The organism is Streptomyces sp. NPDC026589, from assembly GCF_040638385.1.
In the GTDB taxonomy this organism is placed as follows: Bacteria; Actinomycetota; Actinomycetes; order Streptomycetales; family Streptomycetaceae; genus Streptomyces.
Genome location: NZ_JBEZYG010000001.1, coordinates 141659 through 198239, shown reverse-complemented (window position 1 = coordinate 198239; position 56581 = coordinate 141659). Strand labels below are relative to the sequence as shown.

Here is a 56581-nt window from a genome sequence, read left to right as displayed (position 1 = left end):
GGTCCGGGACGGCTACTTCCGGTGGATGCCCCACCGGAAGCTGGTGGGCAAGCTCGAACCGGCGCTGACCTTCCCGGGCGCCGGCCTTCCCGCCGGCGCGGGCGGGGAGGCGGGCCGATGAGCCGGAACACGGTACGCGGACCGCGCGGCGGGAGCACCCCGCCGCACGGCGCGGTCGTCGTCACGGGCGCCTCCTCGGGGCTGGGCCGCGAGTGCGCCCTGGAGCTGGAGCACCGGGGCTTCCAGGTGCTCGCCGGGGTCCGCCGGGAGGAGGACGGCGAGAAGCTGCTCACCGAGTCGCAGCACGGCAGGCTCCGCTACGCCGTCATCGACATCACCGACGACGCGTCCGTACGGGCCTCGGCCGAACTCGTCGAACACCGCTACGGCGGGCTGCGGGGCCTGGTGAACAACGCCGGGATCTGCGTACCGGGCCCGCTGGAGTGCATCGACGGCGACCAGTTCCGCCGGCAGCTCGACGTCAACGTGGTCGGGCACCTCGCGATGATCCGGGCCCATCTCCCGCTGCTGCGCCGGTCGAACGGCCGGATCGTCAACGTCACGTCCGGCCTGGGCAAGGCCGCGGTCCCCTTCCTCGGGGCCTACTCCGCCGCCCAGTTCGCCAAGGAAGCGCTCAGCGACGCCCTGCGGCGCGAGCTGGGGCCCACCGGCGTACGCGTCTCGGTGGTGGCGCCGGGAGCCATTCTCACGCCGATCTGGACCAAGGTGTCGCAGGCGGGCGAACGGGCGCTGGCGGATGCCGCCCCCTCGGTCGCCGATCTCTACCGGTCCGCCCTCCAGGGGTTCCTGGAGGGCAACGCGCAGGGGGCGATGGCGAGCAGGACCACCCCGGAGGACTTCGCCCGCACGGTCCTGCGCGCCCTGACCGACGTACGCCCCCGGGCGCGCTACTGGGTGGGGACGGACGCCCGCCGGATGGCCCGGATGGCGCGGCTGCTTCCCGACCCGCTGCTCGACCGCCGGTTCCGGGCGATCACCGCCCTGGTGGGCACGCCCGGCGGCAGGGACACAGGCCGGTAACCGCGGCAGACCCGGGGCGACTGCGTATTCGCGTAGTACCGGGCGGATATGCCTGTACGCGCCCCGCGCCCCTGGCTAGCGTACGCAGCGTCGCACGGCACGGAAGAAAAGCCCGGCCGGATTTCCGCACGGCCGGCGAACCCGCCGGAACGGCCCCGTGAAAACGCCTGGCCCATTCACGCTCTGGGGAGAAGGAATGGTTACGGAGCGAGATTTCAAGGATTTCATGGCCGATGTCTGCACCCCGGTGGCGGTGGTCACGGCGATGGCGGACGGGCTGCCCCACGGCACGACCGTCGGCTCGCTCACCTCGCTGTCGCTGCGGCCGCCCATGGTGACCGTCGCGCTGGAGCAGCGCTCCCGGCTGCTGCCGAAGATCCTGCGGTCCGAGCGGTTCGGCGTGAACCTGCTCGGGGCCGGACAGGCGGACGTGGCCGGGGCGTTCGCCTCCTCGGCCGCCGACCGGTTCGACCGGGCCGACTGGTGCCCGGACGACGGCCTCCCGCGTCTGCGCAAGGCCCCGGGGTGGCTCGTGTGCGAGCTCCAGCGGTACGTCCCCGGCGGGGACCACCTGCTGCTGCTCGGACTGGTGACCCGGGTCTCCGGAACCCGGGGCGCCGCCCCGCTCGTCTACGGCCGCCGGACGTTCGGCACGCATTCCGCGGCAGCACCGACGCATACCCGTTCCCTCACCGACCACATCGCGGCATTCGCCCACTGAGACGGAGATTTCCATGGCCGACACCCGGACCGAGAACGAACTCCATTCCTCGGAATCGTCCGAGCTGCTCCGCACCGCAAGGGAACTCGTCCCGCTTCTCGCCCGCAATGCCGAGCAGGGGGAGCGCGACCGCCGGCTGACCGATGAATCCGTCAAATCCCTCACCGCCGGCGGCATGTTCCGGCTGGCCGTGCCGAAGCGGTACGGCGGCCACGAGGTGTCCCTGCGCACCCTGGTCGACGTGTCCGCGACCCTCGCCGAGGGGGACGGCAGCGCCTCGTGGGTGGTCGGGGTCGGCAGCTCGCTGGCCTGGGTCACCAGCCTCTTCCCGGAGCAGGCCCAGGACGAGGTGTTCGGGGCCGACCCCGACACCCGGATCTCCGGCGTGCTGACGCCCAGCGCGACCGCCGAGCGGGTCGACGGCGGCTACCGGGTCTCCGGCCGCTGGCACTACGCCTCGGGCTCCTGGCACGCCGGCTGGTCCGTGATCGGCTTCCCGGTCCCTGACTCCACCGGGCAGATCGTCGACCAGGGCATCGCCCTGATCCCCGCCGCCGACTACACGGTGGAGGACACCTGGTTCGTCGCCGGGATGCGCGCGACCGGCAGCAACTGCCTGGTGGCCCAGGACATCTTCGTACCGGACCACCGGGTGGTGTCGGTGCCGAAGGCGATGGCCGGCGACTACCCGGTGCAGCGGTCCGGCGGACCCCACCCCCGCTCCGCCTTCGTGCAGTTCCTCACCGCCGCCCCCCTGGTGGCCCCCCAGCTCGGGCTGGGCCGTGCGGCGCTGGAGCTGGTCAGGAGCAAGTCCGCCGAGAAGGCCATCACGTTCACCTACTTCGAGAAGCAGCGCGACTCGACGGCCTTCCAACTGCGGGTCGCCGATGCGGCGCAGAAGATCGACACCGCTCACCTCCACGTCCACCGCGCCACCGCGGACATCGACGGCGCGGCGCGGCGCGGCGAGGCCCTGGATCCGCTCCAGCGCATCCAGGCGCGGGCGGACCTCAGCGGGGCGATCGGGCACATCACCGAGGCGATCGACATCCTGCTGACCGCGTACGGCGCGGCCGGCTTCGCCGAGACCAACCCGCTCCAGCGGATCTGGCGGGACTCGGCCGTGAGCGCCCGGCACGCCATCCTCCAGCCCTCGATGATCAAGGAAATGTACGGCAAGGCCCTGCTGGGCGTGGAGGAGCAGATCTCTCCACTGGTCTGACGCGGACAGCCCGCCAGGCGGAACACCTCGTGAAGGAGTCGGACATGGCCGCACACACGTACGGAACGAAAGAGGCGAACTGGCAGCAGTTCGCGGACACCCGCATCTACATCGGCGACCTGGCCGACGACGGCGTCCCGAAGTCGATGGGGGCGGGCTTCGCCTGCCTGCACCCCGGCGATGTCATGGAATGGGTGCCCAGCTACGACGAGTTCATCGTCGTGCTGACCGGCCGGTTCGCCGTGGACTTCGAAGGAGGCTCGGTGAGCGCCGGCCCGCACGAGATGGTGTGGGTGGAGCAGGGCGAGCCCGTCGCCTTCCGGGCCGACGGCGAGAAGGTCCTGATCGCCTTCGGCACCAACCCGCCCTGGCAGACCACCCCGGAGACCCGGGCGAGCGCGGGCATGTTCCGGCCGCTCTCCGCGTCGCCGGTCGACTGACCGGGGACGCCCGTGTCCACGACCTCCGGGGCGGTCCGGCGGGAACTGAGCCCGCTGGAGCGCTGGTACTGGATAGCCGACCAGATCTCACCGCTGAACGTCGTCGGACGGGTCCGCCTGCACGGGCCCGTCTCCCGCGCCTCGCTGCGCACCGCCCTGGACGGACTCCAGGCCCGCCACCCGCTGCTGCGGGTGGCGGTCGAGGCCGACCCGACGGGCCGGCACCCGCGCTTCGTCGCGGTGGACGACCGTCCTATCCCGCTCGACCACCGGACCCTCGGTTCGCCGGAGGCCGTGGAGGACGGCTGGCAGCGCGTCGTGGACGAGGAACTCGTCAACGGCCGCATCGACCCGCAGGCCGGCCCGCTCGCCACGGCCGTCGTCCTCAGCGGCCCCGGGCCGGACGGCGAGGTGCACGACCTGATCCTGAGCCTGCTGCACGTCATCGCGGACGGGACCACGCTCATCTCGCTGCTGCGGCAGTGGGCGGAGCTGGCCGTCGGCGGCACCGTGGAACCGCGTACGGTGCTGCCCCCGGCCGAGGAACTGTTCCCGCCCGAGCACCGCGGCGCCGCGGGGCAGGTACGGGCGAAGGCGAAGGCCGACCGCGACGAGGGCGACCTCGAACGGCTGCGCCCCCGCCGGGTGGACGCGGACCGGCCGGTGCCCTTCGAGGAGCGCCGCACCCGGTTCCTCCACCGGTCGCTGGAAGGCCCGGCGCTGGACCGGCTCGCCCGCGCCTGCCGGGCCCGCGGGGTCACCGTTCACGGGGTGCTCGCCGCCGCGATGGTGCGGGCGCTCGCCGTGGACGCCGGGGCCGACGAGGGAGCCTGGTACTCGATCGGCTCCCCGGTCGACTTCCGGGGCGACCTGGAGCCGGCGGTGGGCCCCGACGACGTGGGCAGTTACGTGGCGACGATCCCCACCCTCGTCGAGCACCGGGCGGACCGCCCGCTGTGGGAGACGGCCCGGGAGATCAGCGCCGACCTCAAGGCGCGCAAGGCTCGGGGCGAGCAGTTCTCCATGATCAACGGGATCGGCGGGACCGGGCCGCAGAACCTGGCCGAGAGCCTGCCGTTCGTGCGGCATCTGGACGAGAAGGGGCCGATCAACTTCTGCCTCTCCAACATCGGCAGGTTCCCGTTCCCGGACACCATCGGGCCGCTGCGGGCGTCCGGCGCCCAGTTCATCGCCTCGCTCTCGGTGGTGGGCGCGTTCGTCGCCACCGTCAACTCCACCCACCACCAGCTCGCCTGGAACTTCACCTACGCCCAGGGGATCGTCCGGGACGACCGCGCGGAGCGGCTCGCCGACAGCTGCGTGGAGCTCGTCCTCGCCCTCGTACGAGCGGGCGACTGAAGCCCGTCACGAACCGCAAGGGAGCACCTTCCGATGGAATCACCGCCCCACCCGCCCACCGAGTCCCCGGTCTTCCGGCCCGCCTCCGAGCTGCGCGACCTGATCCGCGACAAGGAACTGTCCGCCCTCGAGGTCACCGAAGCGGTCCTCGGCCGCCTGGCGGAGGTGAACCCCCGGCTGAACGCGGTGACCGCCGTACGGGCGGAGGGCGCGCTCGCCGACGCCCGTGCCGCGGACGCCCTGCCGCCGGAGGAACGGGGCCCGCTGCACGGGGTCCCGTTCACCGTCAAGGACGCCCACGAGTCGGCCCACCTGCCGACCTCCTACGGGTCGCGGCCCTTCACCGGCTACCGGCCCGCCTTCGACAGCGAGGTGGTCGCCCGGCTGCGGCGGGCGGGCGGCATCCTCGTCGGCACCACCAACATGCCGGAGTTCGGGCTGCGGATCACGACGGACAACCGGGCCTTCCCGGCCACCCGCAACCCGTGGAACACCGAGCACAGCCCGGCGGGCTCCAGCGGCGGCGCGGCCGCCGCCGTGGCCGCCGGCATCGGCCCGCTCGCCCTGGCCGCCGACGGGGCCGGCTCCGTGCGGGCCCCCGCGTCCGCCTGCGGCGTCGTGGGGCTCAAACCCACCCGCGGCCGGATCCCGTGGGCGCCCGCCTCCCAGGAGCAGTGGGCGGGTTACGTCAGCAACGGCCCGATGGCCCGTACGGTCGGCGACACGGCCCTGATGCTCGACGTGATGGCGGGCCCGTCCGTCGGGGAACCGTACGGGCTGCCCGCGCGCTCCACCCCCTTCCTCGCACCCGGGGCGCGGCCGCCGCGGCGGCCGCGCGTGGCCTACACGTGCACACCGCCGCACGGCACGGTCGTCCCCGCGGTGCGGGAGGTGTTCGAGCGGGCGGTGTCGGCCTTCGGCGAGCTGGACGTCGAGCTGGTCGAGGACGCCCCCGACCTCGGCGGACTCCTGGACCCGCTGCTGACGGTCATCGCCACGAACGTGGCCACCATGGTCCGCGGCATACCGCCCGGGGAGCTGGCCGAGCTGGAGTCGACGAGCCTCGATATCGCCCTGCGCGGCGAACGGCTCGGCGCGGTCGACTACTGCGCCGCCCTGGCGGCCGCCCAGCGGCGGGCGGCCGAGGTGCTGGGCTTCTGGACCCGGTACGACGTCCTGCTCACCCCCACGCTCACCGTGCTCCCGCCGGTCCTCGGGGCGGTTCCCGAGGGCACGGGGTTCGAGGAGCGGTGGCGCGAGTACGCCGACTGGCTGGCCTTCGCCTACCCCTTCAACATCACCGGCCAGCCGGCGCTCTCGGTGCCCGCAGGGGTGGCCGCGGGGGGCCTGCCGGTCGGCGTCCAGCTCGTCGGCGCCCCCGGGGCCGAGGACCGGCTGCTAGAGCTGGCCGCCGCATTCGAAGGCGCCCGGCCGTGGGCGCACGCGCGGCCCCGGCTCGGGTGACTCCTCGGACGGGTCGTTCCAGCCGGTCTCCCGCAGCAGGGCGATGCGGGAGTTGACCCCGGTCTTCTGGAACAGCTTCTTCAGGTGGTAGTTGACGGTGTGGGGCGAGATCCCCAGCCGCCGGGCCATCTGCTTGTTGGTCAGCCCTTCGGCGACCAGCTGCACGATCCGGCTCTCCTGGTCGTTGAGGTCCGGCGGCCCGGCCGGCACCGCCGGCCTGGCCGCCGGACGCGGGCCCTGCCGGCAGTCGGCCGCCTGGCGGCGCAGCGCCTGCCTCAGCGGGACCGGCACCGAGTCGACGACGAGCCGCCACAGCAGCTCGTTGCGGAAGCGGACCTGGGTGCTGCCGACCGCCAGCATGCCGGTGCTGATCAGCCGGTCCAGGGCGAGCAGCAGGGCGGAAGGCGGCACCTGGAGGATCGACAGCAGGTCGTCGACCGTGCTCTCCCTGCCGAGGACGGCCGCCACCCGCAGCAGCTGGCGGCACTCGTCCGGGAAGTCCAGGAGCATCGACTGCAGGAGCACCCGCAGCCGGCGCGGGATGCGGTCCTCGACCAGCTGCGCCTCGTGGGCCCCCACCCGGAGCGACTGCTCCTCGCGCATCCCCTCCACCAGCTCCACCAGCAGTTTCGGATGCCCGCCCGCGCCCAGCAGGACGCGGGCGAGCGGCGCGGAGGGCGCAACCCCCAGCAGGTCGGCGGCGACCTGGAGGGCGGCCGGGGGACGCAACGCGTCGAGGCGGATCCGCGCGTGGTGCCCGGTGGGACAGACGGCCAGCGGGCCGGTACCCCCCGGCCCGGCGCCCCGGCGGCGCGCCACCAGCCGGACCAGCGCCCGGTCGCCGTACGGGGCGTGCCGCCGGGCGAGCAGGGTCTCGCCCGGCTCTTCCGCCAGGAAGTGCGGGTCGTCCAGAACGATCAGCCGGGGCCCGTCGGCCGGCCCGGGATGCCCGGACCGGGGGCCCGTCACATAGCCGAGCTGCCGCGCCAGGGCCGCGCACTCGTCGAGGAACCGGGTCCGGCCGGAGCCGGGCGGCCCCTCGACCGTCACGAGGGCGCAGCCGCCGTCGGCGCCGAACTCCAGGGCCTGCCGCGCGCGGGCCATCTCCTCCTCACGCCCGCGCAGCGGCAGGCGCGGCGGGGCGGGGGTGAGGGGTGTGACCCGCGTGGCGGGCGGCGACGCCAGCTGACCCGCGGTGGTTCCGGTCATCGGGCAGCGTCCTTTCCGGCGTGCTTCACGGGCCGCGGCGCGGGCGCCGGGACCGGCTCGGCGTCGAGCGGGAAGCGGCTCAGCAGGGGGCCCGTCATCAGGGTGGTGAGCAGGGCCATCACGACCATCGCCGTGAACAGCCGGCTGTCGAGCGCACCCAGGCTCAACCCCACGTTGAGGACGACGAGTTCGGTCAGTCCGCGGGCGTTGAGCAGGATGCCCAGCACGGTGGCCTCGCGGCCGCCGGAGCCGGAGATCCGGGCGGCGCCCATGGCGCCGAGGAACTTGCCCGCGCACGCCACCGCGACGGTCGCGAGGACCATGACGAGTCCTTGGGCGCCGAGCCCGGCGAGGTCCACGGAGAGCCCGGTGACGGTGAAGAACACCGGGAGCAGCAGCAGGCTCGTCTGGTCGATGCGCTCCGGCACCTCGGGGGCGGTCGCGTCGATGTGGCGGCGGGGCGCGACGGCCCCGAACAGGAAGGCGCCGAACACCGCGTGCAGGCCGATCTCGTCGGTGATCCACGCGCTGGCCAGCAGCCCGGAGCAGAGCACGACGTGGACGGTCGGCGTGTTGCCGGCCCAGGACCGCTGCGGGGCCAGCAGCCAGGCCAGGGCCGGCCGCACCAGGAGGATCAGCACGAGGCCGAAGGCCAGGGCGCCGCCGATGGTCCGGCCGAGCGACCACAGGCCGCTGACGCTGACGACGGTGACGACGGCGGCCAGCACGGTCCAGGCGATCACGTCCTGGATGGCGGCGCTGACCAGGGCCACCGCGCCCACCCGGTGTTTCTGCAGGCCCCGTTCGATGATGATCCTGGCGAGCACGGGGAAGGCCGTGATGGACATCGCGGCGCCGAGGAACAGCGCGGGGCCGAGCATCCCGTCCGTCTTCAGCTGCGACTTGTCGAGCCACGGGTAGAGCAGCACGGCGAGCGCGGCGCCCATGACGAACGGCAGCGCCACCGAGCTGAACGACACCAGGGCGATGTGCCGTCCGACGCCCTTCACGTGCGACAGGCTCAGTTGGTAGCCGACCCCGAACATGAAGAGCACCAGGCCCAGTTGGGCGAGGACGTCCAGATACGGGCGGGCCGCCGGGGGGAACAGCAGTCCGGGCAGATCGCCGGGCAGCAGCCCGAGCAGACTCGGCCCCAGGGCTATTCCGGCGACGATCTCGCCCATCACCGCGGGCTGGCGGACCCGTTTGGCCGCGGTGGAGAACAGGAACGCGGCGATCAGCACCAGGGCCACGCCCACCAGGACGATCCCGGTGACGCCGGCGCCCTCTCCCGCGCTGAGGGCCGGACCGTGCAGGGCCGGACCGTGCGTCGACATGCTTGGCCTCTTCCTTCTCGAAAAAAGGGGGAGCGGATGACGGTCAGAGACCCCGCGCCAGCGTCCTGCGGTCGACCTTGCCGCTGGAGGTGAGCGGCAGCGCGGGCAGGGGACGGACCGACGAGGGGATCATGTGGTCGGGCAGCCGTGCGGACAGACTGCGCCGGACCGCGGAGGCCACCACCTCGGCGCCGCGTGCCGGGACGCAGAACGCCACCAGCTGCTTGACGCCGCCGGGCCCCTCCCGCACGACCACCGCCGCGTCGGCGACCTCGGGCAGGGTTCGCAGGTGCGCCTCGACCTCTCCGGTCTCCACCCGGTGGCCCCGGATCTTCACCTGGTCGTCCAGCCGGCCGAGGAACTGCAGGATGCCGTCCGGCCGGAGTTCGACGAGGTCGCCCGTGCGGTAGATCCGCCCGCCGCCGGCCAGGCCGGGTACGGTCCGGAACCGTGCGGCGGTCGCCTCGGGCATACCCAGGTAGCCCTGGGCGAGCACCGGGCCGCCGATGCACAGTTCTCCCGGTGTGCCGGGCTGCCGCGGGCGCAGCCGCTCGTCGAGGACGTACGCCTCGACGTGGGCGATGGGACGGCCGATGCTGGGCTGGTCGGGCCACTCGTCCGGGTCGCCGCGGAGTTCGAGCGAGGTCACCACATGGGTCTCGGAGGGACCGTACTGGTTGACCAGCACCGCCCCGTCCAGGCGCCGGAACAAGGCCCGCACGGCGGGTGTCACCTGGAGCTGTTCGCCGGCGGTGACGACCTCGCGGAGGGAGGCCGGCCACACACCGACCGAGTCGGCGTGCGCGGCGATCGACTGGAGCGCGACGAACGGCAGGAACATGCGCCGCACCGAGGCGCTGTTCAGCAGGTCGATCAGGGCCTGCCAGCTCCGGCGGGTCGCGTCGTCGGCCACCACCAGGGCCCCGCCGGACGCCCAGGTGCTGAACATCTCCTGGAAGGAGACGTCGAAGCTGAGCGCGGAGAACTGGAGGGTCCGGTCGCCGGCGCCGCAGGCGGAGTGCGCGCACTGCCAGTCGATCAGGTTGGCGAGCGGACCGTGGGGCATGGCCACGCCCTTGGGCACCCCGCTGGACCCGGACGTGTAGATGACGTACGCGAGGGTGTCCGGGCCGATCTCCGGCACCGTCGGCGGGGGCGCGTCCTCGACGGCGGACAGGGCGTCCTCCAGGAGGAGCGCACGGGTGCCGTCCGGCAGCGGGATGCGGTCCAGGAGCGCTTTCTCGGTCAGCAGGACCCGCGTACCGCTGTCGCGCACCATGGCCGCGAGCCGTTCTTCGGGATAGGCGGGGTCGAGCGGCACGTAGGCGCAGCCGGCCTTGAGTACGCCGAGGACCGCGACGGCGATGGAGAAGCCCCGCTCGAAGAACACCCCGACGGGCTGCCCGGTGACGCCTTCCCGTCGCAGCGCGTGGGCGAGCCGGTCCGCGTCGCGCCCCAGCTCCTCGTAGCCGAGGGACCGCTCGCCCCACAGCACGGCGGGGCGGTCGGGGTGGGACCTGCGCCGTGCCTCGAACAGTTCGTGGGCGAGAGGGGGGTTGCCGTTGGAACTCACTGCCTCGTTCATTGGGGGCTCCCAGGCCGGATCAGGTTCGGGACCGCGCCGGTTCGCTCATGACCGAAGCGATCGCCACCGCGAGCGGTTCGGCCCCGGCCGCCTCCAGGTAGAGGTGGCCGCCGGGGAACGTGAGGGTGGTGAGCGGCTGGACGCTGCGCCACTGCCACGGGTCGGTGTGCTCGTCGCCGAAGGCGTCCTGCTCTCCGCGGCAGACGACGATGTGGCTCTCGGTCACGGTCCCGGCCATGGTGCGGATGAAGGAGTCGCAGACGTCGAAGTCGCACCGCAGCAGGGCTACGGCGCGGTCGGCGATGTGGGGGTGGCCGAGCAGCCGTTCGTCCAGTGCGTCGAACCGGGCCGCGCAGGCCAGCACCTCTTCGTCGGAAGCGGCGGCGACGCCGTCGGGGAACAGCGGGGATCCGAGCTGCGGGGCCAGGTTGGCGGAGGCGAAGAGGGTCTGGCAGCGCGGTCCGCCGCGCCGCTCCAGGGCCGCGGCCACGCCGAGCCCGAGGTAGGCGCCCATGCTGTGGCCGAAGATGGACAGTTCCTCGTCGGGTCGCACCTCCGCGGTGAGCAGGTCGGCCAGATCCCGGACGGCCTCCTCAGCGGTGTGCGGGGCGGGCTCCCGCCAGCGGCGGCCCCGGCCGGGCAGCTCGGCCACCACGGGCCGGATGTCGTCGGGCAGCAGTTGGACCAGCCGGCGGAACACGGCCGCCGAGCCTCCGGCGTGATGGAACAGGGCGAGCACGGTCATCGGTGCGCCTTCCTGAAAGGTGGGGACGGAGCAGCGTGACCGGAAGGGACGCGGGGGCCCGGGCCGGGCGCGCGGGCGCGGCGCCGGAGGGGCGCCGGCCGGGGCGGGGGCCGGGGCGGGGGCCGCGGTGGTGGGGCGGTGGGCCGCCACGTCACCGCGGCTCCTGCCCGGGGCAGGGGCCGCGATGCGACGCGGCGTCGCGCCGCCGCGCCCCTTCCGGGCGTCGCCGGTCACGTGCTGCGGGACCGGCCTGCGGGCCGGGCTCCCACGGCCCGCAGGCCGGCCCGCCGCCGGCACGGGCCCGGGGCGTCAGCCGCTGTATGCCTCCCGGAAGTCCCACGGGCTGAACCTGTGGCCGCGGCGGTTCTGGTCGGTGACCGTGTTGTGGCCGTACTCGTCCTTGCCGGAGACGAGCACGGAGGCGAAGTTGTCCAGCGGGATCGTGCCGCCGTACTCGGACACGTCGCCGAGGTCCGGGTAGACCTCGACCTGCGTCGGTACGTACCGGGTCGCGAACCCCATGCGGTAGTCCTTCTTGCTGCCGGTGTGCGGCAGCGAACCGTGCATCAGGGTCGACCAGAAGATCACGCACTCACCGGGCTGCATGACGAGGGAGAACGCCTTGGACTCGTCGGGGCGCCAGTCGGGGTCCTTCTGGAGGTCGCGGTAGTCGTATCCGAAGAAGCCACGCCGGACGCTGTCCTTCTCCCGCTTGTTGATCGTGTCCGGGTTGTAGGACATGCCGAGCGACTCGTCGTAGTTCATCACCCGGTGCGTGCCCGGCATGAGCTGGAGGCAGCCGTTCTCACGGGTCGAATGGGTGAACGCCGTCCAGGCGGTGATCGTGCCGCCGAACGCGGGCGCGTTGTTCTCCGCGGGCCACCGGATCTGGGGGCGGCCGCTGGAGTGGGCGAACGTCGACGCCTGGTGCCAGTCGGTGCCCTCGTCGCCCTGGTACTTCGGGAAGAACTCGGTGCGCCAGCACAGCAGGTCCGGGCCGAGGATGGAGGCCACCCGCTCCACGATCGCCTGCTGCATGATGTGCTCGCTGAGCAGATCTATGTCGAGGTGCCGGTCGTAGTTGGAGAGGTTGGTCACCGCGCCCAGCGCGTCTTCCGGGTAGATCGCCCGCGAACGGTCCGGAATGGCTCGGCGTATCTGGTTCCAGCGCTTCTCCATCTCCTCGGGTTCATACACCTTGATGGGGCCGATGAAGCCCTGCTCCTCGAACGTGGCGAGTTCTTCGGGGCTCAGTCGGAAATCAGCGGTGCGGTCATTCACGGCTACTCCAGTCTCTGGTCCGAATACTGGGTGAACGAATTACGTGGCAGGCTGTCCGGCCATCCGCCCGTGCAGTTCTGCGATCGCGCTGCCGAGCGACTCCTCGAACAGGACCTTCACGTCCAGTTCGTGTCCGAAGCGCTGCTGGACGAGTGTGTTGAGGTTCATGGCGAGGAGCGAGTGACCCCCGAGATCCAGGAAGTTGTCCTCGGGGGACACCTCCGGATTCTCGACGGCTTCGCCCACCCAGTCGACGAGCAGCTTCTGAAGTTCGTGCACGCCCTCAGGAATGGAAACGGGCATGGTCGCCAGACTCCTCTCGTAGGGTCGCGTACGGGCCTCCGGCCATAGTCGGAATCATTTGCGAGCCGGAGCGTCTCCGTACACTTTGCACAGGGCCAGGCACATGTGCATGGCTTGCTGCGCGCCTCACTCTATGGCCGCCCGGACGAGCGCGGTAATGCCGGATACTTGGGGGGTATGCCCCGCGAACATACGCCAGGAAAATGCGCCACGAACATGGTGCGGGTTTCTGCCGGACGAGAGTTCCGTCCTCTCGGTCCGGGGCGCCGGAACGGCTCAACGCCCGGTCGGCCGTGGCCGGACCGGATCGGTCTTCCGCCGACGTACCGAGGCTCACGGTGCACCGTCGGGGAACGGGTGACCACTCCGCCGGGGGCATCCAGGACGGGGCTCCGCCCTGAGGGCGGAGCCGATCGTCGTACGTGCGGCGGCGCGTCGGACCATGACGATGGTCGACACGGCACGGCGGCGTTCCGGCCGGGCCAGAGGCTTTCGGGTCCGGCGCGGGCGGCCAGCACCCCGAGCAGCGGGATGCGGCCCGCCGCGCGGACCACCTCGCCGACGCGGGCCGGGACCGCGCTACCGGCGTGGTGCAGGTGAGCGCGGAGGCCGCGAAGCGGGGCCGCTCACACGTCCTTGCGCAGCTGGATGGTGACGTCCCGTCCGACGCCCGGGCGCAGCGGGCCCGCGTGGGGGAATCCGAGCGCGGCAGCCAGACCACGGCCGTGAAGATCGACCACGGACTCGGCCAGCAGGCAGAACGTCTCCATCGCCGCGTGGCCGCGCCGGATGCCGACCGCGCAGGTGGCTGCCGCGATCAGCAGCGCGGGCCACCACCACGCGGCGAGTGCCAGATAGAGCGTTGACCAGGCGACGAGCTGGGAGGCCGCGTCGTACGCCTGGCGTGCCGTGCGCAACTCCGCGTGGACGTCCTCGGAGGTCAGCAGCCACAGTCGGGGCCAGGCCGCACCCAGATCCAGGCCGTACGTGGTGAGGACCCTCCGGTCCGCCGCGCGGACGCGGTCACCCGCCCAGGTGGGGCCCTCCGGTGGGACGAGACAGACTCGGTCGCGCTCCGCGATCAACCGTGCCGGTTCCTGGTCGCTGAACTCCGTCCGGCCGCTTTCCGGGGTGTCGCGGAGCCGGGCGTGAGCACGCCAGGCATCCCTGACCCGCTCGTCGGCGAGGGCCCACCGCGCTCTCCGGCGGCGGGTCAGTCGTGCACTGGGCCACCGAAGTACGCGTGGCCAGTCGCCGCTCCACAGCCGGTCGACGCCCCCGCCCAGCGCCCGCACCAGCAGCCCCGTTGCCACGGCCAGCAGAACGATTCCGGCCGCGACCGCCAGCGCCGTGCCCAGCGACCGTTCGCCGGGGCGGGAGGCCAGGGTGTCGAGGCGGCGCACGACCACCGGCAGGTCGTACCACCGCTGGTGACCAAGGACCGCCCCCGTCCCCACGGCCCCCAGGAAAAGCAGACTCGTCGGCACCAGGTAGCTGAGCCAGCGGGTGGCCAGGCTCTTGCCCAGCTCCGACAGCAGGCTGTTCACGCGGGGGAGTCGAGTCGGCGCAGCCGCCGCGCGTGCAGCCGGCACTCACGGGGCACCTGCGGCGGGTCGTCGAGCAGGACGGCGCGCGAGCAGCGGCCGACCGGGCAGACCAGCACGGGCGGCGCGACCGGGTGTCCCCGTACGGCCGGCAGACCGCCGATGCCCGCGCCGCGCGTGATGCCGTTGAGCCCTGCGGCGACGCCGGCACGCCGCAGCAGCCGGTGCAGGTCGCCCTGCGCGCCAGTGACGTCACCGCCTTCGCGCAGTACGCCGAGGATGCGCTCGGCCTCCAGGCCCGCCGCCTCTCCCGCAGCGTCGGCGAGCGCTCGGATCTCCTCCAGCTCGGCGCAGATCCGCGCGAGCACGGCCCTGGAGGAGGTCGTGCCACCGCCATCCGATGCCGCTGTTGCTGTCATACGACCCCCTGTGTTTCCTCAGCGCCCCCTGGTTCAATGCTAGTTGGGTGACCGGGGCACTGTCCCGACACTGAGGAGCGCAGGCGAACGGGGGCGCGGCCATGTTCGGAAGGCGCGGCGGGAAGCGCAGGCGTGCGAAGCGGCGCGAGGAGGAAGAGGCCCTGGCCGCCCTGATGGCGCTCTTCGGCACGGGGCCCGACGGCCGTCCTGCCGGTCCTCCGAATTTCGGCGGCCCGACACCGCCGGCCGGTCCGTTCCGGACACCGGGATCCGGCTCCTCGGACGAGGCGATCGAGACGATCGGACGCGGCGAGCAACTGCACGAGATGTTCGACGTCACACACGAGCCACGCCACCTCGACGAGGCGGTACGGCTCTTCACCCGCGTGCTGCGCACGGCCGCCCCGGGGGAGCTGCGCGCCGCCGCGCTGAACGGGCTGGGCAAGTGCGGCTGGTCGCGCTACGAACGCTTCGGCCGGCGTGCGGACATCGACCAGGCCGTCGCCCACCTGCGCGACGCCGTCGCCGCCGCGCCCCCGTACCACCCCATGGTGCCTGCCTGCCGGGCCAACCTCACGGGGGCGCTGGTCACCCGCTGGTCGGCCGCCACCGGCCCCGCCGACCTGGACGAAGCCATCGAGGAGATCCGCACGGCGCTGCGGTACACCCCGTCCGGCGACCCGATCCGGGTGTCGCGGCTCAATACCCTGGCCAGCGTCCTGAAGTCGAAGGCCGAGGCATACCAGGACTCCACGGCACTCGGCGAGGCCATCAGGACGCTGGAGGAGTCGCTCAGTCTGGCCCGGGCGGGCGGCCAACGCGGCGGCGTCACCATGGCCGCCTCCAACCTCGCGGAAGCGCTGCGCATGCACCATGCGTGGGCACGCGACAAAAAAGACGCCCGGACACTGGCCCGCGCCGCCGACCTGGCCCGTGAGGCCCTGGCGGGGACGGCGCAGACGCATCCCACGTGGGCGCGTTTCCAGTCCAACCTCAGCCTCGTTCTGCAGGATCTCTACCGTGCGCGTGGAGACCTCCGCGACCTCACTGCCGCGGTCTCGGCGTCCCGCAGCGCGCTGGCTGCCACTCCCCGGAGTCACCCCAACCGTGTCGAACGGCTCGCGGCGCACGCCGCCGCCACCCGCGCCGAGTTCGAACACGCGGCGGGCCTGCGCCATCTGTCCGACCCCGACGCCCTGTTGATGCCGCTCCCGGAGTTCCTGAAACTCACCTTCTCGCAAGGGCTGTCGAAGGAGAACCGGGACCGGCTGAGGGCTTCGGTCCGTGCGGCCGAGGAGGCGGCCGCCGCCACACCGCCCGGTCACGTGATGCACGGGATCATCCAGACCCATCTGACCTCGGCCAGATTCGCCGAGGCGGGCCTGAGCGGCGCGAGCAGGAGCACCTCCCCGCGCCGGCTCGCGGACGACCTCGACTCGTCCGCTCACGACACCACCCTGGCCGTCCGGCTGCGTGTCTACGCGGCTCGGCTGCTGGCCGCCCTGTGGATGCTGAAGGCGATGTCGGAGTCGGGCGCACGGGCCCACCGGGCACGACAGAAGGCACAGACGGCCTTCGATCTCGCCCTCGAACTGATGCCGCGCCTGAGCACGCAGTCCCTGCCGCGCGGCGACCGGGAGCGGCAACTGGGGCAGAGCGTCGGCCTCGCCCGTGATGCCGCCGCCTGCTCACTCAGCCTGCTCCCGCCCGACCCGTACGCCGCGCTGCGCCAGCTGGAACAGGGCCGTGGCGTCATGTTGGGCCAGGCTCTCGACGCGCGTACCGATGTGACCGAGTTACGTGCCCGCCATCCCCGACTCGCTGATCGTTACGAAGAGTTGTGCCGCGAGCTGGACCGCCCGGAGGCGGCCGGTTTCTCGCCACCGCCCCTCGCCGCGGACGTGTCGCACGGTGCCGTTCCACTGCCGGGTGAGGAACGGCACGCGCTCGCCGCCCAGTGGGACGACCTCATACGCACGGTGCGTGACACGCCCGGATTCTCCGACTTCCTCCAGCCCCCCGACCCCGTCCGGATGGCGGCCGAGGCGGGCGCGCACGGTGCCGTCGCCGTCATCAACGTCAGTGCTCTCGGATGCCACGCGTTACTGCTCCAGCACGGGCGCCTGCGGTCGCTGCCGCTGCCGCGCGTGCACTACGACGACCTGCTGAGGAGATCCGGTGCTTTCACGGAGAACCTGCGCAAGGCAACCGGCACGGGACTGCCCCTCACCGAACAGGCGGCGGCGCAGCAGGACATCGTCCGGACGCTCGCCTGGCTCTGGGAAGCCGTTGCCGAACCGGTTCTGGACGTACTCGGCTTCACCGGGGCCCCACTCGATGGCCGGACACCACCCCGGATGTGGTGGGTCCCGACCGGCCCGCTCACCGTCCTGCCGCTGCACGCCGCCGGTCTGCCGGCGACACCGGGCGCGAACACGCTGGACCGCGTCGTGTCCTCGTACACCACCACAGTCCGCGAACTGCTGCGCGCCCGCACACGTCCCTCCTCACCCACCCGCCGCACGCTCGCCGTCGCCCTGCGCCACACTCCCGGCGCCGCCGAGCTGGGCCGGGCCGAGAGTGAGGCGCGCGCACTGGCGCAGCACCTGCCGGTGGAGCTGACACTGACCGGCCCCCGGGCGAACCACCGGAGCGTGCTCGATGCCCTGCCCCGCCACACATGGGCCCACATCGCCTGCCACGCGGTCAGCGCCGCCGACGCCGACTCCGGGGGCCACCTGCTGCTCCACGACCATGCCGAACACCTGCTGACCACGGCGGACATCGCCCGGCTCCGGCTGGACCGCGCAGAGCTGGCGTACCTCTCCGCGTGCGACACGCTGCGCGGGCGCGCCGCACTGGCCGACGAGGCGATGCACATCACCGGTGCCTTCCATACGGCGGGCTTCACTCAAGTGATCGGGACGCTGTGGCCCGTGGACGACGAGGAGGCCGCCGAGATCGCGCATCACTTCTACGCCCATGTGACGACTGATCCGGCCTTCTCCAGCGGCTCCGGCGCCGTGGGGGCCGCCCATGCCCTCCACGAGGCGGTTCGCGCCCGACGCGAACAGAACCCCGACACTCCCACGTTGTGGGGCGCGCACGTGCACTACGGGGCATGAGAAGCCTGTTCCGAAGTCCGAGTGAATATCCGCCCAGCTCAGGAGTCGAGCGGATCCTGGCAGACCGGCGTGTCACGGACGGGGCCCCTCACGGACGGGGCCCGTCGCTGACGCTGGAGGGTTCGGGCAGGCACCGTATCCGGGTGTCCGGCGGTGACCGGATCGTGGGTCGTCGCCATCACACAGGTCTGGCCGTCCTGGTCCGCACCGGCGCGCAGCAGTTCCTCAGCAACAGAGTTGGCCGTCGGAGCCGTTATGGCGCACCGTCCCAGCGACGGTCGAGGCCTGGACCTGATGGAAAATCGATCGACGGCCCTGCGTTCGAAGGGTGAGCATGCGTGGCTGCGCCACGCTGAGCGGAGGTTCCGTGGGATCCAGAGACGCCGACATCGACTTCACGTTCGCGCACCCGACGACCGCACGCTCGATCGTGGATGCCCTAGCCGCGGTGGGCTGGTCGGTGGAGGACCCTGTCGGGGGTGTCACCCACATGATCAACGACGCGGATGATGTGTACGAGTGGTACACCAACGCCCCCGAAGACATCAATGAGGTGCTGGTGCGCCTGGACGCGCCCGGCAACCTGCCGTACACCGTGGCCATCAACGTCTACCACCCGGAAGCCGGGACCGGCGGGATGTTCATGCTGATGCCCGGCCGCAGGGAAGTCTGCTTCTCGCCCGGCATCGACCGTCGGCACATCCCGGCGGCGCCCGCGTTCACCGACCTCGCCTGGTACCTGCACGCCCTCGTACCGGCCCTCGTCACGACGGGGCTCGAAGGGTACGAAGCCAAAGAGATCAAGTACTGAGCGCTGTACCTGGCCTCTCAACAGCGTGGTTGGCCGGTCGGAGTGTTCTGGTCGCCCTGCGCAGTCGTCGTCCGGCACATCGTGCCGCCGCAGCGGGACGCCACAGCACCGCTTTCGAGCCGGGTCACCGCAAGGTGCGGCGTGACCGGACGGAGCTGTGGTCGGCGGCGTTCAGCAGCGAGGTGAAACCGGTCGGTGGGTCCGGCGGCTCGGTGCGTTGTCGTAGGTATGCGCGATCATGCCGTCATCGGGCGGAAGGTCACTGGGAGGGGTTCGATGAATGGCTTGGTGAGGGACTTGGGCTGCCCGGACCGGTGCGTCGCGGCGGCGGAGGTACTGGTCAGCGGCGGGGAGGTGGCGGCGGAGGCCATCGTGCGTGAGCTGGCGGATGAGTTGTCGCCGGTGCGCTGGCTGGATGCCGTGCCCGTGCTCCAGCGCATCGGGGACGCGGCGTTCGACTGCCTGGTCCGGGGGCTCCTCGACGCGTCCACGGCGGAGGCCAAGGACAGGGTCGGCCTCGCGTTCACATGGCTGGGCGCGGGTTTTCTGGACCAGTACGTCACGGCGATGTCTCATACCTCGGCGTTCGTCCGACGGCAGGCGGTGGTCGGGATACGGCGCTGTGATGGGGTCGGCGTGTCGACGGTCCCCGCTCTGTTGCCGTTGCTCGGTGACCCCGACCCTGAGGTGGCCCAACAGGCGCAGGACACCTTGGTGATCCGTGGCAAGGAGATCGAAGCCAACCTTGTTCCTCTGCTCCAGCAGATCCGGCGGGCGGGGCCCGGCCGACAGCGTGCCCGGGCGCTGACTGTCCTCGCGGCGCTCGGCGGTGAGACCGTGCTGCCCGCGCAAGACGTGGCGGCAGTCGAGCGTCTCATCCGTGTGAAGCTCCCGGATGACCGGCCGACCGCGTCGGGGGCATGCTGGAACCACTGGATCGCGGTGCCGAGCGGGGATCAGGCCGGGATCATCAGCATCCTGGGCCTCACAGACCCGAGACCGGTGACCTTCGCGCTCGGCAACGACATCGTGGACTCCGACGGACATGACGCCGAGCCGGAAAGCCACGGGCGCTTCACCAGGGTCTTCGTCACCCCTGAACTCGACGGCTGGACCTTCGTGCTCGGCGCGTGGTGCGACCCCTGCAACGAGGAACGGAGCGAGGACGTCCTGAGGCTCTGCACTCTCCTCAGCTCACGCTACGGACGCGCCGAGGCGTACTACTACGGCGCTCAAGGCGATGGCTCCGCGTGGCTCGTCACTGAGCACGGCAAGGTGCTCCGACGCTACAGCGAGACCGGCGAAGGCGAGGACCATCTGCTCACCCTGGGCGATCCCCTGACGTTCGAACAGACACGCAGAGAGGAGCTCGGCCTCCAGCCCGTATGGGACGCCGCGCTGGAATCCGAGGACGACGCCGACGAATGGCAATGGGCAGCGTTCGAACTCGCACCCCAGATCGCCCAGCATCTCGGGACCAGCCCTCTCCGCATCAACTCGGAGACCGCCTCACGCGGTGTCTGCGTCATCGCCCTGACCCCGTACGGAGTTGCCCACGGCGTGCCAACAGGCGCGTACTGCATCTGAAGACTCTGCAGCCCGTGAAGCGCCTGCGTGCCTCCCTGACCGGTATCGCTGTCAGTAGCTCCCCGTACGGTCTGTGCATGGTTGAACAGCAGTGGAGCGGGGTGCGTCAGCGTGTGGTCGCTTTGGGTACTCAGCCGTCGCGCGGCAAGGTGTTCGGCTCGCTCGGGCACAGGTGGGTTCTGGAAGACCCGCTGACGGATGGGGGGCTGGCTGAACTCGAAGCGCAGGTAGGCGTGCGGTTGCCGGATGACTACCGCACCTTCCTCACCCGCGTGGGCGCCGGCGGCGCGGGTCCTGCGTACGGCCTCTTCCCCGTTCGCCGCGTTCAAGGCCGCTGGCGCTGGGAAGGAGACGGTGCCGACCTGGCCGATCTCGCCATGCTCGCTCAGCCCTTTCCTGACCACGGCCCGAACCCCGCAGACCTCGACGCGCTCCTCGCTGTTCGTCCTGAAGAAGAGGACTTCGACGAGATCGAGGAGTTCGACGACGCCATCGCATCGTGGGACGAACGCTGGGAAGCCCTGATGTTCGCCCCCGAGCGCACCGCCGGCGCCCTCGTGATCTCCCACCTCGGCTGCGCCCAGAGGGAGTGGCTGATCATCACCGGCGCCCACCGCGGCACCATCTGGTCCGACTGCCGGGCGGACGATGCCGACCTCGCCCCGCTCCTCGACCAGGCTGGGAAGCCGCTCACTTTCACCCGCTGGTACGTCGACTGGCTGCACAAGGCGGAGCTCGCGTCGTTGGCCGCGTGACCGGGCGCCGGGGCCCGGCGCCCGGCCGTCGCCGCCTTCCGCGACGGGTCGCGTTACCCGGCGCCCGGCGGCAACCGCCCCAGGTGGCGCACCTCGGCTCCTCGGTACTCGGAGGAGACGGGACCGGCGGGCAGGCGTCGCGGTGCGTGCGTCCGCCGGGGGCAGCTCCGGCTGAACGCCGACGCGGTCGACGGACTTCCCGTCACCGTCGCGGGTGCCGTCGTGCCATCATGCCGTCGGCCCCGGGTCGACCGGGTGATCGGCGAGGGCGTGCACCGTGACGTCCATCCAGGGCCATACCGGCAGCGACGAGATGATGGCGTGGAGTTCGGTGGGGTCCGCCGCACGCCACAGTCCCCAGTTCTCGGTCCGGCCGGGCACCCGCCACATCCGGACCAGGGACCCGGACGCGGCGAGTTCGGCGGCGCGGCGGCGCTCGTCGTCGGAGACCTTCGTCTTGAGATCGGGGTCCATGGCTTCGGGCCAGGTGATGCGGATGTTGACGAGGAATTCCATGGGACGCGTCCTGTTCCTGGGGCTGAGAGATTCCGGAGGCGGGCAGGCCGATGGGCCGGCGGTGAGGGGGCGGGTGACGGTCAGCCGCCGAACGGGTCGGCCGGGGTGCCGTGTTCGGTGATGACGGACTTCGTCTGGAGGAACTCGGCGACGGCCTCGACGCCGTTCTCCCGGCCCAGGCCGGACTGTTTGTAGCCGCCGAAGGGCACGCTCCAGTGCAGCAGCCGGTAGGTGTTCACCCAGACCACGCCCGCCTCCAGCCGTCGGGCCACCCGGTGCGCGCGCGCCGCGTCGCGGGTCCAGAAGCCCGCGGCCAGGCCGTACTCGACGGAGTTGGCGAGCGTGACCGCCTCGTCCTCGGTGTCGAAGGGGTGCACCGTGACGACCGGGCCGAAGACCTCCTCCCGGCAGACCGCGAGGTCGGGCGAGGCGTCGGCCAGCACGGTCGGCTCGTACCAGAAGCCCGCCTCGACCGGCGCGGCGACGGTGGCCCGCTTCCCGCCGGTGACGGCCCGCGCGCCCTTCGCGAGGGCGTCGTCCACATACCCCTCGATCCGCTCCAGAGCCGCTGCCGAGGCCACCGGCCCGACGTGGGTGCGCGGGTCGCGGGGGTCGCCGACCCGCAGCCGCCCGACCGCTTCGCCGTACCTGCGGAGGAACTCCTCGTACACCTCGCGCTGGACGAGGATCCGGGAGCCCGCGACACAGGTCTGGCCGGCCGCGGAGAAGGCGCCCTGCCGGGCCGCGACGACGGCCGCGTCGAGGTCGCCGTCGGCGAAGACGATGTGTGCGGACTTGCCGCCGGCCTCGCAGACGTAGCGCTTCATCCGCTCGGCCGCGCGCGCCCCGAGGGTCCGGGCGACGGCGGTGCTGCCGGTGAAGGTGACCATGGCGACGTCGGGGTGCTCGGTGAGGCGGCGGCCCTCGTCGGCACCGCCGATGACGACGCCGATCACCCCGGGCGGGAACCCCGCCTCCAGGGCCAGTTCGGCCAGGCGCACCGAGGAGGCGGGGGCCTGCGGCGGCGGCTTGAGGATCACGGTGTTGCCGGCGGCCAGCGCCGGGGCGAGTTTCCAGGAGCCCAGGGAGAGCGCGCCGTTGAAGGGGGTGAGCGCGGCGACGACGCCCAGCGGTTCCTGGGTGATGAGTGCCCTCGCCGTGCCGCTGAGCGGGCGGGAGACGTCCTCCATGGTCTCCGCCACGGCCGCGAAGTAGCGGTACCAACGGGCCAGCGCGCCGACCTCGCCCCGGGTGGCGGTGAGGGGTTTGCCGTTCGCCCGGGTTTCCAGTACCGCGAGTTCCTCGGTGTGCGCGACCAGCACATCGCCGAGGCGGTACAGCAGATCGGCGCGGGCGTGGGCGGGAAGCGCGCCCCAGGACGGGGCGAGGAACGCGGTGCGGGCGGCCTCGACAGCGGCGTCCACGGCTTCCGGGTCCTGGTACGCACGGGCCCAGACCTCCCCGGTCGCCGGGTCGGTCAGCGGCACCGCCGTGCCGGCCGGCGCGCGCCGTGCCCCGCCCGTGTGGGAGGTGTAGTCCTCCATGGCGCGCGGGCCGCCGGGAGCGTTCTCGGAGGTGTTGTCGGGGGTGTTCATGGAGCGGTGGTCCTTTCCGGGGGAGGAGTTTATGAGGCCGGGGTTTCCGAGGACGGGGTTTCCAGGGGCGTGCTGTTCCGGGACAGTGCGGCCCGTACCTCCGGGGCGTCGGCGTGATGGCAGGCCAGCGTGTGTCCGGTGGCCCCGGCGGCCCCGGTGGCGACGGTCGGGGGCGGCGCGCCTTCGCGGCAGACCTCGGTGGCGAACGGACAGGAGCGCTGGAAGCGGCAGCCGGCCAGCGGAGCGGCCGGGTCCGGGGGTTCCGCCCGGGTGCGGATCTCGCTGCGGAGACCTGGGGCGCGGGGGTCGGGCACGGGCACGGCAGCCAGCAGCGCGTGCGTGTAGGGGTGGCGGGGTGCGGAGAACACCTCGTCGCAGGGGCCGCTCTCCATGATCAGACCGCCGTACATGACGATGACGTGGTCCGAGATGTGCCGCACCACGCTCATGTCGTGGGAGATGAACAGGAAGCTGACGTCCTGTTCGCGGCGGAGGTCCTTGAGGAGGTTGACGATCTGGCCCTGGATGCTGACGTCGAGCGCGGAGACGATCTCGTCGCAGACGATGAAGCGGGGCTCGACCGCCAGGGCGCGGGCGATGGCCGCGCGCTGGCGCTGGCCGCCGGAGAGCTCGTGGGGATAGCGGTCGGCCAGCTCCGTACGGAGGCCGACCTGCGCGAGGAGTTCCTCGACCCGAGCCCCGGTCTTCTCGCGGGGCGTCGTCCGGTGAACGGTGATGACCTCGCGGATCATCGCCCTGACGGTCATCCGCGGGTTGAGGCTGGCGTACGGGTCCTGGTAGACGATCTGGGCTAGCCGGGGCAGCGCCCCCGTACGGCGGATCTCCTCCAGGGGCCGGCCGTGAACGCTGACCCGGCCCGAGGTGACGGGCGAGAGGCCGACCAGGGCCCGCCCGGTGGTGGTCTTCCCGCTGCCGCTCTCGCCGACGATGGTGACGATGGAGCGGGCGGGCACGGTGAAGGAGACCCCGTCCACGGCGTGCGCGGTGCCGGTGACCCGGCGCAGCACCCCGGTACGGAGAGGGAAGTGGACGCGGAGGTCGGTGACGGCGACGGCGTCGGTGCCGGCTTCGGGTGGCTCGGTGGTGACGGGGGGCAGGGCGTCGGCGGCGTTCATGTGCGCTCCTCTCGGTGGTCCGCCCCGACGAGGACCGGTGCGGTGTAGGGGCAGCGGACAAGGTGGCCGGGGGCGGTGGAGGTGAGGGGGAGGAGTTCCGGGACGGAGTCCTCGCAGGCCGCGCGGGCGGCGGAGCACCGGGGCCGGAAGGCGCAGCCGGGCGGCGGTGCGGCGGGGTCGGGCGGGAAGCCGGGGATGGCGGGCAGGCGCTCGACCCGTTCGCGGTCCATGCGGGGGATGGACTCCATCAGCGCCCTGGTGTACGGGTGGCTCGGACGGTCGAAGAGCGCGGTGGTCGGGGCCGTCTCCACGATCCGGCCCGCGTACATCACCGCGATCCGGTCGGTGACCCCGGCGACGACCCCGAGGTCGTGGGTGATGAGGATGAGGGCCATCCGGAGGTCCTTGCGGAGCCGGTCGATGAGCTGGAGCACCTGGGACTGGATGGTGACGTCGAGGGCGGTCGTGGGCTCGTCGGCGATCAGGACCTGGGGTTCGCGGCTGATGGCCATGGCGATCAGAACGCGCTGGCGCATGCCGCCGGAGAGCTCGTGCGGATAGCTGCGGAGCCGTTCGCGGGCGGCGGGGAGGCCCACGAGGTCCAGGAGCTCGGCGCACCGGGAGGCGGCCGCCCGCCGGCTGAACCCGTCGTAGTGGATGAGGGGTTCGGCCATCTGCCGGCCGATGGTCATGGCCGGGTTGAGGGCGGAGAGCGCGTCCTGGGAGACGAGCCCGATGCCGGAGCCGCGGACGGTCCGCATCTGGCGGGGAGTGAGCGCGGTCAGGTCCTTTCCGTCGAAGGTCACCCGGCCGGAGATCTCGACGCCGGCGGGGGCGAGCATCCGCAGGACCGCCAGCATCGTCTGGCTCTTGCCGCAGCCGGACTCGCCGACGACGCCGAGCGACTCGCCGGCGGCGACGCCGAACGAGACGTCGCGCACGGTCTCCAGGGGGGCGTCGTCGCCCTGGTTCTGGCCGCGGTAGGCGACCTTGAGGTGTTCGACTTCCAGTACGGTCACGGTGACGTCTCCCTCTAAGCCAGTTTGATCTTCGGGTTGAAGTACGCCTGGAGCACGTCGACCAGGAAGTTGATCAGTACGAACGCGATGGCGATCACGAGGATCCCGCCCTGTACGAGGGGGATGTCCCGGGTGGAGATGGCCTGGTGGAGGGCGAGGCCGATGCCCGGCCAGGAGAACACCGTCTCGGTGAGCACCGCGCCGCTGAGCAGGAAGCCCGCCTGAAGGCCGATCACCGTGATGACGGACGGCATGGCGTTGGGGAGCACATGGCGCACGATCACCCGGAACTCGCCGACACCGCGTGAGCGGGCGGTGCGGACGTAGTCGTTGCCGATGACCTCCAGCACCGAGGAGCGGGTCATCCGGGCGATGACCGCCAGCGACCACGCGGCGAGGGTGATCACCGGCAGCACCATGTGGGCCGCCACGTCGAGGGCTCCGCCGCCGCCGATGGAGGTCATCCCGGTGGCGGGAAGCATCCTCAACTGGAGCGAGAAGACGATGATGAGCACCAGCCCGAACCAGAACGACGGTACGGAGTTGAAGAACAGCACGCCGACGGTGAGGCTCCGGTCCCGGGGCGAGCCGGGCTTCTGCGCGGCCCAGGTGCCGATGGCGACGCCCACGACCGCCGCGACGACGATTGCGGTGCCCGACAGCAGCAGGGTGTTGAGCAGCCGGTCGGAGAGGACTTCGGAGACCGGCCGGCCGAAGGAGAGCGAGCGGCCCAGATCGCCGTTGAACAGACTGCCGAGGTAGGTGAAGTAGCGGGAGACGGCCGGTTGGTCCAGGCCGAGGTCCTCGCGGAGCGCCTGGCGGTCGGCCTCGGAGGCCGTGGGGCCGAGCAGGGCGCTCGCCTGGTCGCCGGGGATGATCTGGCCGAGGCCGAAGGTGGCGATGGTCACCCCGAGGATGACCGGGAGCATGTGCAGCGCGCGGCGCAGCGTGAAGGTCAGCATGGCGAATCTCCAGGGCTGTTCATGACCGGCTCCACCGGGTCCGCGGGGTGCGTTCGCCGCCGCGCACGGCCCGGGACTTGCGGCTGCGCGGGTCGAGGCGGTCGCGGATGCCGTCCCCGAGCAGGTTGAACCCGACGGCGAGCACGACGATCGCGAGGCCGGGGATGGTGGCGACGTGCGGCGCGGTCACCAGCAGGGCGCGCCCGCCGCTGAGCATCTGACCCCAGTCGGGGGTGGGCGGCTGTGCGCCCAGTCCGAGGAAGGCGAGGCTGGAGCTGAGGATGACGTTGCGGCCGGTCTGGAGGGTGGCGAAGACGACCACGCCGCCGAGCAGGTTCGGGGTGATGTGGCGGAAGGCGATGCGCAGATGGCTGTAGCCGAGGGCGCCGGCGGCCTCCACGTACTGCTCCTGGCGCAGGGCGATGACGTTGCCGCGGACGATCCGGCCGAACTCGGGGACGGTGACCACCACCATGGCGATGACCATCGAGGTGATGCCGGGGCCGAGGGCGACCCCGATGCCGAGGGCGAGCAGGATCCCGGGGAAGGAGAACATCACGTCGAAGACGCGCATCAGGGTGCTGTCGAGCCAGCCGCCGACATAGCCGGAGAGCAGTCCGAGGCAGCCGCCGATGGCGAGCGCCACCAGGGTCGGAACCACGGCGACCAGCAGGGCGAGCCGGGTGCCGTACATCAGCCGGCTGAGGATGTCGCGGCCGACCTCGTCGGTGCCGAGGAGGTGACCGCCGCTGAAGGGGCCGAGCCCGATGGACGAGGGGTTGGTGGCGAGCGGGTCGTCCGGGGCGATCAGGGGAGCGAGGAGCGCGACGATGATCGTGGCGGCGACGATGCTGCCGCCGATGAGGGCGGTGGCGTTGCCGGAGCCCAGCAGAGCGCGGAGGCGGGTGCGCCGCCGAGGGGGCGCGGCCCGCACGTCGGCGGGGCGGGGTGGTGCCGCAGTGGCCTTCATGGCTGTGGTCTCCTCACCGGCGGCGGATGGTGGTGTAGTCGATGTAGACGGACGCGGCGGGCACGACTCCGTCGACCTTCCGGCTCAGCAGGCGGGGCAGCCGGTCCTGGTAGAGGAACACCCAGGGCGCGTCGGCCGCGATGCCGTCGGCGGCTTCCCGGTAGAGCGCCGTGCGGCGGTCCGGGTCGGGTTCGCCCCTGGCACGGTCGAAGAGGGCGTCGACGTCCCGGTTGCGGTACCAGCCGCGGTTGACGCCGTCGGGGGGATGCAGCTCCCCGCTGAACATCCGCTCCAGGAAGTCGGCGGCGTCGGCACCTGTGGTCCATCCGTTGAACGAGCCGTGGGTCGTGTCGTTGTAGCCGTTGCCCTCCTCGGCGACGAGCGAGGCGAACTCCATGTACTGGGTGTCCAGGCGGACGCCGACCGCTTTGAGGTCCTGTTGGATGAGCGACATGATCTCGGTGGCCTGGGAGAAGCCGGGGCCGCTGTCGGGTGCGAGCATCCGCAGCCGTACGGGGGTGGGCACGCCGCTCTCACGGATGAGCCGGCGGGCCTCTTCGGGATCGTAGGAGTCCGCGGCGGTCCCGGGGCTCTCCTGGTACGCCTCGTTGCCCCGGGGCAACGGCCCGGTGGACGGGGCGACCTGTTGGCCGGTGAGCGTGGCGATCGCCCGGCGGTCGACGGAGTGGTTGAGCGCCCGCCGGAAGACGGCGTTGTCGGTGGGGGCGATCCGGGTGTTGAGGCGGATGAAGTACTGGTTGGCGGGCTCGGGGTACTGCACGGTCATGGTGCCGCCGTCGGCGAGCTGCTGGACCTGCTGGGCCCCGGCACTGAGGATCGCGTCCACCTCACCGGTCTGCGCGGCGATGGCGAGCGTCGTGGGGTCGGTGACGGACTCCACGATGATGGAGGGCGTCTTGGGAGATCCGCCCCAGTAGGCCGCGTTCCGCTTCAGCGTGATGCGCTTGCCGCGGTCGGCGGACTGCTGGGTGAAGGGGCCGGTGCCGACGGGATGCAGGCCGATGTCGTCGGGCCGGTGGGCGCGGAGCGCCTTGGGGCTGACGATCGACATCCGGCGGTCGGTGAGCACCCGGGGGAGCCCGGCGTACGGTTCGGTGAGTCCGAGGACGACCGTGTGCGGATCGCGGACGTCGACCTTCTTGATCCAGCGGGTCAGGAACTTCATGTTCCCGGCGGCCGTCGGGTCGTGGAAGGCGGAGTCCTCGTCCATGATCCGGTCGAAGTTGGCTTTCACGGCGGCGGCGTCGAAGGGCGAGCCGTCGGCGAATTCGACCCCCTCGCGGAGCTTGAGGGTGTAGGTCCGTGCGTCCGATGACGCCTGCCAGGATTCGGCGAGCGCGGGCCGGAGTTCGGGTGCCTGGGCGGTCTCGGTGCCGAGGTCCTCGCGGATCAGCGGATCGAAGAGGGCGTCGATGACCCGGAGCACCGGGGTGCCGGACGCGCGGTGCGGATCCAAAGTGGGGATCTCTCCCTCGGCGCCGATGATCAGGGTCTGCTCGTCGCGGCCGAAGGACGGATTGGCGCTGCAGCCGGTGAGCAGGACGCCCACGACGGCCAGACAGCCCGCCGTCCGGCGAAGTGTTCCTGTGCGTGGGCGCTGCGGCCCATCGCGGCGCGAAAGCCTCATGCTTGTCGCCTTTGCTCGTGGTGAAGGTCGTGGAGCACCGCTGCGGCCGTGTTCCTGCCGGGTGTTCCGGTGATGTAGCCGCCGGGCCAGGTCCCGGCGCCACTGACGTAGAAGCCCTGGAGCGGGGTGCGGTAGCCGGCGACCTCGGGGTGCGGGCGGGCCCCGAAGAGATTTCCCGGCAGCATGTCCCCGTGCGTGATGTTGCTCTCCAGCAACCCCAGTTCGCTCTCGATCTCGACCGGATTCATGAACCGGTGATCGACGACGCGGTCGGCGAGTCCCGGCATCAGCCGGGAGAGCTCCTCGACGCACCGTCGGCCGAAGCGCTCGGTGCGCTCGGTGTCCCAGGGCCCGTCGTGCGGGCGGTAGGGGGCGTGCCAGGCGTTGACGCTGATGAGATGGGTGCCTCCCGGGGTGAGGCCGGGAGAGGTGAGGGTCGGTATCAGCCCCCACATCAGGGGCTGGTCGCTGGCGTGGCCCCGCAGCGCCCGGGAGATCGACTCCTCGATCTGTCCGAGCGAGGAGCCCACCCGGAACTGGCAGGCCCGCACCCGCTCGGGATCCGCGTCCTCGGGGAGCCCCGCGTAGGCGGGCAGCGAGTCCACCTCCAGGACGACCTTGAAAGCCGATCCGCGCATCGCGGTGCCCGTGACCTCCGCCCGGATCTCGGGCCCCATCGCCGCGTCGTCCAGCAGATCGCGGAAGAGGTGGACGGGGTTGACCGCCGACACCACCCGGCCGGCGGTGAACTCCTCGCCGGACGCGGTGACCACGCCCCGGACCCCGGCGGGACCGTGCAGGATCCGCACCACCGGGGAACCGGTGCGCAGGGTCACGCCGTGGGCGCGGCAGCAGTCCTCCAGCGCGTCCACGATCGCGCTCATCGACCCGACCGGGAGACCGGTGGAGCCGCGGAGCGCGACCCGCTCGGCCGCGTCGCCGGAGTGGGGTGCGCCCGCCGCGGCCAGGGCGAACGGGCGCATCATCAGTCCCACGGCGCTGCCGGGCGTCGAGGGCGGCACGAGCTGGGCGTTCAGCGCCAGCAGGGCGAGCAGCGCCTTGGCCTGGTCCGACACGAGACGCTCGTCGAGCAGCCCGGTGAGGCTGCCCTCGAAGACGGCGGTGAAGAGCTTGTGCTCCTCCGGGTCGGTCAGCCGCTCCCGGAGGGCGGAGAGCGCGGGCGGCGGATCGTCGAGGGACACCCGCAGGCTCGCCCCGAGCCGTTCCAGACCGCTGATCAGCTCCCGGTAGCGGTCGGCCTCGCCCGGCGCGAAGGCGTCGAGCTGCCGGTCGACGCGGGCGGGGTCGCGCCAGCCCAGGAAGCACCGGCCGTCGAACTGCTGGACCACGGTCGGGTCCGCCCGGACGAACCGGAGACCGTGGTCGGCGAGCCGGAGTTCATGGACGACCGCCGGGTTCAGTGACCCGGGCGAGTTGGTGAAGGCCAGGCTGCGACCGGGCAGGAACTCGTATCCTCCGCAGGGCCCGCCCAGGCGCTGCCGGGATTCGACCACGGCGACGCGCAGTCCCGCCCGGCCCAGATAGGCGGCTGTCACCAGCCCGTTGTGACCGCCCCCGACGACCACGACGTCAAACCGGTTCATGGCCACCGCTCCTCTCCGTGTCCACGCCGTCTTCTCGGCGGCCGTCAGTTCCGGGGATCGGCCACGAAGCCGGCGTCGAACAGGCGCAGCCAGTTGCCGCCGGCGATCCGCTCGACCTCGCTCTCGCCGAACCCGCGCTTGCGCAGGTGCTCCAGGACGGTGGCGTAACCACTGCCCGCGGCGAACCATTCGGGGAACTCGACCGGTCCGGAGATGGGGACCATGGGCTTGCGGCTCCAGCGCCCCTGCCGCCACCAGTGGAGTTCTTCGTCGCCCTGGCCGGCGTAGTAGTCGGAGCCGAGTCCGACGTGGTCGACGCCGACGAGGTCGACGGTGTAGGCGACCATGTCGCAGAATTCGTCGACGGTGCAGCCGACACCGCTGGGAGCGATGCGCGGGTACATGCTCAGACCCACGACGCCGCCGGACTCGGCCGCCTTCTTGAGGACCGTGTCGGATTTGTTGCGGAAGGCCAGCTCGACGTTCTCGCCCACGAAAGCCCGGGGGTTGGCGTGCGTGATCGCCACGGGTCGTTCGGACGCCTCCAGGGCTTCCAGGGAGGTGCGCTCGTTGCAGTGGGAGACATCGATGAGCATGCCCACCCGGTTCATCTCCCGGATCAGGTTGACTCCGTAGGTGCGGGAGAGGCCGGCGTCATCGCTCTCCCAGCAGCCCGCGCCGGCGGAGTTCTGGGTGTTGTAGGTGAGTTGGCAGATCCGCACCCCGGCCTGGTGGAAGGCTCCGACCAGGTCGAGGTCGTCCTCGAAGGGGCTGCTGTTCTGGAATCCGAGAATGACGGCGGTACGGCCGTCGTTCCCGGCCGCGCGGACGTCGTCGGCGGTACGGCCCTCCGTGAGGAGGTCGGGGTTCTCCGCGAGCAGCCGCTGCCAGCGGCCGACCTCGCGCATGGTCTCGGTGGAGTCCTCCCAGATGGCGACGGTGGCGTGGACGCCGGCTATTCCGGCGGTGTGCCACTCCTCGAAACGCTCGCGGGCGGGCTTGACGAACTGCAATGCGTCTACCAGCACGTGCTTTCCTCTTCGCTGGTGAGCCACGTGGTCCGGGCGAGGTGACGGCCCGGCCGGGCGGCTCGGTGGGGACGATGGGGTGCGGTGGGCGGTGCCACCGCCGTGCGGTGGTGCGTTCGGTCCGGTGTCAGACCTCGCGGCCGAGGCGGCCGAGCTCGGGGATCTCGTCGCGGAGGCCCAGGGTGCGCAGGGCGCTCCAGAGAGACGCCTGATTGCTGGTCACCACCGGGCGGCCGGTGTCCATTTCGAGGTAGGGCAGGATCTCGAACGTCCGGTAGGTGCCGCAGGAGATCAGCAGCGCGTCGGCGTCGGGGGCGGCCTTGTGCAGCCTGCGACCGAGCCGGTAGGCGCTGTCCGCGTCGTGGACGCTTGCCTCGTAGGGGTCGGTCATCTGGAGCCCCTCCATCACGGGCACCTCGAATCCGACGGCGGTGAGGTACGCGCGCAGCGCCTCGTTGACCTCGTCGGTATAGATGCTGCCGACGGCGACGGAGGTGGCGCCGACGGCGCGCAGGGCGTCGACGGTCGCCTGCATCATGGTGATCGCCGGGATCCCGGTCTCGGCCTTGATCTCGTCCGTGACCTTCTCGTCGGTGCCGGGGCCCGGGATGAAGGTGCCGGGCGCGCCGCACTGCACGATCAGGTCCACCTTCGCGGTGGCGAGTTGCCTGGAGGCTTCGAGTACCTGGCTCATCATCTCGCGCAGGCCCTCGGCGTCGACGCGGGGAACGATGGTCCGGGCGTCGGCGAAGGCCACTCCGGTGGGCGCGACCGAGCGCCACTCCTCCGCGCCTTCGATCGCGGTCGCGGGGCGGATCTGTCCGATTCGTGCACGCCAGCCGAGCATCATAAGGCATTTCTCCTGAAATGAGCTGTAGATACGGAAAGGGTGAGGCGTAGAGCGAGCTCGCAGTGGCTCGAAACGGTGCATGGATTCTTGCTGCGCGAACGTCGCCCGTACAGCGGCAAAGGTCCCGCTTTCCTGGCGATCAGCCGAGGTCGGCGGTCTCGCCGAACAATCTGGGACAGTGGACCAGATTGTTTGGGACAATGTACCCACGCGTTTTGGTCAGGTCAATGGGTAGGTTTTTGGCTCGAAGAAGTGCCGCCGGACGTGAGATGGCGGCATGGCGGAGCGCAGGCCTCCGCATGGCATGGGCGTGCGCAGGGTTGCGTGGGCTTGCGTGGACCTGCGCCGGACGATTCCCGTCAGCCGTCAGCCGTCAGCCGTCAGCCGTCAGCCGTCAGCCCGGCGGGCAGTTCGCGGGGGGAGCGGCTGGGCGTGGTGGTGCCTGGATGTGCGACATCCCCTGAGTTCCTCTGAGCCCCGCTGAGCCCTTGCCCCGTGGCCAGGGCGTTCTGAACTGCCACTCGGGACTTCCGCCGGTTCGACCGGGAACTCCATGCCGACCTGGTCAACCCCTGGCTGGTCCGGGCCCGGCAGGCCGCTCGGGCGCTGGGAGAGTCCCGCGGCTGGAGCCGCTGGATCGCCAGCGACGTGAACCGAGCCCTGGTCATCGTGCTGTCAGGCTTCCGCGAAGGCGAGTCGATCCGCTACTCCGAGCTTTTCCCGGCCCTGCGAGTCCGTGGGCTTCCCGTCGTGCGGACCGCCGAAGTCCTCGACCGTCTCGGCCTGTTCGCCGACGGCCGGGCTCCCGCCGTCGACCGGTGGCTGGAACGGAAACTCGACGGGACGCCCCCTGGCATCCAGCGCGCCGTCGAAGCCTGGGTTCGCACTCTCCTCGACGGTGGGCCGCGGTCCGGGTCTCGCTCCCGGCATACGGCATGGGCCTGCCTGGGCGAGCTTCAGCCGGTGCTGCTGGAGTGGTCCAGCCGCTACGACCACCTGCGGGAGGTCACCCGGGAAGACATCATCGCGGTCCCGGACGCTGTCACCGGCAAGCAGCGCGAGAGCCGGATCGTCGCCCTGGCCGCCGTCCACGCGGCACGGCCGAAGATGATCCGCACCATGCAGTTGGAGGACATCGACCTGGGCAACAGGCGCATTACCGTCGACGGTCACGTCCGCCCACTCGACGACCTCACCCGCCGTGCGGTCCTTGACTGGCTCGGCCATCGCCGCAACCGCTGGCCGAAGACGGCCAACCCTCACCTGCTGATCACCCAGAAGACCGCCGTCGAACTCGGCCCGGCAGGCAAACTCTGGACCACCCGGGCCACCCGCAACCTCACCGCCACCCTGGAACGGCTCCGCGTCGACCGACAGCTCGAAGAGGCCCTCACCCACGGCGCCGACCCGCTCCACCTCGCGCTCGGCTTCGGCATCGACGAGAAGACCGCCATCCGCTACGCGGACTCGGCGCGGCCACTGCTGGAACAGGCAGCCGAGCACTCAAGAGTGCTCTCGGCAAAAGAACTTGGCCCGGAGCGCGAAGCCTTGAAGAATGACGGCCATGCGGATTCGACAGGCAGGGCCTGATGACGCCTCGGCGGTCGCTGGTGTCCACGTGCGCTCCTGGCAGGTGGCCTTTGCCGGTCTTGTTCCGCAGCACTACCTCGACGCCATGGACCCAAGCCACGAAGAGTCCGGCTGGAAGTCACGTATCGCAGCGGCACAGTGGCCATCATCGGGAGTGCTGGTAGCCGAAACCGAGGCCGGGATCGTCGGGTTCGCAAGTTTCAGCGCGTCTGAGGAGATCTCCGCCACCGCGGAGATCGGCACGCTCTACGCGATGCCCGAGGTCTGGGGCGCTGGGATCGGAAAGCAGCTGATGGCGGCAGCGTTGACGACTCTCGGACAGGCGGACTACGCACAGGCCGTCCTGTGGGTACTCGAAGACAACGAACGAGCCCGGCGCTTCTACGAGGCCGCCGGTTGGCGCCCTGACGGCGCGGCAGCGGTGGACGCCACCGGCGGGGCCGCCCTCAACAAGTTGCGCTACGGCCACCCTCTTGGCTGACCCGCTTACCCTCTCGGCCGCCCAGAGAGCCAGGAAGCGGCGCGGCCGTGAGTTGGGGTCGAACTCGCGGCGCCAGCACCGTGAGGCACGGCGACCGACTCTTGGGTTCCCACCAAGAACCCCTCAGTTTGCGTGAACCCGCGGGACTCAGGACCCTGTTCTCGTACAGCTACGGCCAGGTGGCGTGGAGCGCAGAGTGATCTATAGACCGCCGACCTCACGCGCCGGCAGGCGTACGGGTCGGCGTCTGCCCGTACAAGATCTTCTCCGCCGCAACCTCCTCGTCCACCCACACCTTTCCCTGGCCGCGGCAGTCGTCGCACGTTTCCCAGCGGAGGTCGGGCGTGTCGGTGGCTTCGTCGAGCATGCCGTGTAGGACCTTCACGGAGCCGTCCTCACACTCGTTGCACTCGAACTCGTACTCGCCCGCAACCAACGCCATGACGCGAATCCCCCTGACCAGGAACGGATATGAGGTCTGTGATCCTATGCGCTCGACACCGTCCCGAGGGTCACCCTGCGACACACGCAACCTGGCGGTAGCTATAGGGGTGTGACCGACATACGCGCCAAAGGGGCAACGGGATGATCTTGAATCCCTGAAGCGCTCGGATCTACGTGCAGCGGGGTTGCGTTCGGCGACGTGCCGAGCGACCGAGTCGACGCCGGGCCGTGCATATCGCTCCGGGGAGCGGACGGAGGCGTGACGGTGAGCGGGCCAGCAGCATCGGGGACGGTCGGTGACGAAGAGCGGGCCGCGGGTGCGGCGGGCGATGAGGCGGGGCAGGAGCTGGGCGGTGCCGGACTGCCAGTGGTCCACTCGGTCGCCCCGCCCTTGGCGGTGATCTTCCCGCGTTTGTCCTGCGGGTACAGGTCTTCCACGTTCAGGCGCAGCACCTCATCGGCCCGTGCGGCGGACTCACAGACCAGTCATTACCGGCGACAAGGCGTATCCCGGACGTGAAGATCACGCTCTACAGCTGGAGTACTAACCTCCTCATGGGACGTATCGCTTGATCCATCATCGCTGAAGACGATCCCCCGATTCGGCTCCGTGTCTGCCGCAGAGGTCGGTGATCCATGGCAAGGGCAGGGACAGGGGTGAGGGCATCGGCGCCAGTGGAGATGACACGGGAGGAAGATTATGCACGCGAACGACAACGCAAGGAGCAACGAGGCGGAGAACAGTCGGCCACCGGCCCGCACGCCTCCCGGACGCGTCGCGACGCCGCTTCCCGCGCTCTCAGCCCTCCAGAGCAGCGTCGGCAACTCGGCAGTCGTCCAGATGCTCCGCTGGGCCGAACACCCCTCGGCCCAGGACCGACACGAGCACAGCGCCGACTGTGGTCACCAGCAGGCCGAGCAACCCGTACAACGCTCCACCGTCCACGACGTCCTGCGCACCCCCGGACAACGGATGGATGACGCCACCCGCACTGACATGGAAGCGCGGCTCGGCGCCGGCTTCTCGGACGTCCGCATCCACAACGGCACCGCCGCCAAGGCCTCCGCCGCCGAAGTCGGCGCCCGCGCCTACACCTCCGGAAACCATGTCGTCCTCGGTGAGGGCGGTGGCGACAGGCACACCCTGGCCCATGAGCTCACCCACGTCATCCAGCAGCGCCAGGGCCCCGTCAGCGGCACCGACAGCGGCTCCGGTCTGAGTGTCTCCGACCCCTCCGACCGCTTCGAGCGAGAGGCTGAGGAGAACGCGACCAGAGCCCTCAGCAGCGAACCACCGGCCGAACGACCCCGCAAGGCCGGGGAGGGGGCATTAGCCGCGCCCACCGTCCGACGTCTGACGGGGGCACCGGGCCCGGCGGCCACGTCGGACGGTGATACGGACCTCGCCCCCGTCCAGAAGGCCGTTACCGTCAGAGGCGACATTTACAGCGACGATCCGAAGAAGAGCTACAGCCCCGCAACCCAGGGGAAGACTCCGCATGATCTCACGGAAGATTTTATGCGGAAGGTGACCGCGGCCGTTGAGGCGTCGAAGGACGACACACTCATCGGGCAATTCAACGCCAACCGCGAAAAGGTGTCCGCGCAGGCCAAGAAGTGGATAGCTGACTCACGCGTCGGCACGCCCAGTAAAGGCAATCATAAATTCGGCAGCAAGAAGCACGAACACAGCTATCCCGACTTCGAGCAGGCCGGGCGCGCCTTGGTCGGCTGGGTGCTCCAGAAGCCTGGTCGGCACGAGGAGAAGGTGTTCGCCAACGATCTCATGAACGACCCAGAATTCGCGACCGACCTCGACAGTGTGCTCGGTAAGGTAAAAACCTGGATCCGCCACATCGGTGATGATAAGGAGAAGCTCCACGATCGCACCATCACCGTGGACATCTCCAAGATCATCGAACAGTTGACCACTGGCAAGGGTGACTCTGTCTCCGGCGGTCCAGACAGTTTCGGCACGTACCAGCGTTACTTCGACAAACCCGGCTCGGGCCATCAAACGAAATTCCAGGGCAACTTCATGGCTGTCCTGGACAATCCGGCCCAGTTCGATGTCAGGGACAAGGTGATCGTCCTGCACGACGTGTACGACTACTTCAAGCCGCGGAACGAGACGCGCAAGGACCCGGAGACCGCAGGCCAGGGCGTGCTGCCAAGGGACCCGGACGACAAAATGCTGGAGAGCAGCCAGGAGATGAAACGGGACGGCACCCGGAAGGTATCAGGCCCGGATCGCGGCTCCGTCCTCCACGGGACGACACGCAACGAGACCGCGCAATCCACCCGGATGGCGCGCGAACACCGGATTCCGGTTTCAGCCGGCCAGTCGTTCACGACCGGCCGGCTGCTCCACCTCGGACGTGAGGTCGATGCGACGCCGGAGGAACTCAGCGCGATGGCCCTTGGCATCTTCGCCTTCTGGCGCATCGACTACGACCACACGGTCGAACTGGCCGCCCACACACTGCACGAGGTGCTCGACATCGCCGCCAACTTCGGGGTCCCATACAACATGAAGGTCCCGCAGCGCGGTTCGAGGAGGTATCAGCAACTGATGGCGAACCGCGCCAAGCGGACGAACGACAAGCTCCAACAGCAAATCGAACCGCTGCGAGGCGCGGTTAAGGAATTGCAGCGCGATATCGAATCCCGTGAGCGTGTCGGCCGCTTTCTGAACTCCCGTCGGCAAGGCAAGGCCGACAAAACCCTCAAGGAGTACGAGGAGGCGGTCGACACGTGCAAGACGCTGCGGGCAAAGGCGGAGAAGGCGTCTGAGCAGCAGGAGAAGTCGCTCTCCGCCGAATATAGCGAGGCCCTGAGGGAGGCCCTGACCCTCTACGAGGAGCTCTGCCGACTAGTTAAAAGCAAGCGTGTCGAGGACACCCTGAACGAAGATGACCGCGACGCCGTCGGCGGTAGCCGTATTCCCAAGGAAGCTGTTTAAAGTCGGTCTTTCGCAAGGGTCCGCCGACGGGGTCGGCGGACTTTTTGCATGGGCTGTCGGGTGTCAGGAGGACGCATGGGGGACGACGTGGAACGGGGCCGTATGCGGGGTGAAGGCAGGCGCCAAGTACACGTGGAGACTGCGGGGCAATCGCGTGCGGTACACAACCGGACTGAGAACAATGAGAGAACGGGTGGCGTGCAAGATCAGGCGGGCCCGCTTTCCGCTGAACTCTCGAACGATGCTGCCGAGAGCCCCCTCAGGGAACAGACAGAAGCAGGCGCGTCAGGACAAGGCGGGAAGCCAGCCGTGAAAGCGGCGCCGCGAACTCCGAGGATGGAGAAGCTTCTGGCGGCAGGGTCTTCTGGAAGAGGAAAACTCTAGTACGGGTCGGAGGCGAAGGAGCTGATCATCATCACAAGTGCCCAGGTAAACGTCCTGTCGCGACAAGTGCCACCCGTGGCTGTCGGGAACTGCGTGAGCGCCCAAAGGTCCGCGCATTCTCTGCGAACCTGGACAAGGAAAATCCCACGCTGGTGCGCCCCAAGAGCAAGGACTGCGGACCGCCGTATCTGAGCGCTACCGCCACGGGTTGCGCCACGTCCGGGACCAGCTCGCCACCTGGCCGGGCGCGTCCGACGTCGGACGCGCCGGCTCGGCACAGGACTCGGCCGTCACGCGGCCCTGTCGACGACGGGAGGCCGCCACCCGCCCGGCTCGCCGCGGAAACGCATCGGAGTGTGCGGATCAGGCGGGCTGGCGCCAGCGGATGGCGATCTGGGCCGCGGCCGTCCGGAGGAGCGGGACCAGGTCGGCCATCCGCTGGTCCGCGAGCCGCGCCTCGGGGCCGTAGATGCTCAGTGCCGCCGTGACGGTGCCCTGGGTCGCGATGGGCACGGCCACCCCGCACCCGCCCATGATCCACTCGCCGCGACTGAAGGCGTAACCCCGGTCGCGGGCGGCGGCGACCCGGTCGGCGATCTCCGTCGCGTCCGTCGCGCCGGTCGCGGAGGCATGCTCGCGCACCAGGTGCTTCAGATGGTCCTCGGGCAGCATCGACAGCAGTACGCGACCCGTCGCGCCGGAGAAGAGGGAGTAGGGCCTGCCGACCCCCGTGATCAGCCGGAGCGGCTGGGAACTCTCCACTTCGTACACCGTCACCCGGCGCCCGTCCACCACGGCCGAGACGCACGCGGTCTCTCCCGTCGCCGCGGCGATGCGAGCCGTCGCCTCGGAGGCGGCGCTCACCAGGTCGCTGTTGGCGGCGTGTCGCCAGGCGAGGGTGAGCGCGGCCGGCCCGATCACGTACTTGCGGGAGTTCTCGTCGACGACGGCGAGCCCGACGCGCTCCAACGAGGCGAGAATCCGCTGGGTGGAGCTCTTGCTGATCTCCAGGTCCCGGCTCAGCTCACGCAGCCCGCGCGGCCGGTCGGCCTCGGCGATCGTCTTGAGCACCAGCAGGGCATGGTCCACGATCTGCACCGTGCTCGCGGGCGGCGTCCGCTTTCCGGTCGTGCCCGCCGCCGGCTCATCGGACGACGAGGGAGTCTCCGTAGGCTCCGGCCCCTGTTCGTTCACCATCGGGCCGGTCCTCTCCCTGGGGAAGCAGGGCCCGGTGGGGGGTGCGCCCGCAGGACGGCCCCGGACCCTGTCCGCGCGTTACATGAATGATCGCTCGCGATTATCACACAGTGGCCACACCCCGTCATCCACGGCGACACCCGCCGGCCGTCGCCGCGGTGAGCCGGGGGAGGGCAGGTCGGCCGAGGCTCACCCCTGCGCGGCCCCTCTCCCGCGGGCACCGGCCGGGTGCCCGCGGCGGGTTCCCCGGACGGCCTACACCCGCTCGTGCCGACAGATGTGCGGGGTGAGGCTGGCACTGGCCGTGTCCTGCCGGACCGGGCCCCTGTTCGCTGCCCCGAAGGAGTTCGAGATGGTTCGGAACACCGACGCCAAGCCCGCCGAGCAGGCCGTCGCGCAGGCGAACGAGGCGGTCCGGCGGAACTACCCCTTCGGCGACGGCCAGGATCTTGAGGACGCGCGGCGCGGCTTCATGGGTACGGCCGAGGAGCACGTGATCCGTAATGCCGAGGGTCGCGTGGTGTGGGACCTGGGCGCCTACGGATTTCTCGACCAGGAGTGCCCGGACACGGCCAACCCGAGCCTGTGGCGGCAGAGTCGGCTCTGCTCCGACCACGGCCTCTTCGAGGTGACCGAGGGCATCTACCAGGTACGCGGCTTCGACCTGTCGAACATGACGATCGTCGAGGGCGAGCGCGGGATTCTGGTCATCGACCCGCTGCTCTGCGCGGAGACGGCCGCCGCCGGCCTCGCGCTGTACCGGGGGCACCGCGGCGACCGGCCGGTCACCGGCGTCCTCTACACCCACAGCCACGCCGACCACTTCGGCGGAGTGAGGGGAGTCATCGGCGACGAGGACGTGGCGAACGGCGTCCCGGTCCTCGCCCCGCACGGTTTCCTGGAGCACGCCGTCAGCGAGAACGTCTACGCGGGCACAGCCATGAACCGCCGTGCCGCCTATATGTACGGCGCCGCCCTGCCCAGGAGCGCACGCGGGCAGATCGGGGCCGGTCTCGGCCAGACGCTCTCCACCGGCGCGGTCGGCCTGATCCCCCCGACCGTGGACATCACCCGCTCCGGGCAGACGGAGACGGTCGACGGCATCCGGATGGTCTTCCAGCTCACCCCCGGCACCGAGGCTCCGGCGGAGCTGAACATCCACTTCCCCGACCACGCGGCCCTGTGCATGGCGGAGAACGCCACCCACAACCTGCACAATCTGCTGACCCTGCGGGGCGCGGAGGTCCGCGACCCCAGGGTCTGGGCCCGGTATCTGACCGAATCGGTCGACCTCTTCGTCGACTCCTCCGACGTCGCCTTCGCCTCGCACCACTGGCCGGTCTGGGGCCGTGAGCGCGTCCTGGCGTTCTTGTCCGAACAGCGCGACGTGTACGCCTACCTGCACGACCAGACCCTGCGCATGCTCAATCAGGGACTGACGGGACCCGAGATCGCGGAGGAGATCGTGATGCCCCCGGCCCTGGAACGGGCCTGGCACACGCACGGCTACTACGGCTCCGTGAGCCACAACACCAAGGCGGTCTACCAGCGTTACCTGGGCTGGTTCGACGGCAACCCGGCCCATCTGTGGGAGCACCCGCCCGCCGAGGCCGCCCGGCGGTACGTGGAATTCATGGGCGGCGCGGACGAGGTGCTGAGGCGTGCTCGCCGCTCCTACGCCGACGGCGACTTCCGCTGGGTGGTCCAGGTCGTCAACCATGTGGTCTTCGCCGACCCGGGCGACACCGCGGCGCGGGAGCTGCAGGCCGACGCGCTGGAGCAGCTCGGATACGGCAGTGAGAACGGCACGTGGCGCAACTTCTACCTGATGGGCGCGCTGGAGTTGCGCCATGGCTCCGTCGGCACCCCCACCTCGACCGTCGCGCCGGACCTGCTGGCGGCCCTGACCATCGAGCAGCTCTGCGACGCCCTCGCCATCCGGGTGGACGGGCCGGGCAGCTGGGACGCGGACATCACCGTGCGCTGGGAACTGCCCCGGAGCGAGCCCCTCACGCTGCGGTTGCGCAACGGCGTGCTCACCCATGTGACCGGCACCGGTCCAGCGGCCGCCGAACCCGACGTCACGGTGGGTCTCGACGAAGCCACCCTGCGGGCGGTACTGCTCGGTGTCGTACCGCCGGACGAACTGCCGGGACGGCCGGACGTGGAGATCGTCGGGGACATCGGGGCCCTGAGCGCACTCCTCGGCCATCTCGGCACACCCGACCCCGACTTCGCCGTCGTCACCCCGTAACACCCCCTGACCCGGCGAACCGGCCCGCGGAACCCGAGGGCCGGGGGTCACGGCCCTTGCTGGGCGGCCATGACGTGATCGCGAGCGCCTTCGACATGCGCGACGATCACGCGGCGCAGCGCCGACGCGTCACGGCCGCGCAACGCGTCGACCATGCGCTGGTGCTCGTCGTCGATGCGTTCCAGGTCGTGGCCCGAGTGCACCCAGCGTCGGCTGTACGGCTCGACGAGGTGCAGCAGTTGGTCGACGAAGCGCAGCGTGAGCCGTCGTTCGGACAGGGCGTAGACGCGCCGGTGGAATTCGTAGTTGAGGGAGGCCCGACCGGCGGCGTCCGCACCCCGGCGGCACATCTCGTCGACGATCTCCTGGAGTTCGTCGATGTCCCGGTCGCGGCAGCCGCGCACGATCTCTTCGGCCAGGGGCGGTTCCATCTGTAGACGCAGTTCGAAGAGTTCGGCGATCTCGCCGTGGCTGAGCTCCGCCACGAGCATGCCGCGCTGCGGCTGAACCTCGATCAGGCCCTCGGCCGCCAGCGTGTGCAGGGCCTCGCGCAGCGGAATGCGGCTCACCTTCAGCTCGGACGCGAGCTTCTCCTGCACCAGACGGGTGCCTGGGAGCAGTTCGCCGTCGCGGATGGACGTACGTAGCCGTTCCGCGATGACGGCGGCGCCGTTCCTCGTACTGCTGGGGGTCCGGACTGGTCGGGTCACCGTCTCACTCTATCTCTTGTGCACTGTCGCAGCGGCTGTATACATTCGGCTCTCTCGCAGCGAATGTATACAGCCGCTGCGATGTCTTGTTCGCGTCGTCAGAGAGCCATCAGAGCTACCAGAGCCACCAGAAAGGCCAGTCGGATGTCACGTGCCATAGATGTCGCCGTCATCGGGGGAGGGCTGCTCGGACTCGCCACGGCCCGGGCGCTGCTGCGTGCCCGGCCCGGCCTGTCCGTCACGGTCCTGGAGAAGGAGGCGCACTGGGGCGCCCACCAGTCCGGGCACAACAGCAACGTCATCCACAGCGGCCTGTACTACGCGCCCGGCTCCCTCAAGGCCCGGCTGGCCCGGGCCGGGGGAGAGGAGATGATCCGGTACTGCGAGCAGCACGAGGTACCTGTCAAGCGCACCGGAAAGCTCGTGGTGGCCACGTCCACGGCCCAACTCCCCGGCCTGGAGGCACTCGCGGAGCGCGGCCGGGCGAACGGCGTCACCGTACAGCGGCTGAGCCGCGCCGAGTTCGCCGAACGGGAACCGCATGTCGCCGGGGTGGCCGCGCTGTCGGTGGCCGACACCGCCATGACCGACTTCGGCCAGGTCTGCCGCGCACTGGCGGCCGAGCTGACCGGACTCGGCGCCGACCTGCGCACCCGGTCACCGGCCCTCTCCTTCGCCGAGGCCGAGGGCCGTACCGTGATCCGCACGCCCGGCGAGGAACTCCGGGCCCGCATCCTGGTCAACTGCGCGGGCCTGCACAGCGACAAGGTAGCGGCCGCGGTCGGTGACCGCCCGACGGTACGGATCATGCCCTTCCGTGGCGAGTACGCCGAGATCAGGCCCGGTCGCCGGGGGCTGGTCAACAATCCGGTGTACCCCGTGCCCGACCCCGAGCTGCCGTTTCTCGGCGTGCACATCACGCCCATGCTCGACGGTTCGGTCCATGTGGGGCCCAACGCCGTGCCCGCGCTGGCCCGTCAGGGCTACCGCTGGCGCGACGTCGACCCCCGCATGGTGGGTGAGCTGCTGCGGGACCCCGCCCTGCGCGGTCTCGCGCGACGCTTCTGGCGACACGGGGTCGCCGAGATCAGCCGGTCGCTGATCTGGCCGCTTTTCGTCCGCGACGTCCGCCGCCTGATCCCGGAGATCGAGAGCAGGGACCTGCGGCGGCACGGAAGCGGCGTACGGGCGCAAGCGGTCACGGCGGACGGGCGGCTGGTCGACGACTTCGTCATCAGCCGCACCCCCCGCGCCGTCCATGTGCTCAACGCGCCGTCGCCCGCGGCCACATCGTGTCTCCCCATCGGCGGCCGGATCGCGGCCGACGTCTTCGAGCAACTCGGCCACGGGGAGTCCGCGCGGACCGTACGGGAAGAGTCCGCCGCGGCCTGACCGCTCCCCACCCCGCTCTCTTCCTCCGCGTTCCCTTCCCTTCGTCTCCCTCTTCCCCTTTCCCCCTTTCCTTCCCCTCTCCTTCAACGGTGATCGAGGACAGCCCATGGCGAACGCCCCGCACACAGACACGCAGGACCCGGGACCATCCCCCGCCACCGCCCGCCGCCGCGTGGCCACCGCCACCATCGTGGGCTCCGCGCTGGAGTGGTACGACTTCTATCTCTACGCTTCCATGGCCGCTCTGGTCTTCGGCAAGATCTTCTTCCCGCAGACCGACGGCGCGACCGGCACGATGGCTGCCTTCGCGACCTTCGCGGCCGGATTCCTGGCCCGCCCGCTGGGCGGCATCCTGTTCGGACACCTCGCGGACCGCATCGGCCGGCGGAACGTACTGATCATCACCTTCGTCCTGATGGGCGTCTCCACCGGGCTGATCGGGCTGCTTCCCACGTACGGGACCGCCGGACTCGCGGCCCCCGTCGCCCTGGTGATCCTGCGCATCTTCCAGGGCCTCGGCGCCGGAGCCGAGTACAGCAGCGCGGCGGTCGTCGCCTACGAACATGCCGACGAGAACCGGCGCGGCCGCCAGGGCGCCTGGCCGGCCCTGGGGCTCAACCTCGGGCTGCTGATGTCGTCGCTGACCGTCACGGTGCTGACGATGCTGGACGAGGAGGTGCTTCTGTCCTGGGGCTGGCGCGTCCCGTTCGTCGCGAGCTTCGCCCTCGCCGGCGTCGGCCTGTGGGTCCGGCGCCGGGTGCCGGAGTCGCGCGACTTCCACGACAGCAAGAAGAAGCAGGAGCGGGACGCCGCCCCGCAGCTGCCGTTCGTCACCCTGCTGCGCAAGGAGCGGCGCGGCCTTCTCGTGGTCCTGGCCGTCTCGTTGGGATACAACGCCCTCAGCTACATCTTCAAGACCTTCTCGCTGGCCTATCTCTCGGACTTCCAAGACGTCTCGGCGAGCGTCGGGGCGTTCGGGGTCACGCTGGCCAGTGCCACGGCCCTCGTCACCGTGCCGATCTTCGGCTGGGCCAGCGACCGCTTCGGCAGCCGCCGGGTACTGGCGGCCGGTGGTATCGCCTCGGCGCTCTTCGCCTTCCCGTTCTTCGTCCTGCTCGACACGGGAAGCTCGATCCTGGTCTGGCTGTGCCTGATCATCGCGACGGGTCTGCTGGCGCCGGCCATGTTCGCCCCGCAAGGCTCTCTGCTCTCCCGTCAGTTCCCGCCGGACGTGCGGGTCAGCGGAGTCGGCACGGGGCGGGAGATCGGCGCCGCGCTCTCGGGCGGACTCGCCCCGATGGCTGCCCTGGCCATCGTCGGGGCCAGCGCGACCAACGCCACCTGGGGCGTCTCCCTCATCCTCGTCGCCGGAGCCGTGATGGTCGTCGTCGGCGCCGCCTTCGACCGGGGCGCCCACCCGGTCTCCCCTCCCGTACGGCGGGACTCCGGAACCGACCTGCCTCCCGGCCCGACACCGGACCGGGAAGACGTCCGCGCGGGACAGGCCCGCTGAGGGCCCGGGCCACCGGAGACCGACGAGCAGCCGAACGGGCCGGCCCGGACCGAGCACGGTCCGGGCCGACCCGTTCACCTGCGAAACCATGTGCGCCCGACGCGGGGCGGCCGCTCAGGACCCCAGGATGCGGGCCTTCTCGGCGGCGAACTCCTCGTCGGTGAGCAGCCCCTGGGCCTTGAGGTCGGCGAGCTGGGTCAGTTGGGACACCCGGTCCGTGCCCGCCGGCGCCGGTGCCGGGGGAGGGGGCGCGGCTGCCGGCGTCTGCGGGGTCTGGGCAACCCCCTGGCGCCGCAGGTCGCGACGCTCCACCCGGTTGGAGACCGCGGTGGCGGTGCCCGAGATGACCGCGGTACGGGCGATGGTGCCCAGCAGGCCGGGCCGTCCGAATCGTTGAGGCATGACTGGCCGTCTCCTTCGTCTCTGTCAGTTGCCGTCGAGTGATGCGATCGCTTCGACGACGGCGTCCCGTGGAACGCGTTCCAGCATCACCAGCTCGCCCTCCGATCCCCGCACCGCCGCCGCCAGCCGCGCCGCCCACGTGTTCTCCCAGGCCACGACGAGTGCGGAGGACCCGTTACCCAGGGAGTCGGACACGGTCCGCAGGTCCTCGTCGCTGAGCAGGTCGAACTGGGCGTCCGTGACCTGCCGCAACGACTCGGCCACCCCCGGATCGGTGAGTTCCACCACCGTGACCGAGCTGTCCGACGCCTTCGAGACGAAGGCCAGATCGAGAATCCGCACCGTCTCCTTCTGTTGCAGTTCCCGCAGTGCGGGGACGACCTGGCCGTCGAACCGGTTGCCCTCGAAGGCGATGACGGCGACGTCCACCGGCCCGACTGTGTCGGCTTGGAGACCACTGGGCACGATCAGCCCACCTTCCATGAAGTGCGCAACGGATGAAACCTGACAGATTCCAGCATCATGGACAAATGGTTCGAACGCCCGCCGGCCGGGAGAGGCGTCGCCGCCCCCGGTGGCGCGGGTCCCGTCACCATCAGTGGATCGTCGTCGACTCCGTATCGGGCGGCGGCACCGCCTTCTCCTTCTCCCGTACTTCCCGCTCCTCCGTCTCCCGCCGCCGTGATGTGCCGCGCAGGAGCACGACCGCGGCCCCGAGGGCGGCCACTCCGGCCAGCACCAACAGCAGCAGCCGGTCGGAGACCGCCCCGCCGATCGCGGACAGGCGTTCCTCCCACGCGAACTCGGTCTCGGTGCTCAGCAGTGAGGGCAGCGCCGACGTGCCGTCGAACGCCAGGAAGACCACTCCGAGGACCACGAACAGGGCTCCGCCCACGGTCGTCGTGGTGTGGAGCGACAGCGGACCCACCCTGAACACCCGGCCCCGCAGCCAGCGCCTGCGCCCGAGGTCGAACCGGTCCCACAAAAGAGCCAGGGCGAAGACGGGCACCGCCATTCCCAGGGCGTACACCGCGAGCAGTACACCACCGTGCACGGGGTCGCCGTCCACGGCGGCGACCGTCAGGATGCCGCCGAGGATCGGTCCGGCGCAGAAGCCCGCCAGCCCGTACACCGCCCCCAGGGCGAACACGGACAGGGACGAGCCCGAGCGCCGCTTCCCCGCCGCCCGCGCCAGCCGCCGGGAGCCGAACCCGAAGCCGGCGATCTGCGCGACACCGAGCACGATCAGAGTCCACCCTCCCACCGCGATCAGGACGTCGCGGTGCCCGTAGAAGAGCCGGCTGGCGAACGAACCGGCAACCCCGAGGGGGACCAGCGTCGTGCACAGACCGGCGTAGAACACGCCGGTCCTCACCACAAGCCGCGTACGGCTGGTGAAGGAGTACGCGAAGAACGCCGGCAGCAGGAGCGCGCTGCACGGGCTGAGCAGGGCCAGCAGCCCCCCGAGGAACGCCATGGCCAGGCCGACGTCGCTCACCGCGCCGCCGCCTCGACGGCGTCCTTGAAGGTGGCCGTCGGCTGGGCTCCCAGAATGGGCTTGCCGTTCACGAGGAACGCGGGAGTGCTGCTGACGCCCAGGCCGAATCCCTCGTCCTGGTCCTTCTCGACGGCTTCGCGCGCTTGGCCGGAAGCCATGTCCGCGCGGAACTTCGCGAGGTCCGGCACTCCGGCCTCGCGCGCCATGGCGGCCAGCCTGTCAGCGCTGAACTCGCCGGAATTGCGCTCCCGGGGCTCGGCGTAGACCACGTCGTGGAACTCCCAGAACTTCTTCTGACGGCCCGCGGCCCATCCGGCCAGCGCGGCCTGCTGGGACTCCTCGCCGAAGACGGGGAAGTTGCGCCACTCGATGCGCAGGATGCCCTCGTCGACGTAACGGCGCAGCAGCTCCGGCTTGGTCTCGCGGGCGAACCGGCCGCAGAAGGGGCACTGGAAGTCCGAGTACTCGATCATCACCACCGGCGCGTCGGCCCGGCCGACCGCGAGCGCGTCGGAGGCATCCCGGCGGGCGAGCGCGAGCAGGCTCTTGTCGGCCGGAGCGGGGGCGGCGGAGCCGGACTCCACCGAGGTGGCTCCCCGCGCGCCGCGATCCCGCTCGTCGTCGGAGCCGTCGGAGCCGTCGGAGCCGTTGGAGCCGTCGAGTGTGAGGGCGAAGGCGGCGGTGGCCGCGGCGGCCAGGAGGAGTGCTCCGGCCGCGTAGGTCTTTCGGCGGGCAGGGCGGGACGGCGAGGAAGGCGAGGAGGGGGGTGATGCAGTCATGGGATGCCTCTGAGGATGAGAGGGGCGAGGAAGAAGGAGGGGGTGGCCGCGGACGTCAGGCCGAAGCCGTGACCGGGCACCGGCTCTGGGTGGAGAGGCGCCGCAGCGCCGCTTCCGCGAGCAGCGCGACGGACGCGACGGCGAACAGCGGCTGCAGGGGGGCCCAGTAGCTCAGCGCGCCGGACGACCCGAGGAGGACGAGCACGAGCTTGTTGCAGACGGGGCAGCCCACGGCGAAGAACGACAGCACCCCGCCGAGAGCCCCCATACGGCCGTCCCGGACGGTCCCGGGAGGCTGCGTGGACGGGGGCGCGGCCGACGGGCGGACGTACGTGCTCAGCACGAGGCCGGCCAGGACGGCGGTGAGGGCGAGGGCGGGATAGTTCCACCACTGCACGGGGACCGAGCGGCCGAACAGGGGGGTGGGCACCACATCGGTGGGCACGCCGACGGCTACGGCCGTGGCCAGGGCGCCGAGCCCCGCCACCAGCCACTGCCTGGCCTGCCACGCGCGCAGGGCCTCACCCGCCCGGCTCCAGGAGCGCCGGGAAGAGGACATGCGGAAATCTCCGTTTCCGGATGGAAGAGATGAAGGACGCGACCGCGAGGGCCGGCCTACATCCGCAGAACGGAGAAGGTGGTGACGGGATGAGGTGGCGCGGGGCCGCCGCGGCAGAACGAGGCGCCCGAACCGGTGGCCGGCACGGGCCCGTCCGTCCACTGCGGCGAACCGGCCGCCGGGGCGGTCCCCGCAGCGGCGTCGGAGCGCGGCGCGACGTCCTCCGCGACCATCGGTTTCTTGCCGCACGGAGCGGATCCCTCGTCGGCCGAGGGCTGCACGGCCGTAGCCGCTGCCGCCCGCGCCACGGAGACCGAGCCGGACGGGGGCGCGTCCTGCGGCGAGGACCGGCCGACCAGGCAGAGCAGGCCGACCACGGCCACCAGGAGCACGAGCAGACCGCGCAGCGCGACGGTGGCCGCCGCGGGGGTCGTCGCTCGCCTCATGTACGCCTGCTCTTCCTCGAAGGTCACCCCACGATAGAACACGCGAGCAGGGCTCCGGCCCCCGGCCTCGGGCGAGGGCCGGAGCCCTGCCTCACGCGAGCAGCTTCGCCTTGGCCCGCTCGTACTCCTCGGGGTTGAGGGCGCCCTTGTCCTTGAGCTCGGCGAGTTTCGCCAGATCCTGCACATGGTCGCTGCCGCCGGATCCGCCCTGGCTTGTCGCGGCTTCGCGCACGTAGTTGCGGAACGCCGCCTCCGAGTCCTTGGCCAGCTTCTCGTCGCGTTCGTGCATGCTGCGACCGCGGGCGATCAGGTAGATCAGCACGCCCAAGTACGGCAGCAGGATGACGAGGACCAGCCAGCCCGCCTTGGCCCAGCCGTTCAGCGAGTGGTCCCGGAAGAGGTCGGTGACGACCTTGAACAGAAGGAAGAACCACATGACCCAGAGGAACAGGTACAGCATGGTCAGAAAGACGTCCAGGAGCGGGTAGTCGTCCATGGGCCTACTCCCTATCGCGTGGATGGTCCCTTATTCATACATTGGGTCCGATTGGTCCGCATCTGTGGTCACGGGGGAGGCATGCGAGCGGCGAGGGCGGTGCGTCAGGCGCGGTTCTCGTCCGGGGCGATGCGCAGCACATGCGCGGGCGGGTGGGTGATGCCCAGCTCCGGTCGCCAGGCCGCGAGGATCTGGGCCGACGGGTCGAACAGCGGGGTCGGGAGGTCCTCGGGCGCGGTCCACCGCCAGGCGCTGATCAGGTGCGGTTCGGTCACCTCGGGGACGCCGGAGGCGAGCCGCACGACGGCCGCCATGCTGATGCGGTTGATCCCGCCGATCACGTCGTGGACCATCGCGACGATGTCCACGGCCGCCTCGTCGACCACCAGGCCCGTCTCCTCGCGCAGCTCCCGGGCGGCCGCGGCGGCGATCGACTCGCGCGTCGCGTCGACCTTCCCGCCCGGCAGCTCCCACGTACCGCTGTGGTGCCGGCCCAGCAGTACGCGTCCCCGGCCGTCCTCTACGATCACGCCGACCCCGAGGGCCGCCTGTGCCGTGGGCGGGCGGGTGTTGCGGGCGGGCTCGGTGACAGGATCGGCTGACATGGTGCTGGTTCTCCGCTCTTCGGTGCCGTGTCCGGACCACCGTAGCGAAGCGGCCCGGGCGGCCGGGGCGGCGGTGGCGGGTGCGCTCATGTCACCAGGCGCAGCGACCTCTCCGCGATGCCGAGCCGTACGCTCTGCCCCCAGGTCAGCTCCAGGGCGTCGGACTCCATCCCGTCCCCGAAGACCACGACCCGGTCCGACTCCACGGTCAGCCGCAGCCCCTGCCCGCGTCCCAGCTCGCCCGCCACCCTGGACGTTCCGGTCGCCGGTGAGGGCCAGGCCTCGCGCACGAACCACAGGAGGCGCGCGTCGCACGGCGCGGGCAGCGGCAGGGCGCCGCCGCGCTCCAGCCACAGCGAGCGGAGCCACCCGGTGGCCCCCGTGCCGGTGCCGACCAGCACCCCGGAGGAGGCCTGCGCCTCCCCGGGGGCGCTCTCGCCGTCGGGGCCCAGGCGGTAGCGGGCCGTCTGGTGGCCGGGCGGCCCGAGGTAGATCTCGTTCAGGGCGAGCAGGCGCTGCGTGTCGTCGGCGACGGCCTCGACCATGGTCAGCTCCTCGGCACTGCCTCCGCCGGCGGTCGCGGCGCGCAGCAGGGCGGCCGCGTCGGCGTGGCGGTGGCGGACCAGGACACCGGGGTTGCGCCCCGGCTCGGTGTCGATGCCGACGACCGGCTGCCCGGACAGGTACTTCGCGGTGTTGGCGACCAGCCCGTCCTGGCCGACCACGACCACCACGTCCTCCGGGGCGAACAGGAAGCGGTCCAGGTCGGCCCGCTCCACCCGGGAGCTGCGCCAGGTGAGCGGTACCGCCGCCGCCACCTCCCGCAGCGCCTGCCGGTTGTCCTCGTGGCGGCGGGCCACCTCGTCGATCGAGCGACCCCGGCTGGACAGGAAGAACGCGGCCTGCCCGTGCGTCCCGTGCCGGGCGAGCAGCTCTTCGTACTCCGTCCGCCGGTGGACGAGCACCGCCCTGGGCGCAAGGCTCACGCGCCCGCCCCGCCTTCCGGGCGCCCGAGCTTGGCGAGCAGCCCGGTGAGCACGTCGGGGGAGAGGGTGATGCTCTCGACGCGCGGCAGGTTCTCCGCGAGCCGGGTCGCCGCCAGGGCGTGCAGCGTGGCCGGATCGGCCTCGCCGTGCACCCGCAGCCAGGCGGCCTGGGCCTCGGCCCGCGCCGCGCCCGTCTCGCGCGCCGCCTCGGCCTCCGCGCGGGCCAGGCGCACCGTGCGGGCCGCCTCCGCCTCGGTCCGTACGCCGTCGGCCGCGGCCTTCTCCTCGGCCTCGCGGCGTGCGTTGGTGCCGCGCTGGTCGACCAGCTGCTCCTCGCGGCGGGCCAGTTCGATCTTGCTGGCCAGCTCGTTCTCGGCGATGGCGCGTTCGCGCTCGACGGCCACGGCCCGCCGTTCGTAGGTGGCCCGGTCCGCCTCCTGCTGGATCTGCTCGCGGGCCGGGGTGCGCAGGGCGCGCTCGACCTCGGCCTCGGGGCGGATCGCGACGACGCGCACGGCCACCACGTCGATGCCGGTGGCCGGGAGGCGGGGCTCGGCCGTGAGTCCGGTGGCGACCCGTTCGCGTACGGAGGCGACGCCGTCGACCAGGGCCGCCGCGAGCGGGGTGCGGGCCAGTACGTCCAGCGTGTGCTGCTGCGCGGTCTCGGTGAGGAGGGTGGCGATCTGTTCCAGCGGTGCGCCGCGCCAGCTCCCGGTGTCCGGGTCCACGGAGAAGTCGAGCCGGTTCGCCGCCTCGGCCGGATCACTGATCCGGTAGGTCACGGTGGCCTGCACGGTGACGTCCTGGAAATCGGCCGTACGGGCGTGGAACGCCATGGCCAGCTCCCGGTCGTCGACCGGTACTTCGGAGAGCGCCGCCGACAGCGACCGGTACCAGAAGCTGAGCCCCTGGCCGTCGTGGGTGAGCCGCCCGCGGTGGTGGTGGCGGATGTGGGCGGTGGGCGCGGAGCGCAGGTGGCGCCAGCCGAAGCGCCGGGTGATATCGGCCATGGTGAGGACCCCTTCGATTTCGTCAGTGCGACGATAAGGGGTGAGGGTGAATAGAGTCAAGGTGACGAAAAGGGGGGTGTGGTCCGGCGGGCCGCATGCCTGGCCGGGATCTCGCCGCCCCCGTGCACGGCGAGATCGGCGCCGTTGACGTACGAGGAGAGGTCGCAGGCCAGCCAGAGACAGGCCCGCGCCACGTCGTCCGGTTCCGCCAGCCGTCCCATCGGGACGATGTCCGCCACCGCGGCCCCGTCGTCGTCGCCGTACAGCGCGGTGGCGTTCTCGGTACGGATGAGGCCCGCGGTGATGTGGTTGACCCTGACCCGCGGCGCCCATTCGAGGGCCAGCGCCCGGGTCAGCCCGAGCAGGCCCGCCTTGGCGGCGGAGTAGGCGGCGGCGCCCGGTTGCGGGTCGCGGGCGGAGACGCTGCCGATGTTGATCACGCACCCGCCGTCCGGCTGCTCCCGCATCACGAGGTTCGCCGCCTGGGCCGTGTAGAAGGGGGCGAGGAGGTTGAGCGCCACCACTCGCTCGACGAAGCGCGGCGATACGGTCGCCGCGTCGGCGTCCGGGGAGCCGCCGGCGTTGTTCACGAGCACGTCCAGCCGGCCGAACCGCTCGGCGGTCGCGGTGACGAGATCCGCGGCCGCCGAGGGGTCCCGCAGGTCCGCGGCCCGGAACGAGGCCTCGCGCCCGCCCGTCGACGGCAGGGTGGCCGGCGCCCCGCGGCCGCAGACCATGACGTCCGCGCCGCTCGCGAGGAAGGTCCTCGCCAGCGCGGCCCCCAGGCCCCTGGTGCCGCCGGTGATCAGCACCGCACGCCCGGTGAAGTCCATCGCGTGGAGCTGCTCCATGGTCCGCCTTCACTTCTGGTTCCGGGGTCCCGCCTTCAGCGGGCCCGGCCGGGAATCGCTCCGTGACCGCCCACGTGGAATCTACCAAGCGCTTGTTAGGTGATCCAGGGGGTGGACGGACCGGAAATCGGGGCGGGCCGTGAAGAGGTGCGGGCCGTGAAGAGGTGCGGACACACGGGCGGCCGGTGGCCTCCGTGGAGGTCACCGGCCGGCCGGGCGGTGCGCCGCCCCCGTCCCCACGGTGCGGCGCGGGTGGACCGCCCCCATCCGCTGGGGCGGGCGGTCCACGTCTGTCAGGACTCCGGCGCTCCCGCCGTGAGTCCGAGGCCCGGGAGGATCGCCATCTCCACGAACCTGGTCAGATACGCCGCGTCGGCGTAACGCCCCTCCAGCAGCGGCCGGGCGCGCATCACGCCGAGCAGCTGGGCCGCGACGAACTCGGCCCCCGCGAGGTCCGCCGCGATCTCGCCGCGCTCCCGGCCCCGCCGGACCATCGCGTCGATCGCCGCGATCTCCGGCAGGATCAGCGCCTCGCGCAGCGCGCACAGCAGCTCCGGGCTCTGGAGCGCGGCATGGCCGAGGGCGTGCATCAGCGGGGTGTCGCTCCCCGAGGCCTCGCCGATCGTCCGCGCGGCCTCCAGCAGGTCCCCGGCCAGCGTCCCGGTGTCGATGTTCGGGAGCCGCATCCGCCGGGTGCCGTGCAGTGCGGCCACGACCAGCTCCGGCTTGGAGCCCCACTGCCGGTACAGCGTCGACTTGCCGCACCGCGTGCGCGAGGCGACGCCCTCCATCGTCAGCGACTCGTAACCGCTCTCCCGCAACAGCTCCAGCACCGCCCCGTAGAGCTCCTGCGCCCGCTCCGGGGTGATCTTCGACCGGCGGGACGTGAGGGCTGACTCCTGCGCGGAATCGGGCGACGACATGGGCTGTACCTCCTGCGGCGGTGCGGTGAGGTTCTCGATACGCCAGTGTACCGATACGCGCGTGTACCGATACGTGGGCGTATCGGTACACTGGCGTATCGATACGGCGTGGATCTGACCGGGCCGTCCTGACACCGCTTCGCATCCAAGGGGGCACCGGGTGACCTACGCCCGCACCGAGCCCACGGACCAGGAGCCGGACATACGTGCCCGACCGCCCCTCGTCCGCGAGTTCCTTCTCGTGGCCGGACTCTTCCTGGCCTACAAGTTCGGCCGCCAGGCCGCCAACGGTCATGTCGAGGAGGCGTTCCGCAACGCGGGGAACGTATGGGACCTCGAACGTGCCCTGCACCTTCCCGGCGAGGGTGCGGTCCAGGGGCTGCTGCTGCACAGCCAGCCCCTGATCCACGCGGCGAACACCTACTACGCCGCCGTGCACTTCCCGGCCACGGCCCTCTTCCTGGTCTGGCTCTACTGGCGCCGCCCCCGCCACTACGTGCGGTCGCGTCGTGTTCTCGCCGCGCTCACCGCCGCCGCCCTGGTCCTGCACCTGCTGTTCCCGCTCGCCCCGCCCCGGATGCTGCCGGTCGCCGGACTCGTCGACACCGGTCAGGTCTACGGGCCGACGGTGTACGGACAGACGCCCGCGACCGACACGATGGCGAACCAGTTCGCCGCGATGCCCTCGCTGCACGTCGGCTGGGCCCTGATGGTCGCCGTCGGCCTGATCGGCGCCACCCGTTCCCGGTGGCGCGGCCTGTGGCTGCTGCACCCCGCTCTCACCCTGCTCGTCGTCGTGGGCACGGCCAACCACTACTGGCTCGACGCGATCGTCGTCGGGGCCATGCTCGCCGTCGCCCTCGCCGTCTTCCGGCTGCCGCTGTCCGCCCGGACCGCCCCCGCGCGGCTGCCCCGGCCGGCCCCGTGGGGGAGTGGTGCAGGGTCCCCCGTGCCGGCGTACGCGGGTGGCGCGGGGTCCAGGGTCTTCGCGTCGGCCGCCCCGGCGGGGTCCGCGGGGCCGACCACCGTGCCCGGGGCCTTCGCGTCGGCCGGTCCGGCGCTGTCCTCCGGAGCCGCCGGGCCCGCGACCGTGCCCGGGGTCTTCGCGGCGGCCGATCCGGCGCCGTACTCCGGGTCCGCCGGGCCCGCCACCTTGCCCAGGGCCTTTACGCCGGCCGGTCCGCCGCCGTCCTCCGGAGCCGCCGGGCCCGCGACCGGCGCGGATGCCGGAGCGCAGGCGCCCGCCCGGGCCGGAGGGGTGCGATGAACGCCACGCTGCTCGCCGTCGCGCTCTCCCTGGTCTCGGCCGGCGCCTACGCGGCCGCCGCCGTGGCGCAGTCCCGGCTCGCCGGCCGCACCGACCCGGCCACCGGAGTCCTGCGGCTGCTGGGCCGGGGCGCCTGGTGGTCGGCGGTCGGCCTCAACGCCGTTGGTGCGCTGCTGCACGTCGCCGCGCTCAACTTCGGCCCGCTCACCCTGGTCCAGCCGCTGGGCGCGCTCACCCTCGTCGTCGCCGTCCCGCTCGGGGCGCGCGCCGCCGGACGCCGGGTGGGCCGTGTCGAGTGGCGGGGTACGGCCCTGACCCTGCTCGGCCTCGGCGCGCTGCTCCTGACCGCGGGCGGCTCCGCGCCCCACGAGACCCTCAGCCTTCCCGAGGCGCTGGGCGTCGGCGCGGCGACCATGGCGGTCGTCGCCGGACTCGGCCGGCCCGGGGCCCGCCCCGGGCTGCGGCACGCGGCGGCCTCCGGGATCACCTCCGGGGTCGCCTCCGCGCTCACCCAGACCCTCACGGTCGCGGTCACCGACCACTCCGGCGGCCCGCTGTTCAGCTGGCGGCTGCTGACGGTGGCGCTGCTCGTCTCCGCCTTCGCGATGGGCGGCCTGCTGCTCTCCCAGACCGCGTACCGGGGCGGGCTCGGCGCCCCGCTCGCGGTGGTCACCCTCGCCAACCCGGTCGCCGCCGCCGCGATCGGCCTGGCCCTCCTCGGCGAGCGCCTCCAGGGCGGGCCGGTCAGCCTGGTGCTCGCGCTCCTCGGCACGGCGGCGGCCGTGCGCGGGGTGATCCTCCTCAGCCGGGCCCAGGCGCGGAACACGGACCCGGCCACCCCGCCCGAGGCCGCCGTCCCGGAGGGGCAGGTGCCCTCCAGAGTCGTGATCGGCAGCCCCCGGCGCGCGGACCCCGCACTCCCGGCAGGCGTCCCGGAACCCGCACCCGCACCCGTACCCGCGCACGCGAGCGGCTGAACGGCCGCGGAGCGGAAGCGGTCGGCGGTCGGCGGAGCGGAAGTCGTCGGCGGGCCGTCCGGCCGGCCGGACGGCCCGCTCAGCCGTCCAGGTCGGCGATCGCCCGGGTCAGCCAGCTGATCCAGAACGTCTCCAGGTCGATGCCGCCCCGCAGCACCAGATACCGCAGCCGGTCCTCGGCGGTCGTCGGCGCGGGGGTGAAGTTCCGCCTTTCGATCTCCCGGTACTCCGCCAACTGCTTTTCGTGCAGGGCGAGATGGCGGCACAACTCCGCGCCCATGCCGTCCGCCCCGACGACCGCCGCCGCCCGCATCCGCAGTAGGAGCGGGTCGCGGACCGGGCGGGGATCCTCGGGGAGGGCCACCCAGGCCGCCAGTTCTTCGCGGCCTGCGGGCAGGACCTCGTACTCCTTCTTCTGCCCCCGGGCCGGCACCGCCGCGGGCAGCGCCCTGATCCGCCCGGCCTGCTCCAGTTTTCCCAGCTCGCGATAGATCTGCTGGTGCGTCGAGGACCAGAAGTAGCCGATCGACCGGTCGAACCTGCGGGTCAGTTCCAGACCCGAGGACGGCTTCTCCAGCA

General features: G+C 71.5%; 52 protein-coding genes and 1 pseudogene (2 of these 53 cut by a window edge). 19 read left to right on the top strand and 34 right to left on the bottom strand.

The genetic code is table 11. The features are described 5' to 3' along the window. The 7 genes from AB0F29_RS00890 to AB0F29_RS00860 form a co-directional block, all read left to right on the top strand. Positions 1–121, top strand: the final stretch of a protein-coding gene (locus AB0F29_RS00890) for an FAD-dependent monooxygenase (protein ID WP_361866446.1). It extends 1076 nt beyond the left edge of the window; the window shows 121 of its 1197 coding nt (coding positions 1077–1197); its start codon lies off the left edge, out of view; the stop codon is at positions 119–121. Beyond that, a complete protein-coding gene (locus tag AB0F29_RS00885; RefSeq protein WP_361866444.1) occupies positions 118–1041 on the top strand; it encodes an SDR family oxidoreductase in 924 nt (307 codons plus the stop codon). Before AB0F29_RS00890 ends, AB0F29_RS00885 begins: the two co-directional genes overlap by 4 nt. Positions 1042–1237: 196 nt before the next feature. Beyond that, positions 1238–1762: a flavin reductase family protein gene (locus AB0F29_RS00880; protein ID WP_361866443.1), complete on the top strand. Its 525-nt coding sequence runs from the start codon at positions 1238–1240 to the stop codon at positions 1760–1762. A 13-nt stretch (positions 1763–1775) separates the two neighbouring features. Beyond that, complete coding sequence (locus tag AB0F29_RS00875; protein ID WP_361866441.1) at positions 1776–2984, top strand: acyl-CoA dehydrogenase family protein; 1209 nt, start codon at positions 1776–1778, stop codon at positions 2982–2984. Between the two features lie 44 nt (positions 2985–3028). After that, a complete protein-coding gene (locus tag AB0F29_RS00870) occupies positions 3029–3424 on the top strand; it encodes a hypothetical protein (protein WP_361866439.1) in 396 nt (131 codons plus the stop codon). A 12-nt stretch (positions 3425–3436) separates the two neighbouring features. Beyond that, a complete protein-coding gene (locus tag AB0F29_RS00865) occupies positions 3437–4783 on the top strand; it encodes a short-chain dehydrogenase (RefSeq protein ID WP_361866438.1) in 1347 nt (448 codons plus the stop codon). 33 nt (positions 4784–4816) lie between these two features. After that, positions 4817–6247, top strand: coding sequence for an amidase family protein (locus AB0F29_RS00860; RefSeq protein WP_361866437.1), 1431 nt, complete (start codon positions 4817–4819; stop codon positions 6245–6247). On the opposite strand, the gene AB0F29_RS00855 is transcribed toward AB0F29_RS00860, so the two are convergent. The 8 genes from AB0F29_RS00855 to AB0F29_RS00820 form a co-directional block, all read right to left on the bottom strand. Beyond that, entirely contained in the window at positions 6182–7456 is a 1275-nt protein-coding gene (locus AB0F29_RS00855) for a LuxR C-terminal-related transcriptional regulator (RefSeq protein ID WP_361866435.1), read from the bottom strand. The genes AB0F29_RS00860 and AB0F29_RS00855 overlap by 66 nt on opposite strands. Continuing rightward, a complete protein-coding gene (locus tag AB0F29_RS00850) occupies positions 7453–8793 on the bottom strand; it encodes a cation:proton antiporter (protein WP_361866434.1) in 1341 nt (446 codons plus the stop codon). The genes AB0F29_RS00855 and AB0F29_RS00850 overlap by 4 nt, the downstream gene beginning before the upstream one ends. Before the next feature lie 43 nt (positions 8794–8836). Then, positions 8837–10378, bottom strand: a complete 1542-nt coding sequence (locus AB0F29_RS00845) for an amino acid adenylation domain-containing protein (protein ID WP_361866433.1) — start codon at positions 10376–10378, stop codon at positions 8837–8839. A 19-nt stretch (positions 10379–10397) separates the two neighbouring features. Further along, positions 10398–11123 carry an alpha/beta fold hydrolase gene (locus AB0F29_RS00840; protein WP_361866432.1) on the bottom strand — a complete coding sequence of 242 codons (726 nt, stop codon included), beginning with the start codon at positions 11121–11123 and terminating at the stop codon, positions 10398–10400. A gap of 309 nt (positions 11124–11432) precedes the next feature. Next, complete coding sequence (locus tag AB0F29_RS00835; RefSeq protein ID WP_361866431.1) at positions 11433–12404, bottom strand: chlorinating enzyme; 972 nt, start codon at positions 12402–12404, stop codon at positions 11433–11435. A 39-nt stretch (positions 12405–12443) separates the two neighbouring features. Next, positions 12444–12707, bottom strand: a complete 264-nt coding sequence (locus AB0F29_RS00830; protein WP_361866430.1) for an acyl carrier protein — start codon at positions 12705–12707, stop codon at positions 12444–12446. 626 nt (positions 12708–13333) lie between these two features. Continuing rightward, positions 13334–14254 carry a hypothetical protein gene (locus AB0F29_RS00825; protein ID WP_361866429.1) on the bottom strand — a complete coding sequence of 307 codons (921 nt, stop codon included), beginning with the start codon at positions 14252–14254 and terminating at the stop codon, positions 13334–13336. Further along, a complete protein-coding gene (locus tag AB0F29_RS00820) occupies positions 14251–14670 on the bottom strand; it encodes a hypothetical protein (protein WP_361866428.1) in 420 nt (139 codons plus the stop codon). Before AB0F29_RS00820 ends, AB0F29_RS00825 begins: the two co-directional genes overlap by 4 nt. A 101-nt stretch (positions 14671–14771) precedes the next feature. On the opposite strand from AB0F29_RS00820, the gene AB0F29_RS00815 reads away from it, so the two are divergent. The 4 genes from AB0F29_RS00815 to AB0F29_RS00800 all read left to right on the top strand — a co-directional run bounded on the left by AB0F29_RS00815 (position 14772) and on the right by AB0F29_RS00800 (position 20948). Further along, positions 14772–17795, top strand: a complete 3024-nt coding sequence (locus AB0F29_RS00815) for a CHAT domain-containing protein (RefSeq protein WP_361866426.1) — start codon at positions 14772–14774, stop codon at positions 17793–17795. Between the two features lie 367 nt (positions 17796–18162). Next, a complete protein-coding gene (locus AB0F29_RS00810; protein ID WP_361866424.1) occupies positions 18163–18606 on the top strand; it encodes a hypothetical protein in 444 nt (147 codons plus the stop codon). Between the two features lie 276 nt (positions 18607–18882). Next, positions 18883–20193: a hypothetical protein gene (locus tag AB0F29_RS00805; protein WP_361866423.1), complete on the top strand. Its 1311-nt coding sequence runs from the start codon at positions 18883–18885 to the stop codon at positions 20191–20193. 77 nt (positions 20194–20270) lie between these two features. Then, complete coding sequence (locus AB0F29_RS00800) at positions 20271–20948, top strand: SMI1/KNR4 family protein (protein ID WP_361866421.1); 678 nt, start codon at positions 20271–20273, stop codon at positions 20946–20948. Positions 20949–21176: 228 nt separating this feature from the next. Here AB0F29_RS00800 and AB0F29_RS00795 read toward each other — a convergent pair whose 3' ends face one another. From AB0F29_RS00795 to AB0F29_RS00750, 10 genes are all read right to left on the bottom strand, one after another. Beyond that, positions 21177–21464 (bottom strand): muconolactone Delta-isomerase family protein, encoded by a 288-nt coding sequence (locus AB0F29_RS00795; protein ID WP_361866420.1) that lies wholly within the window; start codon positions 21462–21464, stop codon positions 21177–21179. An 80-nt stretch (positions 21465–21544) separates the two neighbouring features. Beyond that, positions 21545–23059 carry an aldehyde dehydrogenase gene (locus tag AB0F29_RS00790; RefSeq protein ID WP_361866419.1) on the bottom strand — a complete coding sequence of 505 codons (1515 nt, stop codon included), beginning with the start codon at positions 23057–23059 and terminating at the stop codon, positions 21545–21547. A 29-nt stretch (positions 23060–23088) separates the two neighbouring features. Beyond that, a complete protein-coding gene (locus tag AB0F29_RS00785) occupies positions 23089–24195 on the bottom strand; it encodes an ABC transporter ATP-binding protein (RefSeq protein WP_361866417.1) in 1107 nt (368 codons plus the stop codon). Then, positions 24192–25214 carry an ABC transporter ATP-binding protein gene (locus AB0F29_RS00780; protein ID WP_361866414.1) on the bottom strand — a complete coding sequence of 341 codons (1023 nt, stop codon included), beginning with the start codon at positions 25212–25214 and terminating at the stop codon, positions 24192–24194. The genes AB0F29_RS00785 and AB0F29_RS00780 overlap by 4 nt, the downstream gene beginning before the upstream one ends. A 14-nt stretch (positions 25215–25228) precedes the next feature. Then, a complete protein-coding gene (locus tag AB0F29_RS00775) occupies positions 25229–26176 on the bottom strand; it encodes an ABC transporter permease (RefSeq protein ID WP_018955540.1) in 948 nt (315 codons plus the stop codon). 19 nt (positions 26177–26195) lie between these two features. After that, positions 26196–27146 carry an ABC transporter permease gene (locus AB0F29_RS00770; RefSeq protein WP_361866411.1) on the bottom strand — a complete coding sequence of 317 codons (951 nt, stop codon included), beginning with the start codon at positions 27144–27146 and terminating at the stop codon, positions 26196–26198. 13 nt (positions 27147–27159) lie between these two features. Next, complete coding sequence (locus AB0F29_RS00765; protein ID WP_361866408.1) at positions 27160–28794, bottom strand: ABC transporter substrate-binding protein; 1635 nt, start codon at positions 28792–28794, stop codon at positions 27160–27162. Further along, positions 28791–30398, bottom strand: coding sequence for an NAD(P)/FAD-dependent oxidoreductase (locus tag AB0F29_RS00760; RefSeq protein ID WP_361866406.1), 1608 nt, complete (start codon positions 30396–30398; stop codon positions 28791–28793). The genes AB0F29_RS00765 and AB0F29_RS00760 overlap by 4 nt, the downstream gene beginning before the upstream one ends. A 44-nt stretch (positions 30399–30442) precedes the next feature. Continuing rightward, a complete protein-coding gene (locus AB0F29_RS00755) occupies positions 30443–31426 on the bottom strand; it encodes a membrane dipeptidase (RefSeq protein ID WP_361866403.1) in 984 nt (327 codons plus the stop codon). A 127-nt stretch (positions 31427–31553) separates the two neighbouring features. Continuing rightward, on the bottom strand, positions 31554–32276 hold the full coding sequence (locus tag AB0F29_RS00750; RefSeq protein ID WP_018955545.1) for an aspartate/glutamate racemase family protein: 723 nt from the start codon (positions 32274–32276) through the stop codon (positions 31554–31556). A gap of 648 nt (positions 32277–32924) precedes the next feature. Between AB0F29_RS00750 and AB0F29_RS00745 the strand changes: the two genes are divergently transcribed. Both AB0F29_RS00745 and AB0F29_RS00740 read left to right on the top strand, forming a co-directional pair. After that, entirely contained in the window at positions 32925–33866 is a 942-nt protein-coding gene (locus tag AB0F29_RS00745) for a hypothetical protein (RefSeq protein WP_361866400.1), read from the top strand. Then, positions 33841–34347 (top strand): GNAT family N-acetyltransferase, encoded by a 507-nt coding sequence (locus AB0F29_RS00740; RefSeq protein ID WP_361866398.1) that lies wholly within the window; start codon positions 33841–33843, stop codon positions 34345–34347. Before AB0F29_RS00745 ends, AB0F29_RS00740 begins: the two co-directional genes overlap by 26 nt. 217 nt (positions 34348–34564) lie before the next feature. Here AB0F29_RS00740 and AB0F29_RS00735 read toward each other — a convergent pair whose 3' ends face one another. Beyond that, entirely contained in the window at positions 34565–34789 is a 225-nt protein-coding gene (locus AB0F29_RS00735; protein WP_361866395.1) for a hypothetical protein, read from the bottom strand. A gap of 702 nt (positions 34790–35491) precedes the next feature. On the opposite strand from AB0F29_RS00735, the gene AB0F29_RS00730 reads away from it, so the two are divergent. After that, positions 35492–37753, top strand: coding sequence for a DUF4157 domain-containing protein (locus tag AB0F29_RS00730; RefSeq protein ID WP_361866392.1), 2262 nt, complete (start codon positions 35492–35494; stop codon positions 37751–37753). Positions 37754–38500: 747 nt separating this feature from the next. On the opposite strand, the gene AB0F29_RS00725 is transcribed toward AB0F29_RS00730, so the two are convergent. Beyond that, the gene (locus AB0F29_RS00725) at positions 38501–39334 is read right to left on the bottom strand and encodes an IclR family transcriptional regulator (RefSeq protein WP_361866390.1); all 834 of its coding nucleotides are present in this window, start codon (positions 39332–39334) and stop codon (positions 38501–38503) included. A gap of 352 nt (positions 39335–39686) precedes the next feature. On the opposite strand from AB0F29_RS00725, the gene AB0F29_RS00720 reads away from it, so the two are divergent. Beyond that, positions 39687–41588 carry an alkyl sulfatase dimerization domain-containing protein gene (locus AB0F29_RS00720; RefSeq protein ID WP_361866387.1) on the top strand — a complete coding sequence of 634 codons (1902 nt, stop codon included), beginning with the start codon at positions 39687–39689 and terminating at the stop codon, positions 41586–41588. A gap of 47 nt (positions 41589–41635) precedes the next feature. Here AB0F29_RS00720 and AB0F29_RS00715 read toward each other — a convergent pair whose 3' ends face one another. Continuing rightward, positions 41636–42298, bottom strand: a complete 663-nt coding sequence (locus AB0F29_RS00715; protein ID WP_361866385.1) for a GntR family transcriptional regulator — start codon at positions 42296–42298, stop codon at positions 41636–41638. 144 nt (positions 42299–42442) lie between these two features. Here AB0F29_RS00715 and lhgO point away from each other — a divergent pair, with 144 nt between their 5' ends. Both lhgO and AB0F29_RS00705 read left to right on the top strand, forming a co-directional pair. Beyond that, the gene (gene lhgO, locus AB0F29_RS00710; protein ID WP_361866382.1) at positions 42443–43690 is read left to right on the top strand and encodes an L-2-hydroxyglutarate oxidase; all 1248 of its coding nucleotides are present in this window, start codon (positions 42443–42445) and stop codon (positions 43688–43690) included. Between the two features lie 106 nt (positions 43691–43796). Beyond that, entirely contained in the window at positions 43797–45203 is a 1407-nt protein-coding gene (locus AB0F29_RS00705) for an MFS transporter (RefSeq protein WP_361866380.1), read from the top strand. 114 nt (positions 45204–45317) lie between these two features. Here the strand turns inward: AB0F29_RS00705 and AB0F29_RS00700 are convergent, their stop codons facing one another. The 12 genes from AB0F29_RS00700 to AB0F29_RS00645 form a co-directional block, all read right to left on the bottom strand. Next, the gene (locus AB0F29_RS00700) at positions 45318–45605 is read right to left on the bottom strand and encodes an SHOCT domain-containing protein (protein WP_361866377.1); all 288 of its coding nucleotides are present in this window, start codon (positions 45603–45605) and stop codon (positions 45318–45320) included. A 24-nt stretch (positions 45606–45629) separates the two neighbouring features. Then, entirely contained in the window at positions 45630–46070 is a 441-nt protein-coding gene (locus tag AB0F29_RS00695; RefSeq protein ID WP_361866375.1) for a DUF6325 family protein, read from the bottom strand. A 130-nt stretch (positions 46071–46200) separates the two neighbouring features. Then, complete coding sequence (locus tag AB0F29_RS00690; RefSeq protein WP_361866373.1) at positions 46201–47103, bottom strand: cytochrome c biogenesis CcdA family protein; 903 nt, start codon at positions 47101–47103, stop codon at positions 46201–46203. Beyond that, positions 47100–47882 (bottom strand): DsbA family protein, encoded by a 783-nt coding sequence (locus AB0F29_RS00685; RefSeq protein ID WP_361866370.1) that lies wholly within the window; start codon positions 47880–47882, stop codon positions 47100–47102. Before AB0F29_RS00685 ends, AB0F29_RS00690 begins: the two co-directional genes overlap by 4 nt. Before the next feature lie 55 nt (positions 47883–47937). Continuing rightward, entirely contained in the window at positions 47938–48441 is a 504-nt protein-coding gene (locus AB0F29_RS00680) for a hypothetical protein (RefSeq protein ID WP_361866368.1), read from the bottom strand. Positions 48442–48497: 56 nt separating this feature from the next. Further along, positions 48498–48914, bottom strand: coding sequence for a hypothetical protein (locus tag AB0F29_RS00675; protein WP_361866365.1), 417 nt, complete (start codon positions 48912–48914; stop codon positions 48498–48500). A gap of 64 nt (positions 48915–48978) precedes the next feature. After that, complete coding sequence (locus AB0F29_RS00670; RefSeq protein WP_361866363.1) at positions 48979–49383, bottom strand: SHOCT domain-containing protein; 405 nt, start codon at positions 49381–49383, stop codon at positions 48979–48981. A gap of 104 nt (positions 49384–49487) precedes the next feature. Then, positions 49488–49988, bottom strand: a complete 501-nt coding sequence (locus tag AB0F29_RS00665; RefSeq protein ID WP_361866360.1) for an NUDIX domain-containing protein — start codon at positions 49986–49988, stop codon at positions 49488–49490. 86 nt (positions 49989–50074) lie between these two features. Then, positions 50075–50974 carry a hypothetical protein gene (locus tag AB0F29_RS00660; protein WP_361866358.1) on the bottom strand — a complete coding sequence of 300 codons (900 nt, stop codon included), beginning with the start codon at positions 50972–50974 and terminating at the stop codon, positions 50075–50077. Continuing rightward, on the bottom strand, positions 50971–51984 hold the full coding sequence (locus AB0F29_RS00655) for an SPFH domain-containing protein (protein WP_361866355.1): 1014 nt from the start codon (positions 51982–51984) through the stop codon (positions 50971–50973). The genes AB0F29_RS00660 and AB0F29_RS00655 overlap by 4 nt, the downstream gene beginning before the upstream one ends. Before the next feature lie 56 nt (positions 51985–52040). Next, on the bottom strand, positions 52041–52835 hold the full coding sequence (locus AB0F29_RS00650; protein ID WP_361866354.1) for an SDR family oxidoreductase: 795 nt from the start codon (positions 52833–52835) through the stop codon (positions 52041–52043). A 293-nt stretch (positions 52836–53128) separates the two neighbouring features. Then, positions 53129–53758: a TetR/AcrR family transcriptional regulator gene (locus tag AB0F29_RS00645; protein WP_018955569.1), complete on the bottom strand. Its 630-nt coding sequence runs from the start codon at positions 53756–53758 to the stop codon at positions 53129–53131. Between the two features lie 160 nt (positions 53759–53918). Here AB0F29_RS00645 and AB0F29_RS00640 point away from each other — a divergent pair. Together AB0F29_RS00640 and AB0F29_RS00635 are read left to right on the top strand one after the other, a co-directional pair. Continuing rightward, positions 53919–54728 (top strand): annotated as a pseudogene (locus AB0F29_RS00640) (phosphatase PAP2 family protein); the annotation flags it as partial. A gap of 293 nt (positions 54729–55021) precedes the next feature. Then, complete coding sequence (locus AB0F29_RS00635) at positions 55022–56002, top strand: DMT family transporter (RefSeq protein WP_361866352.1); 981 nt, start codon at positions 55022–55024, stop codon at positions 56000–56002. 79 nt (positions 56003–56081) lie between these two features. On the opposite strand, the gene AB0F29_RS00630 is transcribed toward AB0F29_RS00635, so the two are convergent. After that, a protein-coding gene (locus AB0F29_RS00630) for a helix-turn-helix transcriptional regulator (protein WP_361866349.1) crosses the window boundary here: on the bottom strand, positions 56082–56581 show its 3' portion. Its footprint extends 31 nt past the window's final position; only the last 500 of its 531 coding nucleotides appear in the window; its start codon lies beyond the right edge, outside the window; it ends in the stop codon at positions 56082–56084.

Excerpts from the sequence above, each read along its gene's own strand:
- AB0F29_RS00885 (WP_361866444.1), top strand. The coding sequence starts at position 118 with ATGAGCCGGAACACGGTACGCGGACCGCGCGGCGGGAGCACCCCGCCG.
- AB0F29_RS00880 (WP_361866443.1), top strand. The coding sequence starts at position 1,238 with ATGGTTACGGAGCGAGATTTCAAGGATTTCATGGCCGATGTCTGCACC.
- AB0F29_RS00875 (WP_361866441.1), top strand. The coding sequence starts at position 1,776 with ATGGCCGACACCCGGACCGAGAACGAACTCCATTCCTCGGAATCGTCC.
- AB0F29_RS00870 (WP_361866439.1), top strand. The coding sequence starts at position 3,029 with ATGGCCGCACACACGTACGGAACGAAAGAGGCGAACTGGCAGCAGTTC.
- AB0F29_RS00860 (WP_361866437.1), top strand. The coding sequence starts at position 4,817 with ATGGAATCACCGCCCCACCCGCCCACCGAGTCCCCGGTCTTCCGGCCC.
- AB0F29_RS00855 (WP_361866435.1), bottom strand. The coding sequence starts at position 7,456 with ATGACCGGAACCACCGCGGGTCAGCTGGCGTCGCCGCCCGCCACGCGG.
- AB0F29_RS00850 (WP_361866434.1), bottom strand. The coding sequence starts at position 8,793 with ATGTCGACGCACGGTCCGGCCCTGCACGGTCCGGCCCTCAGCGCGGGA.
- AB0F29_RS00845 (WP_361866433.1), bottom strand. The coding sequence starts at position 10,378 with ATGAACGAGGCAGTGAGTTCCAACGGCAACCCCCCTCTCGCCCACGAA.
- AB0F29_RS00840 (WP_361866432.1), bottom strand. The coding sequence starts at position 11,123 with ATGACCGTGCTCGCCCTGTTCCATCACGCCGGAGGCTCGGCGGCCGTG.
- AB0F29_RS00830 (WP_361866430.1), bottom strand. The coding sequence starts at position 12,707 with ATGCCCGTTTCCATTCCTGAGGGCGTGCACGAACTTCAGAAGCTGCTC.
- AB0F29_RS00820 (WP_361866428.1), bottom strand. The coding sequence starts at position 14,670 with ATGACAGCAACAGCGGCATCGGATGGCGGTGGCACGACCTCCTCCAGG.
- AB0F29_RS00815 (WP_361866426.1), top strand. The coding sequence starts at position 14,772 with ATGTTCGGAAGGCGCGGCGGGAAGCGCAGGCGTGCGAAGCGGCGCGAG.
- AB0F29_RS00805 (WP_361866423.1), top strand. The coding sequence starts at position 18,883 with ATGAATGGCTTGGTGAGGGACTTGGGCTGCCCGGACCGGTGCGTCGCG.
- AB0F29_RS00800 (WP_361866421.1), top strand. The coding sequence starts at position 20,271 with ATGGTTGAACAGCAGTGGAGCGGGGTGCGTCAGCGTGTGGTCGCTTTG.
- AB0F29_RS00795 (WP_361866420.1), bottom strand. The coding sequence starts at position 21,464 with ATGGAATTCCTCGTCAACATCCGCATCACCTGGCCCGAAGCCATGGAC.
- AB0F29_RS00790 (WP_361866419.1), bottom strand. The coding sequence starts at position 23,059 with ATGAACACCCCCGACAACACCTCCGAGAACGCTCCCGGCGGCCCGCGC.
- AB0F29_RS00785 (WP_361866417.1), bottom strand. The coding sequence starts at position 24,195 with ATGAACGCCGCCGACGCCCTGCCCCCCGTCACCACCGAGCCACCCGAA.
- AB0F29_RS00775 (WP_018955540.1), bottom strand. The coding sequence starts at position 26,176 with ATGCTGACCTTCACGCTGCGCCGCGCGCTGCACATGCTCCCGGTCATC.
- AB0F29_RS00770 (WP_361866411.1), bottom strand. The coding sequence starts at position 27,146 with ATGAAGGCCACTGCGGCACCACCCCGCCCCGCCGACGTGCGGGCCGCG.
- AB0F29_RS00765 (WP_361866408.1), bottom strand. The coding sequence starts at position 28,794 with ATGAGGCTTTCGCGCCGCGATGGGCCGCAGCGCCCACGCACAGGAACA.
- AB0F29_RS00760 (WP_361866406.1), bottom strand. The coding sequence starts at position 30,398 with ATGAACCGGTTTGACGTCGTGGTCGTCGGGGGCGGTCACAACGGGCTG.
- AB0F29_RS00750 (WP_018955545.1), bottom strand. The coding sequence starts at position 32,276 with ATGATGCTCGGCTGGCGTGCACGAATCGGACAGATCCGCCCCGCGACC.
- AB0F29_RS00740 (WP_361866398.1), top strand. The coding sequence starts at position 33,841 with ATGCGGATTCGACAGGCAGGGCCTGATGACGCCTCGGCGGTCGCTGGT.
- AB0F29_RS00735 (WP_361866395.1), bottom strand. The coding sequence starts at position 34,789 with ATGGCGTTGGTTGCGGGCGAGTACGAGTTCGAGTGCAACGAGTGTGAG.
- AB0F29_RS00730 (WP_361866392.1), top strand. The coding sequence starts at position 35,492 with ATGCACGCGAACGACAACGCAAGGAGCAACGAGGCGGAGAACAGTCGG.
- AB0F29_RS00725 (WP_361866390.1), bottom strand. The coding sequence starts at position 39,334 with ATGGTGAACGAACAGGGGCCGGAGCCTACGGAGACTCCCTCGTCGTCC.
- AB0F29_RS00720 (WP_361866387.1), top strand. The coding sequence starts at position 39,687 with ATGGTTCGGAACACCGACGCCAAGCCCGCCGAGCAGGCCGTCGCGCAG.
- lhgO (WP_361866382.1), top strand. The coding sequence starts at position 42,443 with ATGTCACGTGCCATAGATGTCGCCGTCATCGGGGGAGGGCTGCTCGGA.
- AB0F29_RS00705 (WP_361866380.1), top strand. The coding sequence starts at position 43,797 with ATGGCGAACGCCCCGCACACAGACACGCAGGACCCGGGACCATCCCCC.
- AB0F29_RS00700 (WP_361866377.1), bottom strand. The coding sequence starts at position 45,605 with ATGCCTCAACGATTCGGACGGCCCGGCCTGCTGGGCACCATCGCCCGT.
- AB0F29_RS00685 (WP_361866370.1), bottom strand. The coding sequence starts at position 47,882 with ATGACTGCATCACCCCCCTCCTCGCCTTCCTCGCCGTCCCGCCCTGCC.
- AB0F29_RS00680 (WP_361866368.1), bottom strand. The coding sequence starts at position 48,441 with ATGTCCTCTTCCCGGCGCTCCTGGAGCCGGGCGGGTGAGGCCCTGCGC.
- AB0F29_RS00670 (WP_361866363.1), bottom strand. The coding sequence starts at position 49,383 with ATGGACGACTACCCGCTCCTGGACGTCTTTCTGACCATGCTGTACCTG.
- AB0F29_RS00665 (WP_361866360.1), bottom strand. The coding sequence starts at position 49,988 with ATGTCAGCCGATCCTGTCACCGAGCCCGCCCGCAACACCCGCCCGCCC.
- AB0F29_RS00655 (WP_361866355.1), bottom strand. The coding sequence starts at position 51,984 with ATGGCCGATATCACCCGGCGCTTCGGCTGGCGCCACCTGCGCTCCGCG.
- AB0F29_RS00650 (WP_361866354.1), bottom strand. The coding sequence starts at position 52,835 with ATGGAGCAGCTCCACGCGATGGACTTCACCGGGCGTGCGGTGCTGATC.
- AB0F29_RS00645 (WP_018955569.1), bottom strand. The coding sequence starts at position 53,758 with ATGTCGTCGCCCGATTCCGCGCAGGAGTCAGCCCTCACGTCCCGCCGG.
- AB0F29_RS00635 (WP_361866352.1), top strand. The coding sequence starts at position 55,022 with ATGAACGCCACGCTGCTCGCCGTCGCGCTCTCCCTGGTCTCGGCCGGC.